Below are 56376 nucleotides of genomic sequence, written 5' to 3' on the forward strand. Positions count from 1 at the left end.
AAAACCAAGAGTACTCGTACTGACAGGGGCAGGTATTTCTGCGGAATCAGGTATTCGTACCTTTCGCGCCGCAGATGGCCTGTGGGAAGAACATCGGGTTGAAGATGTGGCAACGCCGGAAGGTTTCGATCGCGATCCTGAACTGGTGCAAGCGTTTTATAACGCCCGTCGCCGACAGCTGCAGCAGCCAGAAATTCAGCCTAACGCCGCGCATCTTGCGCTGGCTAAACTGCAAGACGCCCTCGGCGATCGCTTTTTGTTGGTGACGCAGAATATCGACAACCTTCATGAGCGTGCCGGTAACACCAATGTTATTCATATGCATGGGGAACTGCTGAAAGTTCGTTGTTCACAAAGTGGTCAGGTTCTCGACTGGACCGGAGACGTTACCCCAGAAGATAAATGCCATTGCTGCCAGTTCCCGGCACCCTTGCGACCGCACGTAGTGTGGTTTGGCGAAATGCCACTCGGCATGGATGAAATTTATATGGCGTTGTCGATGGCCGATATTTTCATTGCCATTGGTACATCCGGGCATGTTTATCCGGCGGCTGGGTTTGTTCACGAAGCGAAACTGCATGGCGCACACACCGTGGAACTGAATCTTGAACCAAGCCAGGTCGGTAATGAATTTGCCGAGAAATATTACGGCCCGGCAAGCCAGGTGGTGCCAGAGTTTGTTGAAAAGTTGCTGAAGGGCTTATAAAGCGGGAAGAATTGCCTGATGTGCTACGCTTATCAGGCCTACAAGGGGACGCAATTAATTGAATTTGCGGGTTTGTGGGCCGGATAAGGCGTTTACGCCGCCTCCGGCATAATAGACGCACACTTTACTGCCTCTTTTACCGTTTACTCGTCAATAACAACGCGGCAATAAACGTACAGACACCAATCAGTCCTGCCCAGAGCGGCGATATTCTGGTAATCGCAAAGCTATTATCGATGTACAAACATAAAGCCTGATAACCCATATTGGCAATAGTCATCGCCACTGCAAACTTTAATGCATAATTAAGGCGCGTCGTGTAGTAAAAAAATGCAGTAAAGACGATGAATGCAACTGCCCAGGCAAAAAGACCTAATATCGTGGTACTGCCGGGAGGATCATTCTCCTGCTGTTGTCCGGGATGCGGATAATATGTCAGTGGCGGCGTCGGTTGTTTTAATATCTGTGCTTGTAAAACAGCCAATGCATTATTGATTCCCTGATACCAGAGGTCCGCATGTAAATAAGCCTGAGTGTGATTTTCTACCAGAAGGCCGAGATGTTTATCGTCCAGACCGCTTTCAACCTGGCCGTTGGTTATCATAATTAACCGTGGCTCGCGGGTGGTAAAAAGTAACAGGACGCTGCCTTTTACATCACTCAATGAAGATGACGCATGCGCCAGCATCGCTTTGCCATTTTGCCTGAAGCTTGCTTCATTAACGCCAGGTACAACCACGATAAACGGCGCAATCCCGGTTTGTTGGCGAAAAAGCTCGGCTTTATGCGCGATCTCTTCAGCATCCGGTACAGTACCTGTAACATCTGTAAAAAGAGTCTTCATTATTGGAATCAATGGATTACTGGTTGCCGTCAGAGGCAGGAGTATCAGTAAACTGAGCAATAATATGATTTTTTTCATGGGCGGGACTTCCGTTTCCTGCGTGTCTTTTTAGAGGAGGGCATACTGATTAATAAACCGACGGAGATAAAAATAACGCCCATAATGCCGATAAACCCCCATTTAAAAAAATTAACCCACGGGTTATTTATCTCAGCCTTTTCAGGATGTCCTGGAGAATAATAAACATTAACTTTATCGCCTTCGCTGTCTTCATAAAAATCGCTGCCGATACTCGAATTGAAAATTAGCGTGTAATCAGGCGTCGGTCGAAAGGCAACGACGGGATACCACGAACCATTTTTACCCGTGCGATGAGAATGACTGGAGTGCCAGACGGTATCAACAATGACGCCTTCAGTATGAATCGCGTCTTTGCTATAGGTGAACTGGTTATAAAAGACAACAACAGAAATGAGGATCAGTACCAGACCGATACCGAGGAATATACGAAAGAAAACTCTACTGTCCTGACTCATTAGCCACATCCTTGCTAAATAAAAAACGGGCGGTAATACCACCGCCCGCTTGCTGAATTAACGTCCTGCTTTCAGCTTCTGATAATACTCTTCATAAATGCTGCTGGCTGCGCCAACGTCATTCTGCCATTCACCATTTTTAATGGTTTCAGCATCCGGGTAGAGCGTTTTATCGTTCGCCACTTCCGGACTTAACAGCTTACGCGCCGCAAGGTTTGGCGTTGGATAACCGATAGTTTCTGCAACCTGTTTTGCCACATCCGGGCGCAGCAGGAAGTTGATCAATTTCAGCGCGCCTTCTTTGTTTTTGGCATTTGCCGGGATCGCCAGGCTGTCCATCCAGAAAATGCCGCCTTCTTTCGGCCACACCACATCAATTGGCGTACCCGCCTGGCGTGCAACGAAAGCAGAACCGTTCCAGATCATGCCGAGGTTAACTTCGCCTTCCATATACGGGTTAGCGGGGTTATCGGAGTTAAACGCCGCGACGTTTGGCATCAGTTTTTTCAGCTCGTTGTATGCAGCTTCAATCTCTTTCGGATCGGTGGTGTTACCGGAGTAGCCCAGCTTACGCAGCGCCATCTGGAACACTTCACGGGCATCGTCGGTCAGCAGCAGGCTGCCTTTGTACTCAGGTTTCCACAGATCGGCCCAGCTGGTAACGGATTTCGGATCCACCGCATCACCGTTAACGCCAATCGCCGTTGCACCCCAGATATACGGAATGGAATAGTCGTTATTCGGGTCAAACGGCTTGTTGAGCATGTCTGGATCGAGGTTGCTGAAATTGCTTAACTTCGACTTGTCGATCTTCTGGATCATCCCTTCTTTACGCATTTTATCGACGTAATAGGTTGAAGGAACCACCAGGTCATAGGCACCGTCTTTGTACGTTTTCAGCTTCGCGTACATGGTTTCGTTCGACTCGTAAGTCGAATAGATAACCTTAATACCGGTTTCTTTGGTGAACTGTTCAAGCAGTCCTGGCGGCACGTACTCGGTCCAGTTGTAGAAATACAGCGTGTTGTTGTCATCGGCGTGAGCGGCGCTCATGCCCAGTGCCAGAGCACCCGCCGCGAGCAGGTGGCGTGACCATTTTTTCATTTAACGTCCCCTGTGTTACCTTTCGTTTTATCACGAGCAATAAGCTGGCTGGCAATTACCATCACCAGCGACAGCACCAGTAATATGGTTGCCAGCGCGTTAACTTCCGGCGATACGCCGACTTTGACCATCGAATAAATTTTTAACGGCAGAATTTCATAGCTTGGTCCGGTGACGAACGAAGAAACTACTACATCGTCCATCGACAGGGTAAAGCTTAACACCCAGCCCGCCGCTACCGCTGGCATTGCCAGTGGCAGAATGATTTTTCGCAGAATGGTAAATTCGCTGGCACCGAGATCTTTCGCCGCTTCCAGCATTCGCACGTCAAAACCTTTCAGGCGCGAATACACCGTCACCACCACAAACGGCAGGCAGAAGGTGATATGCGAGAACAGCAGCGACCAGAAGCCAAGCTGAATACCCAGCAGCATAAACAGCACCAGCAGAGAAATCGCCATCACAATATCTGGCGACATCATCACCACAAACAGCATTCCGCTAACGAACGGCTTACCGCGAAAGCGATAACGGTACAGCGCAACTGCAGTCAGTGAACCGATAAGCGTAGCAAACGTCGCTGAAAACACCGCCATCGTCAATGAATGCTGAGCTGCCTGCAACAGACTGTCGTTGTTCATCAGCAGGCTATACCATTTAGTGGTAAAACCCTGCCAGTTGATGCCAAAGCGCGAGCTGTTGAACGAGTTCACAATCAAAATAATGATTGGAATATACAGGTACGCGTAGATAGCGGTCATAAAACCGCCGCGAAGCAGTCGACCGATCATTCGAGTTCCACCTTCTTATTCAGCAAGCGAGAAGCGCGCCAGTAAACCAGCAACATCAGGCCCATTACGATAGTCAGCGTAATGCTGGTGGCTGCACCAAACGGCCAGTCACGAATATTGAGGAACTGTACTTTGATGACGTTACCGATCAGCAGGTTTTTCGCACCGCCCATCAGGTCGGACACATAGAACAGGCCCATCGCTGGCAGCATCACCAACAAGCATCCGGCAATAATCCCCGGCATCGTCAGTGGGATAATGATGCGGATAAAGGTCTGCAACTTGCTGGCACCGAGATCGCGCGCCGCCTCCAGCAACGGCTTATCCAGTTTTTCGATACTCGAGTACAGCGGCATCACCATAAACGGCAGCAGAATGTAAACCAGACCGATAATCACCGCACTGGGTGTGAACATGATGCGAATTGGTGTATCGATAACGCCCAGCCAGAGCAAAAACTCGTTGAGATAGCCTTTGGTGCTGAGGAAAATTTTCAGCCCGTAGATACGAATCAATGAGTTGGTCCAGAACGGAACAATCAGCAGAAACAGCAGCAGCGGACGCACCTTGTGTGGCAGCTTCGCCAGAAACCAGGCAAAAGGATAGCCCAGCACCAGGCAGGCGAGGGTGGCGATCAGCGCCATATTCAGCGAGTGCAATAGCACTTCAAAATAGAGCGGATCGAGCAGACGCGTGTAGTTATCCAGCGTAAAGACCATTTTGACGAAACTGGCGTCGTCGCGGGTCAAAAAGCTGGTGCCAATGATCATCAGGTTGGGCAGAAAGACAAACAACACAAGCCAACCGACAATAGTGACAATCACTACATTCTGGAACTTACTTGTGTTCTTCATCAGCCAGTACGACCTCCCAGCTTTCTACCCAATTAATGGCCATTTTTTGGTCGAGAGAGTGGTCAAAGTCAGGATCGTCTTCATTGAAGAATTCGCTGACCATCACCATCTTGCCATTTTCCAGTTCAACAACCGACTCCAGCGTCATGCCTTTATAGTTACGCTCGCGAACGTAACCAATCAGCCCTTCAGCGTGGTTGTCGTCGTTAATCTCTTCAACACGTAAGTCTTCCGGGCGCAGCAGAACATGCAGTTTTTGCCCCGGTTCAACGGCGAAGTTAACGTAGATATTACATTCGCGGCCTTCAACGTTGGCGCGTACGCGCTGCTCGTCGAGACGTTCGATGACAGTGGCGTTAAACATATTGATTTCGCCAATAAACCCAGCAACAAACAGGTTTTTCGGCTCTTCATAGATTTCACGCGGCGTGCCGTCTTGCTCAATGCGACCATCGCGCATCACCACAATCCTGTCCGACATGGTGAGTGCTTCTTCCTGGTCGTGAGTCACGAAGACGAATGTAATGCCAAGCTTACGCTGTAACGCTTTCAGCTCGTTCTGCATTTGCTTGCGCAGTTTGTAATCCAGCGCTGAGAGCGACTCATCCAGCAACAACAGACGAGGCTTGTTAACCACCGCGCGGGCAATGGCGACGCGTTGCTGTTGACCACCAGAGAGCTGATGCGGTTTGCGTTGAGCGAAGGTTTCCAGCTGCACCATCCGCAGGGCTTCCATCACGCGGGGCGTAATTTCAGCAGCGGGGGTTTTTTGCATGCGCAACCCAAAGGCCACATTTTCGAACACGGTCATGTGGGGGAAAAGTGCGTAGCTTTGGAAAACAGTATTCACATAGCGGTTTTCCGCCGGAACGTGGGTGATGTCCTCGTTATCCAGCATGATGCGTCCGGAATCAACAGTTTCCAGACCTGCAATCAGGCGAAGAACGGTTGTTTTACCGCAGCCAGAAGGGCCAAGCAGCGTGAGGAACTCGCCATTGTTGATAGTCAGATCCAGCTGGGGAATGACCTCTTTACCATCAAAGCATTTGCGAATTCCCGCCAATTGCACCAGCGGTGAAAGCGAACTCGGTTGTTTATTCAATTTTTTACTCTGTCCCATGTAAACGCAACGGATGGCTTACCGATGCGGGGTTTGTGGTTAACCACCTTGGTGACTCTTAATGAGGGCGGTAATTCTACGGCAAACCGCTTGAATCGCCAATCTTTGTTGTGAATTACTGGCTTAGCTTTATATTCATTAAGGTAATGCTGATAAATATTCCCGCTTGCAGGGGTAAAAGTGACCTGACGCAATATTTGTCTTTTCTTGCTTCTTAATAATGTTGTCACAAAAAGTGAGGGTGACTACATGGATAAACTACTTGAGCGATTTTTGAACTACGTGTCTCTGGATACCCAATCAAAAGCAGGGGTGAGACAGGTTCCCAGCACGGAAGGCCAATGGAAGTTATTGCATCTGCTGAAAGAGCAACTCGAAGAGATGGGGCTTATCAATGTGACCTTAAGTGAGAAGGGCACTTTGATGGCGACGTTACCGGCTAACGTCCCTGGCGATATCCCGGCGATTGGCTTTATTTCTCATGTGGATACCTCACCGGATTGCAGCGGCAAAAATGTGAATCCGCAAATTGTTGAAAACTATCGCGGTGGCGATATTGCGCTGGGTATCGGCGATGAAGTTTTATCACCGGTTATGTTCCCGGTGCTGCATCAGCTACTGGGTCAGACGCTGATTACCACCGATGGTAAAACCTTGTTAGGTGCCGATGACAAAGCAGGTATTGCAGAAATCATGACCGCGCTGGCGGTATTGCAACAGAAAAACATTCCGCATGGTGATATTCGCGTCGCCTTTACCCCGGATGAAGAAGTGGGCAAAGGGGCGAAACATTTTGATGTTGACGCCTTCGATGCCCGCTGGGCTTACACCGTTGATGGTGGTGGCGTAGGCGAACTGGAGTTTGAAAACTTCAACGCCGCGTCGGTCAATATCAAAATTGTCGGTAACAATGTTCACCCGGGCACGGCGAAAGGAGTGATGGTAAATGCGCTGTCGCTGGCGGCACGTATTCATGCGGAAGTTCCGGCGGATGAAAGCCCGGAAATGACAGAAGGCTATGAAGGTTTCTATCACCTGGCGAGCATGAAAGGCACCGTTGAACGGGCCGAAATGCACTACATCATCCGTGATTTCGACCGTAAACAGTTTGAAGCGCGTAAACGTAAAATGATGGAGATCGCCAAAAAAGTGGGCAAAGGGTTACATCCTGATTGCTACATTGAATTGGTGATTGAAGACAGTTACTACAATATGCGCGAGAAAGTGGTTGAGCATCCGCATATTCTCGATATCGCCCAGCAGGCGATGCGTGACTGCGATATTGAACCGGAACTGAAACCGATCCGCGGCGGTACCGACGGCGCGCAGTTGTCGTTTATGGGATTACCGTGCCCGAACCTGTTCACTGGCGGTTACAACTATCATGGTAAGCATGAGTTTGTGACTCTGGAAGGTATGGAAAAAGCGGTGCAGGTGATCGTCCGTATTGCCGAGTTGACGGCGCAACGGAAGTAAGCGAAAAGGGATGCGGCATGTGATGCCGCATCCGGCTTAACTTCAAACTTACCCTTCGAAGAACCAATACCCGCTATTGACTAGTGCCGCAAGCATCGCGAGAAATGACGGATCTTCCAGCGCATCACCAAAATTCTCCGCGGTCAGCGCAATGTTGCTGGCGAGCGCATCCAGTGCCGGACGGTGTGGGGAATCGATCTTCTCACCATTGGCATACACGTCGTCGCCAATGCGCAATACGCGCAGACCACCCAGACGCACCAGCACTTCACCTTGTTTCAGCGCATCGTAGATTTCATCCGGCTGATAAGGCGGCTCTGGCGGCGCGATATCCAGTTCATGGCGTGACTGGGATATAAACTCCCCAAACCATTGCTTAAAGTGTTCCGGCTGGTTGATCAATTCGAGCATCATCTCACGCAGTTTATCCATCTCTTGCGGCAGAACATCCGCAGGATGAGCGCGAGGTGGAACATCAGGATCGCTGTAGTAGTTGCCGCCCAGTTCACGTTGCAGCACATAATCGGCAAATCCGCTAATCAGTTCCCGCGTATTTGGCGCGCGAAAACCCACGGAATAGTTCATCGCATTTTCCAGCGCGTAGCCTTCATGCGGGAATCCTGGCGGAATATAAAGAATATCACCAGGCTCCAGCTCTTCATCGATGATGGCTTCGAACGGATCGACCTGTAACAGATCCGGATGTGGGCAGTGCTGTTTCATTTGCAGCTTTTCGCCCACTCGCCAGCGACGACGTCCGGTACCCTGAATGATAAACACGTCGTACTGATCGAGATGCGGGCCGACGCCGCCGCCAGGTACAGAAAAAGAGATCATCAGGTCATCAATACGCCAGTCCGGCAGTTCACGGAACGGTCGCATCAGCGCGGCGGTCGGCTCATGCCAGTGGTTCACTGCTTGCACTAACAATGACCAGTTAGTTTCACCGAGATGATCGTAGCTTTCGAATGGACCGTGGCTGACCTGCCATTTGCCATCCTGATGACTGACCAGTCGACTGTCGACTTCGCTTTCCATCGCCAGACCCGCCAACTCGTCTGGAGAGATTGGGTCAATAAAATTATTAAAGCCGCGTTTTAACACCACCGGGCGTTTCTGCCAGTGACGTTCAAGAAAATCGGGCCAGTTAAGAGTGAGTTGGTATTCCATGTTAAGCATCCACAGGCTGGTATCTGCAACCGATTATAACGGATGCTTAACGTAATGCGTGAAGTATGGACATATTTATTCATCTTTCGGCGCAGAATGCTGGCGACCAAAAATCACCTCCATCCGCGCACCGCCCAGCATGCTCTCTCCGGCGACGATTTTACCCTCATATTGCTCGGTGATTTCGCGGGCTACCGCCAGCCCTACACCTTGCCCAGGGCGTAAAGTATCAACCCGTTGACCACGGTCGAAAATGACCTCTCGCTTGCTTAATGGAATACCGGGGCCATCATCCTCGACCACAATATAGAGATGCTCGTCTGTTTGCCTTGCAGAAATTTCGACAAACTCGAGGCAATATTTACAGGCATTATCCAGCACGTTGCCCATCACCTCGACAAAATCGTTCTGCTCACCGACAAAGCTGATCTCTGGCGAAATATCGAGAGAGATATTGACCCCTTTGCGTTGATACACTTTGTTCAGCGCCGAGGTGAGATTGTCCAGCAGTGGGGCGACCGGATGCAGCTCGCGGCTGAGCAATGTCCCGCCGCGCATACTGGCACGATGCAGGTAGTAGCCAATTTGCTGTGAAATGCGGCTGATTTGCTCCAGCATTACCGGTTCAGCATCACTGACGCTCATCTTCTCACTACGCAGAGAACGCAGCGTACTTTGCAGCACCGCCAGTGGCGTTTTCAGACTATGGGTCAGGTCGGTGAGCGTCGTACGATATTTGTCGTAACGTTCGCGTTCACTTTTTAACAATCGGTTCAGGTTTCGTACCAGACTGGTCAGTTCTCGCGTTGTGGCTGGATTGAGCAATTCGCGGTTATGTTCTTCCAGTTCGCGGACTTCTTTTGCCAGGGCTTCGATGGGGCGTAAACTCCACCAGGCGGCGACCCACAGCAGCGGGATCACTAACAGCAGATTGGCTGAGAGCACATAGATAAACCAGCTCCAGACCATATAGGAACTTTTTAGCTCCACCGGAATGGTATCCACCACCACAATGGTCAACTTTGGCATCCGCGATGTTGCCGGGTAGACGTTTACCGCCACCGAGTGGGTCATCTCCGCGTCGTCATCATCTTCCCGCACTTCCTGCAACTGTTGCTGTATCGAATGATCTCCACTCAGCAAGAGGCTGGTATCGTTAACATCCGCTTCAATTTCATGAAAACCATTCGATTTCAGCCAGTCAGGCTGGATCATCTTCATCAGCCAGGGCACGTCACGTTGCGCCCATAAAAGCTGCCCGTTCTCATCATAAATTAGCGTCATAGTGGGGCTTTGCTTGTCGATATTTTCGGGTAACTCGACATGCAACTTATTGTTTTCCCACTTCGCAAGGGTATAGAACAGATTGCTCTCGCCACGTAACAGCCGAAACGTGGTTTTATCGAAACTGACGCTATAACCGATCAGCGCAACCATTCCGTAGGCAAGCGAAAGCACCAATACTACTGCTGCCGTTGCTAACAGAAAACGTACCCGCAGCGAGAGCGGGAAAAAAAGACGCAGTAATTTTTTCATCAGCGCAATTCGAACAGATAGCCCTGGCCGCGAACGGTGGTAATCACTTCTTGCGGATATTGTGCCTGTATTTTTTTGCGCAGACGTCCCATCAGTACATCTATGGTATGACTTTCCCGCAGCTCCGCATCCGGGTAGAGTTGTAGCATTAACGAATCTTTGCTGACCACTTTGCCATTATTGCGTATCAACGTTTCCATGATGGTGTATTCGAACGCGGTCAGTTTGATCACTTCGTCATTAATAGATAATTCACGGCGGGAGAGATCAACCTGAAACGGGGGTAGCGAAATGACCTGTGAAGCCAGACCGCTATTACGCCGCATTAATGCCTGCATTCGCGCCATCACCTCTTCAATATGAAACGGTTTAGTCACGTAATCATCAGCACCGGCACTTAATACTTCGACTTTGTCCTGCCAGCTTTCACGGGCGGTTAATACCAGAATCGGCAGTGAAACATCATTGCTACGCCAGCGGCGTATCAGTGACAGACCGTCCTCGTCAGGCAAACCGAGATCGACAATCGCAATATCCGGTAAATGTTCATTGAGATAATAATCGGCTTCTTTGGCATCTTCTGCGTCATCGACCTGATGACCAGCATCCTGAATCTGAACTTTAAGATGGTGACGTAACAACGCATTGTCTTCAACAACCAGTACGCGCATTTTTTATTTCTCCCTGTCTTAATTATTAAAATAGTGTAACGCGATTATGTGGTTATGGGGGTAAACATTAAATAAACCAGCGGGGAGGGGAGGTAAAGTGAAAAAAGAAAAAGTGGATAATCTTAATAAGCAGGCCGGACAGCATCGCCATCCGGCACTGTTTTGACGCTTATTTCAGCTCATCAACCATGGTGATGGCGCGACCAATGTAGTTAGCCGGCGTCATTGCTTTCAGGCGGGCTTTCTCTTCTTCTGGCAACGCCAGACCGTCGATAAACTGCTTCATGCCTTCGGCGTCAACGCGCTTACCGCGAGTCAGCTCTTTCAGCTTCTCGTACGGTTTTTCGATGCCATAGCGACGCATAACTGTCTGGATTGGTTCTGCCAGCACTTCCCAGTTGTGATCCAGCTCATCCAGCAGATGGTCACGGTTTACTTCCAGTTTGCTCACGCCTTTCAGGGTGGATTGATATGCAATCAGCGCATAACCGATACCCACGCCGAGGTTACGCAGCACGGTGGAGTCGGTCAGGTCACGCTGCCAGCGGGAAACCGGCAGTTTGCTTGCCAGATGCTGCAATACCGCGTTGGAAAGGCCCAGATTCCCTTCGGAGTTTTCGAAGTCGATCGGGTTAACTTTATGCGGCATGGTGGAAGAACCAATCTCACCAGCAATGGTTTTCTGTTTGAAGTGGTTAAGGGCGATATAACCCCAGACGTCACGGTCAAAGTCGATCAGAATGGTGTTGAAGCGCGCAACGCAATCAAACAGCTCGGCAATGTAGTCGTGCGGTTCGATCTGGGTGGTGTACGGGTTCCACTGAATACCCAGCGAGGTGACGAACTCTTCGCTGAACTGATGCCAGTCAACTTCCGGGTAAGCGGCGATGTGGGCGTTATAGTTACCGACCGCGCCGTTGATTTTGCCGAGGATCTCCACCTGGTTAAGCTGGCGGTACTGACGTTCCATGCGGTAGGCAACGTTTGCCATCTCTTTACCGATGGTTGACGGCGTGGCTGGCTGACCGTGGGTACGAGACAGCAGCGGGATATCGCGGTACTGAACGGCGAGATCTTTAATGCCATCAATCAGTTGACGCCAGTACGGCAGGATCACTTCATCACGCGCGGTTTTCAGCATCAACGCGTGGGAGAGGTTATTGATATCTTCCGAAGTACAGGCAAAGTGGATGAATTCAGAAACCGCGTGCAGTTCCGGGATCTCCGCCACTTTTTCTTTCAGGAAATACTCAACCGCTTTAACGTCGTGGTTAGTGGTACGCTCGATGGTTTTGATGCGTGCTGCATCTTCTTCGCTGAAACTGGCGACAATTGCATCAAGGTAACCGATTGCGTCGGCAGCAAAAGCAGGAACTTCCTTGATCGCTGCGTGCGCGGCCAGTTTTTGCAGCCAACGTACTTCAACTTGTACACGGAATTTCAGCAAACCATATTCGCTGAAAATCCCGCGCAGCGCGCTGACTTTATCGCCGTAGCGTCCATCGACAGGGGAAACGGCGGTCAGTGAGGATAATTCCATAGATCACAACTCCGGGGTTAAATGAGCAAGAATTTGTTTTGCCTGAGTGGTCAGGCGATTACGAGAAAACATCAGTTGCAGACGTCCGCCGCCAACCTGGTGCCAGAGCACGGCGGCGCGAATGCCTGCCAGCAGGGTTGCGCGAACTTTCGCCTGCACTTGTGGGCTTTGCAGTACAGCAGGGGAACCGGTTACCTGAATGCGTGGGCCAAGCGGGCTAATCACATCAACATAGATAGCAGCCATCGCGCTCATCAGCGTTTCGGACTGTAAATCGAAGTGTTCGAGCTGACGTTGCAGGCCGTTGATCCGGTTGCCCAGAGTGTCGAGCGCACCTTTCGCTGAGGAGAGTTTGCGCTCAAGCACCATCAGGCTGAGTGTGTAGCGGGTTAACTCAGCGTTTAAGCCCTGGCGACTGCTGGCATTGAGCACGCCGAGCAAGGTTTCCAGCCCGACGCGCAGGTTGGCTTCGCTACCGCCAAAAACCGCCAGCGTCGAGCTGGGGTTCATATCGATAATGCTGTTGAGTGAGACGTGTAGCGCATCGGCATCACAATGCCCCTGGTGAGCGAGTTGTTGCACCAGGCGTGCCGACTGACAAATACCGGCCAGGGCGAGGGTGATGTCATAGTAATTCTTTGCCACGTTCACTGCTTCCTTGTTTTAAGTAAAGAAAATAATCAGGCCGGCAGCGGCAGACGCTGCTCAATAATACCGCCACCGAGGCACACTTCACCGTTATAGAAGACGGCAGACTGGCCCGGCGTCACGGCGGCAACCGGCTCATCGAAAATCACTTCAATGCGATCATCGTCCAGCGCCTTGACGGTGCAGGGGATATCGGTCTGGCGATAGCGGGTTTTTACCGTGCAACGCATAGTGCCGGTGAATGGTTCGCGATCGACCCAGTGCAGCTGCTGGGCAATCAGACCGATAGACATCAGACGCGGGTGTTCATGGCCCTGCGCAACAATCAGAATGTTGTTTTCGACGTCTTTATCGACCACATACCACGGTTCTTCGGTGCCTTCTTTGGTGCCACCGATACCCAGACCTTTACGCTGACCGAGGGTGTGATACATCAGCCCCTGGTGCTCACCAATTTCATCGCCATCGACGGTAATGATTTTGCCCGGTTGCGCCGGGAGATAACGGCCCAGGAACTCGCGGAATTTACGTTCGCCAATGAAGCAAATGCCGGTAGAGTCTTTTTTCTTCGCGGTGACCAGACCAAGATCTTCAGCAATCTTACGCACCTGCGGTTTTTCCAGTTCGCCGACCGGGAACAGGCTTTGCGCAATCTGCTCATGGCTAAGCGTATAAAGGAAGTAGCTCTGGTCTTTATTGCTGTCCAGACCACGCAGCAGGCGGCTCTTGCCATCGACATCTGCCCGACGTACGTAATGACCGGTAGCGATATAATCGGCACCTAAATCTTCAGCGGCAAATTCGAGGAAGGCTTTAAATTTGATCTCTTTGTTGCACAGAATATCCGGATTCGGCGTGCGACCGGCTTTATATTCGGCAAGGAACAGTTCGAAGACGTTGTCCCAGTACTCGGCAGCAAAGTTAACGGTGTGCAGTTCAATGCCGAGCTTGTCGCAGACAGCCTGGGCATCAGCCAGATCCGCTGCCGCTGTGCAATATTCCTCACCGTCGTCTTCTTCCCAGTTCTTCATAAACAGACCTTCGACCTGATATCCCTGTTGTTGCAACAGCCAGGCAGAAACGGAGGAATCGACACCGCCGGACATGCCGACGATTACTTTTTTTGCGGTTTCAGACATTGGATCACTCACGACATTGAACTTCAAGGCGGCGTATTCTATCACGCAGCCTTTTAGATGACACCCTTTGTAAAAGGCCAGTTAAAATCGCCAATCATCTCCAGCGGATAGCGTTGCCTGCTTTGATAACAACGAATACTTTCCGCCACCAGCGGCGAACGCAGATTTGACGCCTGTAAAATTTCTTCGGCGCTAACCCAACGGCAGCAGTCGATATCGCTGTCATGAGGCTGGGTCGGGCATATTTGCTCAAGCTCAATAGCAAACAGGAAACGCAAAAACGGCGTTTTATCTGGCGCAATCCACTGATGCATACGAATAAAGTGTTGCGGTTGCGCGCTGATGCCGGTTTCTTCCCACAGCTCACGGGCGGCGGCTTCCACTAAGGTTTCATCGGCTTCCAGATGCCCGGCAGGTTGGTTCCATAACGCTTTACCATTAATCGTCTCTTCAACGACTAAAAATTTGCCTTCTGCGTGCACCACGCAAGCAACGGTAACGTGCGGTTTAAACATTTTGCGTCCTTAATCTGTCGCTTCTCGCCATTCGCCGTTGGCAAGATTATCCAAAGAGTAATCACCCATCGCATAGCGAATCAGTCGCAGCGTGGGGAAACCAACATGGGCGGTCATGCGGCGCACCTGGCGATTACGTCCTTCATATAAGGTGATCTTCAGCCAGCTGGTGGGAATACTTTTGCGTTCACGAATTGGTGGATTCCGCGGCCATAACCACGCGGGTTCGTCAACCAGCTCTACGCCTGCGGGCAGGGTAGGGCCATCATTTAAGGTTACGCCATTGCGCAAGGCTTCAAGTGCGTCTTGTGTGGGAATACCTTCCACCTGCACATAATAGATTTTTCCGGTGCGTTTACCCGGCTGGGTTAAACGCGCCTGCAACGCGCCGTTATTGGTCAGCACCAGTAACCCTTCGCTATCGCGGTCAAGACGACCTGCTGCATAAACGCCCTGAACCGGGATGAATTCTTTTAATGTTTTGCGTCCGGCTTCATCGGTGAACTGCGGAAGAACATCGTAGGGTTTATTGAACAGGATCACGCGCGTGGGCTGATTTTCAGGTTTACGCTTAGTGGAGTGTTGCGAGTTTAGTCGACTAACCTGTTTTTTTCTAAAAGAAGATTTAGAATCGCTAAAGTATTTCATGGTAAATTCCAAATAGAGCTATACGCAGAGGGTAGCACAGTGTCGGATTGCATTGGACTTTTAAGGTACTCGTTAGAGGTTCAGGGTTCAGGCTCTTCAGCGCGGTTTCATCAATACCTGGGTTAGTGAGCAGCGGTTGTGTGGCTGCATGGTGATAAATATGGCCCAATGAACACATTTTACATTGATGAATTGAATAAATACTGGTATGAAAAATAGTGTTTCTGTATTACTGATGGGTGACAGCACTTCACTGTTCAAGTTCAGGATGATGCTTTACCACTACCATCATCAGCAGTAATAAGAGGGGCATCGCAGCCTTCTTTTTTATTCTACTGATACAGCCATTTTCCCGCTTCTGCTGATTCTGCAAACATCCGTACAGTTAACGGTAAACGTGTTGTTTCTACCTCTTCCCGCTTGAGCTTGAACCATCGTTGAAGCAATGGTGCAGACTCCCATGGAAGGTACAAAGACCAGTCCAGATTATCCAGGTTAATCCCAAACCTCTCTTTGTATTTCCGTATAGCGTCCTCTAAATCATCTCGTGGATAGTCGAACAAATCAGAGTCCAGTTCTAACGGAATTTCCTTCCCGTGGTCATCCTGATAACCTGGAATCTCATCACGGAACAGTGCTAAAACTTCGTCTGTGATTGTTGTCGCCATTAGAAGGAAGTCCACTTAATACGGTCTTGAGGTTTGGCAATCAGATTGTATTTTTCCTGGGTACGAGTCGAAACCCTGTAAAGACTCATCGACAGTGAAGCCCAACCAATCCACGGGACCCAACGAGCGATAATTGCAGCAAGCTTATTAGATTTCTGCATCCTTACACCCACTGGTGTATGAACAGAAATACCAAAAGGCATGCGTGCATCTCTCATCAGTATACGCGCATACTTTGAGACAACACTTGTTCCCAGGGTTGCCCCTTGCGGCTTCGCTCTTGTACCCAGCCACGGTTGACCAGATAAGATTGCTGCACCTGATACCGAATCAATCCCCAATTCCTTACAGAATTCTTCAAGGAATATGACGTTGAGTAGTTCTATTTTGGACAGGTTCGGGTGTCCTCTGTAGAAATATGTTCCATTGCGTTCTTCGGTAGTATCCATTTGTCAACACTCCATTGTTATATAGTGTTTCTGTTACTTGAAGTTGATTTCTTCGGTTGCAGCAGATGCAGAACCAGTAAAGGCAACGAGTTTCACAGCTATCAGTGCAAAGCGTTTCATGTGAACCTCAAAAAGGGGGGATGCCATAATTTACTCGTTGCTTGTCGCTTCAACCATGACTTTTGATAATTTTCCCAATAGTGCTCAAAGTGAGATAGTCGCTGAGTCGAGTAATGTCAAATTTTGACCAAATAGCATCCTGTTAGTTATCTCTGGTGGTTTTTTTTATTGCTTAAAAACTGGTGTAACTTATTGATATTTAATGACTTATTTGAAGGTCTGAAAAATACTGTCTTTGGTCTAAAAGAAGTTTTTTGCATGGTATTTTCAGAGATTATGAATTGCCGCATTATAGCCTAATAACGCGCATCTTTCATGACGGCAAACAATAGGGTAGTATTGACAAGCCAATTACAAATCATTAACAAAAAATTGCTCTAATGCATCCGTATCGCAGGACGCAAACGCATATGCAACGTGGTGGCAGACGAGCAAACCAGTAGCGCTCGAAGGAGAGGTGAATGGAAAGTAAAGTAGTTGTTCCGGCACAAGGCAAGAAGATCACCCTGCAAAACGGCAAACTCAACGTTCCTGAAAATCCGATTATCCCTTACATTGAAGGTGATGGAATCGGTGTAGATGTAACCCCAGCCATGCTGAAAGTGGTCGACGCTGCAGTCGAGAAAGCCTATAAAGGCGAGCGTAAAATCTCCTGGATGGAAATTTACACCGGTGAAAAATCCACACAGGTTTATGGTCAGGATGTCTGGCTGCCTGCTGAAACCCTTGATCTGATTCGTGAATATCGCGTTGCCATTAAAGGCCCTCTGACCACTCCGGTTGGTGGCGGTATTCGTTCTCTGAACGTTGCCCTGCGCCAGGAACTGGATCTCTACATCTGCCTGCGTCCGGTACGTTACTATCAGGGCACCCCAAGCCCGGTTAAACATCCTGAACTGACCGATATGGTTATCTTCCGTGAAAACTCGGAAGACATTTATGCGGGTATCGAATGGAAAGCTGACTCTGCCGACGCCGAGAAAGTGATTAAATTCCTGCGTGAAGAGATGGGCGTGAAGAAAATTCGCTTCCCGGAACATTGCGGTATCGGTATTAAGCCGTGTTCGGAAGAAGGCACCAAACGTCTGGTTCGTGCAGCGATCGAATACGCAATTGCTAACGATCGTGACTCTGTGACCCTGGTGCACAAAGGCAACATCATGAAGTTCACCGAAGGCGCGTTTAAAGACTGGGGCTACCAGCTGGCGCGTGAAGAGTTTGGCGGTGAACTGATCGACGGCGGCCCGTGGATGAAAGTTAAAAACCCGAATACCGGCAAAGAGATCGTCATTAAAGACGTGATTGCTGACGCATTCCTGCAACAGATCCTGCTGCGTCCGGCTGAATATGATGTTATCGCCTGTATGAACCTGAACGGTGACTACATTTCTGACGCTCTGGCTGCACAGGTCGGCGGTATCGGTATCGCCCCAGGCGCAAACATCGGTGACGAATGCGCCCTGTTTGAAGCCACCCACGGTACTGCGCCGAAATATGCCGGTCAGGACAAAGTAAACCCAGGCTCTATTATTCTCTCCGCTGAGATGATGCTGCGCCATATGGGCTGGACTGAAGCCGCAGACCTGATTGTTAAAGGTATGGAAGGCGCAATCAACGCCAAGACTGTAACCTATGACTTCGAGCGTCTGATGGATGGCGCTAAACTGCTGAAATGTTCAGAGTTTGGTGATGCGATCATCAAGAACATGTAATCTCTACATGTGTTAAATATTGAAACGGGCGTGTTATACGCCCGTTGTTTTATTTATGTGGATATTATTAATAGCATGTCGAGAATATTTATATGAAGACCATTACTTGAGTCCATATGGGCATGTTTTTATAATACAACTATTATGTAAACATTTATTTGTTATTTCGCTTTCTCCTGGAGGACACTCTTGACTGCTTTTGAGTAAACTCCATAAATCCTTGTTGAATGGTGTGATGTTATAAATAGTAATAGGGTATTCTTTATCCTTAAAGATAATACCAGACTTAACCGGTGTAAATATACTTCCAGGAGTGAGAAATATAGTAGGTTGATACCAGATGATCATTTTCATATCACCCCATATGGCTGAAAAAGATATACCGCATGTAGGTTGAATTACCGTGTCAATTACTATCCACTTCATTTGTTATGTCTTATCCCACGGTATTTAATATGGTTCATTAGGATGTTTATTTCTTGATTTTGCATATGAGTATATTACCCCCTCAAAAAAACAAATTAATTAAAAATTAAAACCATTGTTTATATAAAACAAAATTTAAAGCAAGAAATCTCAATAGATATTAAACAAAATGAGATTTAGTGAAAACATTAAATTATTCACTTCGTTTTAGATTTGTTTAGCTAAAATGTTATACATTCAAATGACTGAACATCCTGTAATTAAAACATAGCCTTTATACTACTTTGTGCCAATTTGCTAAACATTATGGTTGGCCTTTTTATATAACGATAATGACGAATATAAGCATGACATGAGAATAAGGTTTCAATTTTTTAGTTATATAGGAATGGTTTAACCCATTCCTGGCTAAAATACATATAACCGGATGATGACTAAACCAAAACACATGTGCGTTAAGTATTGAAACGGGCGTATGGCACGCCCGTTGTTTTTTATAAATATGTTAACCGCTATAAAATAACGTATCAAAAGTCAAGTGATCACATTTCAAATATCAAGTTGATAGTATTGATCTGGTGATTATTTATGGGTGGCAATAAAAAGATAGTATTACTCATCCATATGAATAGTCTCTGCACTTTTATTTCCATTATGCTAATGCCTTACTGAATTATGAAGCATTTTTTAAACATCCAACTTTAGCTAGATTAATGGTTTATTATTTTCTACATCTTCAATATATAAAAGCGTATTATCAATGGCGTAGTAACTGCGTTTGTTATGATTAACATCAGTAACCCACCGGAAAACGCCCGCGTCTGCCAGTGTTGAACAGTATTCCCGAAATGTTGATTTTCCGCAAATATGAAGCAATGCGGCCTCTTTTATTTTAGCAGGGTTCTTGGTCGTACTAACTTTTAACAGGTTCCTGGTTCCTCTTAATAACAAAACCGTGTCATCGTGAGTAATAATTCTGATGTTATCCGTAGCCAGATAATAAATGTAATGTGCAATACGGTAATGTTTTAATTCTGAATAAAACCAGGAGAAGTTTTGCTCTTTTCTCACTTGCTCAAACATCTTTTGAAAAACAACAACCTGATCCATCAGGATAATAACCTCTTGTTAGTTGTGAGACTGCGTAGTGTGCACGATCGGTTTTACCACTTCAATCTGGTCTGTCCTTTGGCTGTGATATGTACAAAGTGTGAAAGGGGGATTACCTGAATTCTCCCGGTGAGCATTTTGCAACGGACCAGCTCCGGTACAAACGCTGTTGTGGGTTCAGATTATAAGATTCTGTCTAAGGGGCGGGATAAAGGTGAAATTAGGGGGCATGAAAGATGACTTTATAACCTTGCTCACCCCAGTGTTGTAAAAGTTCGTTTTGCCTTCTCGTTGGTGCCATGCCTGTCCAGACAATCAATGTTTGCGTTGGGAACAGTTCCGGGCGCGGCGCTTCAATGGGATCAGCAAGAACAGAAATGTGCCATCCTGACAATGATAAACGCCATGCTTCCAGCCACAATCGTGCTCTCTCTTCAACATTCCACGCCATCAGAATGGCTTCTTTACCGGGCTTACGGCGCATTTCGAAAAGCGAGGCTGCTGCGTATTCAATTAATGCGCCGTCAAACATACTGCTCATAATGCGGGAGGTGTTGTGATCAAGCACGAGACGCTGGCGAACAGGAAGGTAAACATGATTAATCAATTGATCTACTGGGTACTCTCGACCCAGTGAAATAATTCTCGCGCGTAGTTTGGCAGGATTAGCCATACGAAGAATTGACATCATCTCTTCTTGCAGGCGGCTCCAGTCATCTTCCGTATCCTGGCTGGTGGTTTCCAGTAATGCTTTAACTTTGCCTACAGGGACGCCATTACTTATCCAACGCTTGATCTCTTCGATGCGTTGTATGTCTTCTTCATCAAAGAGTCGGTGTCCGCCTTCACTGCGCTGTGGTTTTAACAAACCGTAGCGGCGTTGCCAGGCCCGGAGAGTGACAGGATTAATCCCGCAACGTTCAGCAACATCACCAATGCTGTAATAAGCCACAATTCCTCCTTGCGGTCACAAATCTCCGTCGCCTGTACACGACCCAATAATACTTTGTACAATATACGCTAAAATTGTACAAAGTATAAATAAGATTTCAGCTAAATTGAATGAAACATTATTTTTAATGTGGATTAAATTTAAACATAACGTATTCATTTTCACGATGATTTACTGAAATCATGTGAAATAATATGCTGAAAATTATTTTTTCTCTGGCCACGCAACTGAAGGGATACCATTCAATTTAGCTTTCGCAAACAGATCTCCCTGAAACATCTCAATTCCTGCGGATTCAAGCCACATCCACTCTTCTGGTGTTGCCACGCCCATAGCACTGACTTGAATTTCAAGTGATGTACAGCATTTTATGATCGCTTGAATAATTGCCTGCCGTGGCCCGCTTTTATGAACATTGGTAATCAATTCCTGACTGATTTTAATTCTGTCAGGCTGGAAGCGTGACAGGAGTAACAAACCGGCAAAACCTGCGCCAAAATGATCAATTGCTACACTGATACCGGCAGCCTTAAGCGATTTAATCGCTTCTGCAAACTCATCAAACCGAGATATGACTTCACTTTCAGTAAATTCAACGATGATTTGTTCAGGCACCAGAGCATTGGCCTTTATTTCATCAAGTAAAAAAGAGACTGCGTCAGGTTCGTTAACCAGGGTCATAGGTAATAGATTGATTGAAATCATTTTATCACCGAGGTCAAGTGCGTGTGCCATCGCGAATGCAAGCGCCTTACTTTTGAGATCCGCTGTATAGATTTCCCCTTCTTTACGCTGCCCAACCGCTATAGCTGACGGGCTGTCTTCATTTTTTTGCACAATGGCTTCAAAAGCGATTATCCGCCGCGATAAGGGATCGACAATAGGATGAAAGGCAAAGTGGTCGTTTATAGTTGGTGAAAGGGTACAGGAATCAAGTTCTTTATCAGATCCGTCAGCGATAAAAAGCCAGGAGTCTTCGGCAGGGATCTCGAAATAGGCTGCTTGTTCGGTTGCAAGGACAAAAGTACGAAAAAATTGTAGCGCTCTGTCATCATAAGTTAGCTGAAATTTTGATGTGCCTTTGTCGAATACGGCCTGTAAAACGTCATCTCGCTCGTGCAGGCGCAAATCAAATAATTCCATTCCCGCTTTGCCAAAACGGCGAGCAGGCGCGTAATCGCACAGCAGCTCAACAATATTATAGTGCCGTGGATCCTGGCATATAGCCCGATATATCATTTTAACCTGTTCTTCCGGACCTTCCAGAAGCTGGAAAAAATGAGATCCATTAAACAGTAAGATCCCTGTTACGTCAGACTGCATGTTCCTGCGATTTGCTATCGAAACCATTTCTTCGATTTTTTTGACAGGTTCGTCGTCACGTATATGGCTACGATAAATAAGGGTGGTAAGCATTAACTGTCCAGGGTAATGGGAGAGGCGAGAGTAAGACGGTAACAGACATATCTTCCGGTGTCTTTCTTTTAATACCAAAACATAACTGTTTCTTTACATTGATAAAAAATGGAAAAAGTTGAAGATGAGTTGGCGAAAATTCTTGTATAGGTTGTCATTTAAATGATGCAATATTTTTTATCATAACCTGTTGTTTTATATGTATTAGCACTAAATGCAAAAAAAATAATTTATCATTCTGTACACATATTTCGTACAAGTTTGCTATTGTTACCTCACTTAACATTGATTAACATTTTTAACAGAGGCGTAGCATGCATCAAAATTCAGTGACTTTAGATTCTGCGGGAGCAATCACTCGTTACTTTGCAAAAGCTAACTTGCCTACTCAGCAGGAAACTCTCGGGGAAATTGTGACTGAGATTTTGAAAGATGGACGTAATCTGAGTCGAAAGTCGCTTTGTGCCAAACTTCTATGCCGACTGGAACAAGCGACAGGGGAAGAGGAACAGAAACATTATAATGCACTAATTGGGTTGCTTTTTGAATAATGCAACAGCCTGATTATTTAACAGGTTAGCTATGAAGTCGTTATGAAGACATCTGATAATGAAAGTACAAAATATGAAATTACTGGCCAGGCGGTGCTCCATATACTGCGCATGAAGATAAATTTTTCGTTACAGACTCTTATTAAGCAATTACTCGTAATGAAATCGGTTGAGGAAAATGCTTTCCGACGAGATTTAATTGACAGCATAATTCGTGATTTTAGCAACAGTGATACAGGAGAGCCAAACAGAAGAACAGCGATAGCTGACAATAAAAGTATGTTCAATGGTAAGAAAATAAACAGAATACATTAAAATTTCATAAGTAAGATGAGAGGTTACCATGCTTGAAGATACTACAATTCATAATGCAATAACTGATAAAGCGTTATCAAGCTACTTTCGTAGTTCAGGTAATTTGTTAGAAGAAGAGTCAGCTGTGTTAGGGCAGGCTGTGACCAATTTAATGCTTTCAGGCGATAATGTTAATAATAAAAATATTATCTTAAGTCTGATACACTCTCTGGAAACAACAAGTGATATTCTCAAAGCTGATGTGATTAGAAAAACACTGGAAATCGTGTTGCGATACACAGCTGATGATATGTAACTTTTAATTATTAAGTATAAGTTTATAGAAAACTCAGTCATCTTATTTTTGTCTGTCGCTTTAGACTATACACAGCATAATTTTATTGGGTCAATATTCCTACGAGGCTGACATGAATAATTCAATCCCCGAGAGATTTATTTTTCAATGTGCTTTGTTTAAAAATCTCGAGAGGGAGGTGCTCATGACGCACGGGTATGTTGATAGTCATATTATTGATAAGGCTTTACGCTTGCGTTTAAAAGATGAAACTAGTGTGATTCTTTCTGATCTCTATCTGCAAATCTTGCAGTACATTGAAATGCATAAGACTACACTAACGGATATCATTATTAATGACAGGGAATCAGTGCTCTCTTAGAACTTGAGTAAGGTTATAGAATAAACATCAGCTGTATCATCATGCTGGTGCAAAGTGAGCATTTCAGGCGTTATGCTTTCTTAATATATCCGCAATATCAGGGGGCAAACAGGAATGGAGAGCGCTCGTTTTCCATTCTTGACGCCTGATATCCCACCTAATTTGTTTAATTCTGACTACATTGTGCTCAATAATTAATAGGTTAGATGAAGATGGAGAAAATTTTATCTTCAGCGTGGATATTTCTTATGCTCTCTACCATGCTCTCTGTAGATGCCAGTGCGAGCGAATGAATGGCATTTTCATGTATTAAACCCTTTGGCCGGGACAAGCAAATGCGCAATACACTCATACCCATCTTCATTGCGATATGCTTGTTTATAACCGGTGTCACTATTTTGAACATCCAGCTCTGGTATTCCGCAAAAGCAGAGTACCTGGCGGGAGCAAGATATGCCGCCAACAATATCAATCATATACTTGAAGAAGCGTCACAGGCGACTCAAACGGCGGTTAACATTGCCGGGAAGGAATGCGACCTCGAGGAGCAATATCAGCTTGGCACTGAAGCAGCTCTGAAACCTCACCTGCGCACAATCATCATTCTCAAACAGGGAACGGTCTGGTGTACATCCTTACCGGGGAATCGGGTCCTACTGTCTCGTATTCCTGTTTTCCCGGACAGTAATTTACTGCTGGCTCCGGCAATCGACACCGTTAATAGATTACCTATCCTGCTCTATCAGAGCCAATTTGCAGATACGCGCATTTTGGTTACGATAAGTGATCAGCATATTCGCGGGGCGCTTAATGTACCCTTGAAAGGGGTAAGGTATGTATTACGCGTGGCAGATGACATTATTGGACCTACGGGTGATGTGATGACGCTTAATGGACACTATCCCTATACCGAGAAGGTTCACTCCACAAAATATCATTTCACTATTATCTTTAACCCGCCGCCACTCTTTAGCTTCTACAGACTTATCGATAAAGGCTTTGGGATTTTGATATTTATTCTGTTAATCGCCTGCGCCGCTGCCTTCCTGCTTGATAGGTATTTCAATAAAAGCGCAACGCCTGAAGAGATCCTGCGACGGGCTATAAATAATGGGGAGATCGTCCCATTTTACCAACCTGTGGTAAATGGTCGGGAAGGGACATTGCGGGGAGTTGAGGTGTTAGCCCGCTGGAAACAACCTCACGGTGGATATATATCACCCGCGGCATTTATTCCACTTGCTGAAAAATCCAGATTAATCGTTCCGCTTACGCGAAGCCTGATGAATCAGGTTGCCAGACAGATGAACGCTATCGCGAGTAAACTGCCGGAAGGTTTTCATATTGGGATTAATTTTAGCGCCTCGCATATTATTTCGCCGACATTTGTCGACGAGTGCTTAAATTACCGTGACAGTTTTACCCGTCGCGATTTAAACCTCGTTCTGGAAGTTACCGAGCGTGAGCCATTAAATGTTGATGAAAGTCTGGTTCAGCGGTTGAACATTCTGCATGAAAATGGTTTTGTCATTGCGCTGGATGATTTCGGTACTGGCTACTCAGGGCTTTCTTATCTGCATGACCTGCATATTGATTATATCAAAATTGATCACAGTTTCGTTGGCCGCGTAAACGCAGACCCAGAATCAACTCGGATTCTGGATTGTGTATTGGATCTGGCGCGTAAACTTTCGATCAGTATCGTCGCTGAAGGTGTCGAAACGAAAGAACAACTTGACTATCTGAATCAAAATAATATCACATTTCAGCAGGGTTATTATTTCTATAAACCGGTAACATACATCGACCTGGTCAAAATTATCCTTTCTAAACCGAAGGTGAAGGTTGTGGTTGAGTGAAAATCGATCAGTAAGGCCATGGTGCGGTGTAATTATAGACAGCTAATTAGCTCGTTGCCTCTTGTTACTATTGTTCATTATTTTGTTTGCTATAATTGTTTGAAAGTTTTGACAGGATTGCCATTAGTAGCATGAACAATAGTAATAATCTGGATTATTTCACTCTCTATATCATCTTTTCCATTGCATTTATGCTGATCACTCTCCTGGTCATCCTTATTGCAAAACCCAGTACCGGGCTGGGAGAAGTGCTTGTGACGATAAATTTGCTTAATGCCCTTGTTTGGCTGGCGATCAATCTGGTTAATCGATTAAGGGAAAGACTCGTCAGCCACAGGGATCAGCAATAATCTTTCAGTTTCTCACTGTCAGTATGCGGCTGAATGGGGTGCTGACAGTGAACGCCTGGATCATTGAAGGAAAGGAATTATTGCGCAAATAGTTGTCAACCCTGGTGTTATCACAGTTGGTTTTATATATCATCGAAATAATTTCTATGGCAACTATTAATAATTTTGATGTCGAAGAGTTATTTGTTAAACAAAATCGTCACCCCAAAGTGATCAATGTCATGAAAATAAGGTGAAAAATGATAATGCCGCCTTATTTATCATTTATATATTGTCGCTGTTTATCTATTTAAATTTTTTGTGCTTTTGTTTTTGTCTTTACCCTCCGTTTTGGTAATCTGAACTCATAGGTTATTTGACCAGGAATGTTTGTTAATCCAATGAATGGATGGTTAATCTATGAAACTGAAAAAACTCCCCGGGTTTAGTTTAGGACTTATTGCTTTGGCGGTGGGTAATGCATATGCAACACAATTGTTGGATGATTATAGTATACTTTCCTATATAACTGATGAAGAATCGCCGATTGAAATCAAAGATAATAATTCGATAAGTAATGGAGAGTATCTAACCACTAAAGACGAAAGCCATGCTGTGAAAGTGGATGACGGTGTAACTGGATATATAAATAATGCCAGTGTGATGACTAGTGGTGATGGATCTTATGGTATTTCTGTTGATAGTCATAACAAAGTATTATATATAAGCGATAGCGATATTAAGACCTCTGGAAGCGTATCTGACAAAGGAAATAACCAAGATGTTAATGGAGGGATAACAGCCAGCGCAGTAGTCAGTGAATTTGGTGGCACCATCGTTATGAATGGTGATAATTCAGTCGAGACGAGGGGGGCATATTCAGCGGGACTTTTAAGTCAGGTTAATGATTCTGGGATTGTGGAAAATAACACCCGTCTTGAAACCACAGATAAAACGAACATTGTTACCTATGGGGAAAATGCAGTAGGTGTTCTTGCATGTTCAAGTCCTGGAGAGTCTCGAACATGTGTCGATGCTGTAGATGATGAAGTTAGTGATTCTAACAGTTACGAAGTTATTAGCCGTGCTGATTTAAAAATGAATGGTGGTTCCATAACAACTAATGGCACTAATAGCTATGGTGCTTATGCTAATGGGGAAAAAGCATATATTAATTTAGATTATGTGGCACTTGAAACCGGGGAGCATGGAAGTTATGCAGTTGCTATTCGACAAGGTAACATTGATATAAAAAATAGTTCTATTACAACAAAAGGCACTAAAGCCCCCATTGCAAAAATATACAATGGTGGAGAGTTATTTTTTTCCAATGTCACCGCGGTATCAGAACAAGATAAAGGAATATCAATTGATGCATCAAATATCGATTCTCAAGCCAAAATAGCACTATCAAGTGTCGAACTTTCAAGTGCTTTGGATAGTATTGATGTTAACAAAACTACAACGGATGTAAGCATCCTTAATCGAAGTATTATCACGCCTGGTAATAATATTCTGGTTAATAATACTGGAGGTGGCTTAAACATAATTTCGTCCGACTCTACTCTAAATGGAGCGACTAAACTCGTTAGCGGCACAACTACACTGAAGCTTTCAGAAAACACAATCTGGAATATGAAAGATGACTCCGTTGTTACCCATCTGACTAATTCAGACAGTATTATCAATCTTTCGTATGATGATGGTCAAACATTTACCCAGGGAAAAACGTTAACCGTAAAAGGTAATTATGTCGGTAATAATGGTCAGCTTAATATCCGCACCGTATTAGGTGATGATAAATCGGCTACTGACAGACTTATTGTTGAGGGTAATACTTCGGGTTCAACTACCGTCTATGTGAAAAATGCTGGAGGAAGCGGCGCGGCCACGCTAAATGGGATCGAACTCATAACTGTGAATGGCGATGAATCTCCAGCAGATGCCTTCAGACAAGGTGATGCAAGGATTGCAGCTGGAGCTTTCGAATATCAACTAAAACAACAAGGCAAAAACTGGTATTTGACAAGTTATCAGTCAGTGAATGAGGAGGATAACAGCTCAGAGGGAAATTCAGAATCAACAGAAACGCCTACCCCCGTTCTGCGCCCCGAAGCTGGAAGTTACGTCGCCAACCTGGCAGCCGCTAACACTCTTTTTGTTATGCGTCTGAACGATCGTGCAGGTGAAACGCGCTACATCGATCCTGTAACTGAACAGGAGCGTTCAAGCCGACTTTGGCTACGTCAAATTGGCGGGCATAATGCCTGGCGTGACAGCAACGGACAGTTGAGAACGACCTCGCATCGCTACGTCTCGCAGTTAGGGGCGGATCTGTTAACCGGTGGTTTTACCGACAGTGACAGTTGGCGTTTGGGAGTGATGGCTGGTTATGCCCGCGACTACAACTCAACTCATTCCAGCGTGTCGGATTATCGTTCGAAAGGGAGTGTCAGAGGCTATAGCGCAGGGCTGTATGCCACCTGGTTTGCCGATGACATCAGTAAAAAAGGCGCATACATTGACGCCTGGGCGCAATATAGCTGGTTTAAAAACTCGGTAAAAGGAGATGAATTAGCCTATGAATCCTATAGCGCGAAAGGTGCAACCGTCTCGCTGGAAGCGGGTTACGGTTTTGCCCTGAATAAATCCTTTGGTCTGGAAGCGGCGAAATATACGTGGATCTTCCAGCCACAGGCACAGGCTATCTGGATGGGCGTCGATCATAATGCGCACACGGAAGCCAATGGCTCACGTATTGAGAATGACGCAAATAACAACATCCAGACCCGACTTGGTTTCCGCTCCTTTATTCGTACTCAGGAGAAAAACAGCGGTCCGCACGGTGACGACTTTGAACCTTTTGTTGAAATGAACTGGATCCATAACAGTAAAGATTTTGCTGTCTCAATGAACGGTGTGAAAGTCGAACAAGACGGGGCGCGTAATCTGGGGGAAATTAAACTTGGCGTAAATGGCAATCTGAATCCGGCGGCCAGCGTCTGGGGTAATGTGGGCGTGCAGCTGGGTGATAATGGCTACAATGACACCGCAGTGATGGTGGGCCTGAAATATAAGTTCTGATCCCCGTTAGCTAAAATACCGCGTCGAATTCATCGACGCGGTAACATATTAAATATTATTTTTTGCCGATAGCACGCATGGTGTCATCAATTGCCGTGATCAACAGCATTTGCGGGTCTTTAGCGCAAACCTGATTCAGTTTTTCTACCACTTTGGCGCTCAGTTCCGGAGATTGCTCAATTTTTAAATCACGGCTGGCAACGCTGGCATTACCCATTACCGCAACAATTTCTGCAACCTGGGCGCTGTCAGTTTTTGCCATTTCGTTGGCTTCTGCGCAAGTAATATAGGTTTCTGACGGCAAACCGTTTTTAATATTGTAGTCCTGCGCCCAGGTCATTGGTGCGAAAACAAACAGACCTGCCAGTAAAGCAAATTTTTTCATCATCATTCCTTATTTCATTTTACCCAGAATTGCACCACCCGTACCGCCAATCACGGCACCTTTAATCGCCCCTTCGAGGCCATTGCCGGTCAGAACGCCAGTGACAGCACCAACGGCGGCACCCACTTTTGCACCTTTACGCGCATTTTTACCGTCGCGGCCTTTTTCTGTTACTGCACCAACACCAGCGCCAACAGCTGCACCTTTCAGTACGCCATTAACACCATTGCCAGTAAGTAAACCAACGCCTGCGCCTAGCAATGCACCTTTCGTGGTGCGGTTCATATCCGCCATCGCTGGCGTGGAGCAGAACAATGCTGAGATAAGCCCGAAGGCAAGTATTTTTTTCTTCAACTTAGATGTCCGGTATTAAGTAAGTTGCACACACAATAATTTCGTCTTCAATTAAGATCTGCTTAACTAAAGAACGCTCGCTATTATTCAGATAATTCAAAATGAGCGTGGCTGTGATGATAGGAATTATGTTTTTTACGTGAATGAGAATAATCTTAAATGAGGAATAACTCATTGATTGACAATATTTTTATTCAAGAAGTGTCATTGACTGTTAACGCAATGTTGTAAAGGTAAGATAATCTGATTTATCAATATTATTGTGTGATTTTTATGTGAGCAGAAGATATTCATCAGCAACGATTACATTAGTCATTTTATTTTGCCGACGGCCTCATTGTCGAAAGATAAGCGTACGACAGTATTATCTGAAAAGAGTGATTTTTTATCCAACTACACTTCAGCGCACTGCGTTTAAAAAATGCCTCTTTCTTATGCGGGATATCATCATTTCATCATGATGTCTTTGGTGAGCGGTGAACACAATACACCTGCGCTGTCTCTTCAGGATGAATCCCCTGGTCTGGTGCCTGCGGGCTGATGTTGCAGCCGAGCTTAGGTTACTTAGACGCTACTCAGTATTCATTTTTCAGAGGATGAAATTTATGAACAGAATCAGTCGCTATTATTTTCACCGCTCAGTACTTTCCTTATTGATAGCTGCCATGATATATGCCCCGCCTGGGATGACGGCCTTCACTTCTAATGTTATTGGCGTTGTAAATGATGAGACTGTAGACGGCAGCCAAAGAGTAGATGAACGAGGTACAACAAATAATGCTCATATCATCAATCACGGCAATCAGGAGGTATATGGCGGGATTTCTAATGGAAGTGTTATTGATACTGGTGGACATCAAGAGGTATCTGGTCATGGCTCTTATCAGGGGCAGGCTAATAATACAGTCATTAACGGTGGCAGCCAGACAATTAGTGAGGGAGGAATTTCTACAGGGACGATAATTAACGATAAAGGAACAATGTCAGTTTTAACGAATGCTAAAGCTGATGCGACCCGAATAGATAACGGCGGGGCCATGGATGTTGCCGGGAACGCGACTAATACCATAATTAATGGCGGTACACAGAATATTTATAATCATGGTATTGCTACGGGAACCAATATCAACAGTGGCACGCAAAATATCAAGAGCGGCGGGAAAGCTGACACAACAAATATCTCTTCCGGGAGCAAGCAGGTTGTTGAGAAAGGAGGTACGGCAACTGGCAGCAATATTCGCGCCGGAGGCACGCTGATTGTCGATACCGGCGGTATCGCACATGGGGTTTACCTGGACACGGGGAGCGCTTTAGTTGCCAATACGGGCGCGGGGACTGATATTGATGGATACCAGAGGTCATCTCACTTCACTATTACCGGAGGCAGGGCTGAGCATGTTGTGCTGGAAAATACCGGCCAACTGACGGTCGTAGCTCAAACCTCGGCGGTAGATACCATCGTTGATGCTGGCGGTAAGCTGATTGTCCACGAGGAGGCCGTAGCATATACCACCAGACTTAACAATGGCGGCATACTCGATGTGCGGGAGAAAGGCAGCGCAACGGGGATACAGCAGAGTAGTCAGGGCGCGTTGGTTGCAACCACCAGGGCGACGCGGGTCACAGGGACACGCGCTGATGGCGTCGCGTTCAGCATCGAGCAGGGTGCGGCGAACAATATCCTGCTGACAAATGGCGGCGTGTTAACCGTGGAGTCAGACACCACTTCCGCCAAAACACAGGTTAATGCGGGCGGTCGGGAGATCGTCAAAACAAAAGCCACTGCGACAGGCACGACGCTCACTGGCGGTGAACAAATCATCGAGGGTGTGGCAAATGAGACAACAATTAACGACGGCGGAATACAAACAGTTTCAGCTAACGGAGAGGCAATAAAAACAACGATCAATGAAGGCGGAACGCTGACAGTCAACGATAATGGCAAAGCGACAGATATCGTCCAGAACAGCGGTGCCGCTCTCCAGACGAGCACGGCTAACGGTATTGAAATCAGCGGTACGCACCAGTACGGCACCTTTTCCATTGCCAGCAATTTAGCGACCAATATGTTGCTGGAAAATGGCGGTAATTTATTGGTATTAGCAGGTACCGAAGCCCGTGACTCCACGGTTGACAAGGGTGGTGCAATGCAAAACCTGGGTCAGGACTCCGCCACAAAGGTTAACTCTGGTGGGCAATATACCCTTGGGCGGTCAAAAGATGAGTTTCAGGCTCTGGCCCGGGCAGAAGATCTCCAGGTTGCTGGCGGGACAGCAATCGTCTACGCAGGTACGCTGGCGGATGCATCGGTCAGTGGCGCGACAGGAAGCCTGTCGTTAATGACGCCACGGGATAATGTTACGCCAGTTAAACTCGAAGGGGCGATCCGGATTACCGATAGCGCGACATTCACTATCGGCAATGGCGTTGATACGACGCTTGCCGACCTGACGGCTGCCAGCCGGGGCAGTGTCTGGCTTAACAGCAATAATTCCTGTGCAGGCACCAGCAACTGCGAATATAGAGTAAACAGTTTGCTACTCAACGACGGTGATGTTTATTTATCAGCGCCTGCCACAACTAACGGTATCTACAATACGCTGACCACCAGTGAACTTTCCGGCAGCGGTAATTTCTACCTGCATACCAACATTGCAGGCTCCCGGGGCGATCAACTGGTCGTCAACAACAATGCCACTGGTAATTTTAAAATCTTTGTTCAGGATACCGGCATCAGCCCTCAGTCTGACGATGCGATGACGCTGGTGAAAACAGGGGGAGGGGATGCGTCGTTTACGCTGGGCAATACCGGCGGTTTCGTTGATCTTGGGACCTATGAGTATGTCCTGAAAAGCGACGGCAACAGCAACTGGAACCTGACTAATGATGTCAACCCAAATCCGAACCCAAACCCAAATCCAAACCCAAACCCAAATCCGAATCCAAATCCAAACCCGAACCCGAACCCGAACCCGAACCCGAACCCGAACCCAAACCCGAACCCAAATCCAAATCCAAATCCAAATCCAAATCCAAATCCAAATCCAAATCCAAATCCAGACCCGACTCCCGATCCAACGCCGACACCCGTTCCGGAGAAACGCATCACGCCTTCTACGGCAGCTGTACTCAATATGGCAGCAACATTACCGTTGGTATTTGATGCTGAGCTAAACAGTATTCGCGAGCGGTTGAACATAATGAAAGCGAGTCCACACAACAATAATGTCTGGGGGGCGACGTATAACACCCGTAATAATGTCACCACCGATGCGGGGGCCGGGTTTGAGCAGACGCTGATTGGAATGACAGTGGGGATCGACAGCCGTAATGATATTCCAGAAGGAATTGCCACGCTGGGCGCTTTTATGGGTTATTCCCATTCACATATCGGTTTTGATCGCGGAGGTCATGGCAGTGTGGGCAGTTATTCTCTGGGCGGCTATGCCAGCTGGGAACATGAAAGTGGTTTCTATCTGGACGGTATCGTGAAGCTGAACCGCTTTGAAAGTAACGTAGCCGGTAAAATGAGCAGCGGTGGAGCCGCCAACGGCAGTTATCATAGCAACGGGCTGGGGGGGCACATTGAAACCGGGATGCGATTTACCGATGGTAACTGGAACCTGACGCCGTATGCATCGTTAACGGGGTTCACCGCTGATAACCCCGAATATCATTTATCCAATGGCATGGAATCGAAATCAGTCGATACCCGCAGTATATATCGTGAACTGGGCGCAACGCTGAGTTACAACATGCGTCTGGGGAACGGCATGGAAGTTGAGCCGTGGCTGAAGGCGGCTGTGCGCAAAGAATTTGTCGATGATAACCGGGTGAAAGTGAATAATGACGGTAATTTTGTCAATGATTTGTCGGGCAGACGTGGAATATATCAGGCAGGTATTAAAGCCTCATTCAGCAGTTCGTTAAGCGGGCATCTCGGGGTGGGGTATAGCCATGGTGCCGGTGTGGAATCCCCGTGGAACGCGGTGGCTGGTGCGAACTGGTCGTTCTGACCATCAACGATTAAACTGCGCTTCGGCGCAGTTTTCGTTTACAGGGTGTTAAAAGGAAAAATTCTGCGGCAAAAAAAGCCCGCCAGTTACGGCGGGAAACCTCATCCTATGGGAGAACAATGAATAATGAAATTGCGGGGTTATCATCACCCAGTATACCCATACTAACAATAAGGTTATTTACTCAGCCAGGTATAAACAATTTGATCTGTGTGGGGGGAACGGCATTAAGGTGTAAAGGGGGGAAGCAATGAGTAGCATCAGCAAGAATACTCGCCGCTCTTATCAAACGTGGATGAGGGGGATGAAAAACGCAAGGCAGAGATGACTCTGCCTTGAAGAGAAATGCGCTTTTACAGCGGGCCTATTTCAGCTCTTCTGCTTCCGGCAAGGTCACGTTCAGCTCAAGAATAGAAATATCGCCATCTTTTTGCTCAAGCTGTACGGTTACCATCTCAGGATCAATTTGTACGTATTTACAAATGACCTCAAGAATATCTTTACGCAACTGCGGCAGATAATGCGGTTCTGCATCGCTGCGACGGCGTTCAGCAACAATAATCTGCAGCCGTTCTTTTGCAATGTTGGCCGTGTTTTTCTTCCGCGAGAGAAAGAAATCGAGTAATGCCATAACTTATCCTCCGAACAAGCGTTTGAGGAAGCCTTTCTTCTCTTCTTCAATGAAGCGGAAAGGACGTTCTTCTCCCAACAGACGTTCTACGGTATCTGCGTAGGCTTTACCCGCATCGGCGTTAATGTCGAGAATGACCGGTTCACCCTGGTTAGAGGCGCGCAATACTGATTGATCCTCAGGGATCACACCGACGAGTTTGATGCGCAGGATCTCCAGCACATCTTCCATGCTCAGCATGTCACCTCTGCTTACGCGGCCTGGGTTATAGCGCGTTAACAGCAGGTGCTCTTTAATAGGCTCTTCGCCATTTTCTGCGCGGCGTGATTTCGACGCCAGAATGCCTAAAATACGGTCAGAGTCGCGTACTGAGGAGACTTCCGGGTTGGTGGTAATAATGGCTTCGTCTGCAAAATAGAGTGCCATTAGCGCACCGGTCTCAATCCCTGCCGGGGAGTCGCAAACAATAAATTCAAAGTCCATCGCTTTCAGATCATCAAGAACTTTGGCGACCCCTTCACGGGTGAGGGCATCTTTATCGCGAGTTTGCGATGCCGGAAGAATATAGAGATTTTCAGTACGCTTATCTTTAATTAACGCCTGATTTAGCGTTGCATCGCCCTGAATGACGTTGACGAAATCGTAAACGACCCGACGTTCACAACCCATAATCAGGTCGAGATTACGCAGGCCGATATCAAAATCTATCACGACAGTTTTCTTTCCCTTCTGGGCCAAACCAGTGGCGATGGCCGCGCTGGAGGTTGTCTTACCAACACCCCCTTTGCCCGAAGTAACAACAATAATGCGTGCCATAGAAATTCCTTGTTAAAAAGGGATCAATTTAACGGTTGAACGGTCAAAGCGTTTTCGACTAACTGCAGTCGCGCCGCTTTGCCATAAAATTCTGCTGGGATTTGATCACTCAGCCAGTATTCACCTGCGATGGACACCAGTTCCGCCATCAGGTTCGTACAAAATATTTGCGTTTCCCGGTCACCACTTGCCCCTGCCAGCGCACGACCGCGCATCATGCCATAGACATGAATGTTACCATCGGCAATCAATTCGGCCCCAGCGCTAACGTGGCTTGTAACAATCAGATCACATTGTGGAGCATAAATACGCTGACCGGAACGCACCGGGGTATCTATTAAACGCGTTTTTGTGACCGGCGTTGTATTTTGCGCTGGAGCCTGCGGTGCGGGAGCTGGACGCGGCGCTTTTTCCTTTCCTTCCGTCAGGATAGGCAGCCCCATTTTTTCAATTTCGGCTTTAAGTTGCGCATCTTTGCAGCCACTTACGCCAATAACCCGCAAACCGGTTGCCGAAACCGCCTTATGCATCGCTGACCAGTTTACCGGGTCTTCCAGTGCACTGACGTTGAGTACAACGGGGGCATGTTTTAAAAATGCGGGGGCCTGAGCGATTTTGTCTTCCAGCGCCTGATGGATAACCTTAGGTTCTGCCTCATGCAGATGAACCACAGATAAAGTGAAGCTACTGCCTTTAAGCTCGATTGGCGTGTTTGACATCCTGGCCTTACTCAATTAGCTATTAATCATCGCCAGCGCGCGATGATGTTCCGAAGACTATAAGGCATGTTATAGTCTGGATTATATTGAGGCAAGTCACCCTCCCATTTATTCAGAGTAAAAGTCTATTCTGTGATAAATGGCGCTGATTCATAGCTTAAAAAATACCCTTGTCAATCAACCCATTGCCGTCGCACTTTTGATTGTTCTTATTTACGCTTCCTTTTTCCGCACCCTAATCGTGACAGCATCTTCAGGCCTGTTTAAATATCCAGTATTGAGGCAAGTGTATTTTTTCACCACGCCAGGCTTTCTTAACTTTCCATTTTTTGCGGCATCATTAAAGAACAGATACCCGTTATCTTAATATCCGCCACAGAATTGCTCTATCATAGAAACCGCAGAAGACGTCTGATACTTCTGTCAGGTCATCGTAACTCGTCCAGGTCAGCGGTTTTGATTACGGATTGATGATGAAATGAGCATAAGTGTTGTACGGTTGGATTATCAGGATGTGCTATGAATATGATGCGTATTTTTTATATCGGATTGTCAGGTGTGGGGATGATGTTCTCATCAATGGCGTCTGGAAATGACGCTGGCGGACTTCAATCTCCGGCGTGCGGCGTTGTTTGCGACCCGTATATTTGTGTTAACTCAGATGGCATTTCCCCAGAGTTAACAAGGAAATATCTCGGCGAAAAAGCCGCTGAAAACTTACAATCATTACAAGGCTACGATCCCAGCGAATTTACATTCGCTAACGGTGTATTTTGCGATGTTAAAGAAAAATTATGTCGTGATGATCGTTATTTTGGTGTGGATGGTAAGCGGAGTGGAAAAATCAATCAAACCACCACAAAGATGTTATTTATGTGTCGTGAGTGATGCCTTGTTTACATTATGTTCTATTCGGCATTGTCTGCTATTCGTCATTAATCTCTTGAGCGACAGAGAGGAGTGGGGCGTTAACGTTTATGACGGGGAGAGTCCCCGTCGGTTGACATTTACTTAATTTGAATATCGACGTTATATTTTTTAGTTTTGTTTTTACGGGCGTCGTTTCGGGTTTGCAGCACTCGCAGCTCATATTTGCCAGAAGCAGGGAGTGAGTATTGTCCGTGACTATCGAGTTCTGGGGAATATCTGGATAAATCAACAGAATCATCGATTCCTGGCCCGAAGAGGTAAGTATCAGCGCCTTCATTAGAGATACTCACATGCACTTTCTGACCTTTTTTGGCATAGAAGGTATATGTATCGTAATCGTATCCCTTTATTTCGCCGGAGTACTGAGCGCTGCTATGGCCTTTTCTGAACTCAACATTGACATTCTTACCCGCAGCAAAGCTCGTGGAGGTTAGCAGTGCAAGCAATAATACAGCCTTACTGATGCCCTTGATTTTCATAGGTAGTCTCCTGTTCAGAATGAGGACGATGAACTGTTATAATATAACAATTCATCACAGGAGAATTCCAGTGGCTTTCCTGCGTTCGGTTAAATCCCGGCGCGGCATTTTTGCCGGGGGATCACTTATTAAGGGCGCATGGACTGAACAAACCGCAGAAATCTACAGCTGGCTGGCTTGTGGCGCGGGTTTCATTGATGTTAGCTTATGCCAAAACCTGGCATCTTAAAGAGTAAAAGTATGTTTTGTGTGATTTATCGAAGCAGCAAGCGTGACCAGACCTATTTATATGTCGAAAAAAAAGACGATTTTTCGCGTGTACCTGAGGAACTGATGAAAGGTTTTGGTCAGCCTCAGTTAGCGATGATTCTGCCGCTGGATGGGCGGAAGAAACTGGTCAATGCCGATATTGAAAAGGTTAAACAGGCATTAACCGAGCAAGGTTACTATTTGCAGTTACCGCCACCACCCGAAGATTTGCTGAAGCAACATCTTTCCGTCATGGGGCAGAAAACAGACGACACGAACAAATAACCGATATCCGGCGGTGGCATTATCTTTGTCGGCGCGGGTTTTCATATCCACGATAAGGTGAGGGGAACGTTATGTATCAACATCACAACTGGCAAGGTGCGCTGCTGGATTATCCGGTGAGTAAAGTAGTCTGTGTTGGTAGTAACTATGCCAAACATATTAAAGAGATGGGCAGCGCAGTGCCCGAAGAGCCAGTGCTGTTTATTAAACCAGAAACGGCACTGTGCGATCTGCGGCAGCCATTGGCGATCCCATCCGATTTCGGTTCAGTTCATCATGAAGTCGAACTGGCGGTATTGATTGGCGCGACGCTGCGTCAGGCTACGGAAGAGCATGTCCGTAAAGCCATTGCCGGTTACGGCGTGGCGCTCGATCTGACATTGCGTGATGTTCAGGGAAAAATGAAGAAAGCCGGGCAGCCGTGGGAAAAGGCCAAAGCGTTTGATAACTCTTGTCCGCTTTCCGGGTTTATCCCCGCGGCGGAATTCACCGGCGATCCGCAAAATACAACGCTGGGCCTGAGCGTAAACGGCGAACAACGCCAGCAAGGTACGACTGCGGACATGATCCATAAAATCGTTCCGCTGATCGCTTATATGAGCAAGTTCTTTACCCTCAAGGCCGGTGACGTTGTGCTGACAGGCACGCCTGATGGCGTCGGCCCGTTGCAAAGTGGTGATGAGCTGACAGTCACTTTCGATGGGCATTCTTTAACAACTCGCGTTTTGTAATACTTTTTGCCGCCTGAAAGCGGCGGCAAAACTTGCATCGCTGTGCCAGACTGGTTATAAGGTGCGTTTTAACGTAATGGCGGAACACCTGATGAGCGATGTACCTTTCTGGCAAAGTAAAACCCTGGACGAAATGAGCGATGCGGAATGGGAGTCGTTGTGTGATGGTTGCGGTCAGTGTTGCCTGCATAAACTGATGGATGAAGACACCGACGAAATCTACTTCACTAACGTCGCCTGTCGCCAGCTCAATATTAAAACCTGTCAATGTCGGAACTACGAACGTCGTTTCGAGTTTGAACCTGACTGCATTAAATTAACCCGTGAAAATCTGCCAACATTCGAATGGCTGCCAATGACCTGCGCTTATCGCTTGCTGGCGGAAGGTAAAGATTTACCTGCGTGGCATCCGCTGCTTACTGGTTCGAAAGCGGCAATGCATGGCGAACGTATCTCTGTGCGTCATATCGCAGTGAAAGAATCAGAAGTGATTGACTGGCAGGATCATATCTTAAATAAACCTGACTGGGCGCAGTGATAAATTTAATAGATGTTGATGGGGGCTTTCTTAATATACGTCTGGATACTCGCCATTTCGTAGCCCTGTTTTTGAAAGCGCTCTGTCATAATGAGAGTTACCCGATACCTTATTATCAACAGGTAACTCTCAATCTTTAAAAAACGTCTGTATTTTTAAATGTGATAAGCTTTATACCTTGAGTACATGGAGAGAATAATCGCTTATCAGACTTCAGGTACCTCAAAGAGTGTCTTCTTACCGTGTCTTTTCTGATACTCATTACAGGTGTTAATCATTTTTTTGGCCGCTTCTTTTAGCAAAGAAAGCATTAAATCATCATAATCAACGTAGAATCTGGTTGTTTCAGTTTCCGTTTTTATCTCCCCGATGGCGGCTATTTCGGTGGTTAATTTCAATTTGGCGGCATCGATATCTTTATTCGCTTGTTTAACCGTGTTAGACAGGGTGGTAAAGAAACTCTGCACAGATTTTAACTTGTTCTTCAATTCTGGAATCAGTTTCCCTTCAACTACGCCCGCAGCAATAGAATAGGAAATGATTAATCCAAATGGACCGGCGACGACACCGGCTGCGGCACCGGCATACGCTTCCTTCCTGATTTTATCTACCTGTGACTGGAAATAGCTGCTTTTTTCTGAAAAATCATTGGTTAACTGGCTATCTAACGCCAGCAGTTTTCCGGAAGCGTTGTTGAAACTTTGTGAGCTTACCAGCAGAGATTTTTGCGCTTCATTCAGCTTCGTGATGCCGTCATCCAGTACCTTAATGAGAATGTCTTTCTGGGCGGATGCTTTCTTCTCATTGTACTCATCAAATAGCAAAATATATGCTGCGAGCAATTGCGTCGCAACACCACACCATTCATACACCGTTTGGGTTGCTTCAAAATACTTATCCTGGCTATCCATAAGTAAGGTTTTAATATCGCCAACTAAAACGGAGGCTGCCTGTGAATACTCCTGTTTAAAGCGACTTAACTCTTTTATGGTTTCATCGAAGGTCTGCCAGGGGATGACCTGATCGAGATATTTATTATAAAGGTCTAATGCTCCATCTGCGGTTTCGATTGCGTTTTTAACTACCTCTACCGTTTTATCTGCAACGATTTCAGTCATAATCATTCGCCTCTTTAAATATATAAATTGTAATGAAACTCCTGTTTTACAACTATTAATGAATTTTACTTCATCTAATTCATAGTTAGGCGGGCGAGATGCGTCAATGTCTTTATTTCTATTAATATGATAAATATCAAACAATGTTTAATGTCATTATGGCGAATGCTTCTATTCTATTTTTTAGCCGGGTGATATTTTTCATTTCTGCTGGATGAGCGTCGTCGCCAGAAGGCGCGTGAGCACAGGATAAGAGAACGAAAAACCAGCAGTCTATGCAGCGACAAATATTGATAGCCTGAATCAGTATTGATCTGCTGGCAAGAACAGACTACTGTATATAAAAACAGTATAACTTCAGGCAGATTATTATGTTGTTTATCAAGCCTGCGGATCTCCGCGAAATTGTGACTTTTCCGCTATTTAGCGATCTTGTTCAGTGTGGCTTTCCTTCACCGGCCGCAGATTACGTTGAACAGCGCATCGATCTGAATCAACTGTTGATCCAGCATCCCAGCGCGACTTACTTCGTCAAAGCAAGTGGTGATTCTATGATTGACGGTGGGATTAGTGACGGTGATTTACTGATTGTCGATAGCGCTATTACCGCCAGCCATGGTGATATTGTCATCGCTGCTGTTGACGGCGAGTTTACGGTGAAAAAATTGCAACTACGCCCGACAGTGCAGCTTATTCCCATGAACAGTGCATATTCACCCATTACCATCAGTAGCGAAGATACGCTGGATGTCTTTGGTGTGGTGATCCACGTCGTTAAGGCGATGCGCTGATGTTTGCCCTCTGTGATGTAAACGCGTTTTATGCCAGCTGTGAGACGGTGTTTCGCCCTGATTTATGGGGTAAACCGGTGGTTGTGCTATCGAATAATGACGGTTGCGTTATCGCCCGAAACGCTGAGGCAAAGGCGTTGGGCGTTAAAATGGGCGATCCCTGGTTCAAACAAAAAGATCTGTTTCGCCGCTGTGGCGTGGTTTGCTTTAGCAGTAACTATGAGCTTTACGCCGATATGAGCAATCGGGTGATGTCGACGCTGGAAGAGCTATCGCCCCGCGTCGAGATTTACAGTATTGATGAGGCATTCTGCGATCTGACAGGTGTGCGGAATTGTCGCGATCTGACTGATTTTGGCAGAGAAATTCGCGCAACGGTGCTACAACGTACCCATCTTACTGTTGGCGTGGGGATCGCCCAGACCAAAACGCTGGCTAAGCTTGCCAATCATGCGGCAAAAAAATGGCAGCGGCAGACGGGTGGGGTGGTGGATTTATCAAATCTGGAACGCCAGCGTAAATTAATGTCTGCTCTCCCCGTGGATGAAGTCTGGGGGATTGGACGGCGGATCAGCAAAAAACTGGACGCGATGGGGATCAAAACCGTTCTCGATTTGGCGGGTACAGATATCCGGTTTATCCGTAAACATTTTAATGTCGTGCTCGAAAGAACGGTGCGTGAACTGCGCGGTGAACCCTGTTTGCAACTGGAAGAGTTTGCACCGACGAAGCAGGAAATTATCTGTTCCCGCTCGTTTGGTGAACGCATCACGGATTATACGTCGATGCGGCAGGCCATTTGTAGTTACGCTGCCCGGGCGGCGGAAAAACTTCGCAGTGAGCATCAATATTGTCGGTTTATTTCCACGTTTATTAAGACGTCACCATTTGCGCTCAATGAACCTTATTACGGCAATAGCGCGTCGGTAAAACTGCTGACGCCCACTCAGGACAGCAGGGATATCATTAACGCCGCTACGCGATCTCTGGATGCCATCTGGCAAGCGGGCCATCGTTACCAAAAAGCGGGCGTGATGCTGGGGGATTTCTTCAGTCAGGGAGTCGCGCAGCTCAATTTATTCGATGACAACGCACCGCGCCCCGGGAGTGAGCAATTGATGGCGGTAATGGATACGCTAAATGCTAAAGAGGGCAGAGGAACACTCTATTTTGCCGGGCAGGGGATCCAGCAACAATGGCAGATGAAGCGTGCCATGCTTTCACCACGTTATACAACGCGAAGTTCTGATTTACTGCGGGTCAAATAAACATAGCGGCAGGAAAAAAGCGCTCCCGCAGGAGCGCTGAATGGATTAGCGACCGAACAGGTCACGTTTTTTCGCTTTAAACGGCTGGGAAATCACCACCAGCACCGCGACAATCAGGTAAGCGATAAAAATACCGAGCAACCACTGCGGCATTTCCAGACCTAAAAAATCCCACTGACGCTCGGCGCAATCGCCAGAGGCGACAAACACTTGCGGCACCCATTTATCCAGCGGCAGCCATTCCGGGAAACGAACCATAAAATCACAGGTCGCAAACGGCGAAGGATAGAGCTGAAGCATGGTGTGCTCGTAAGTTAACTGCACACCGCGGAACGCACTATACAACCAGATAACCATCGCTACATAACGCAGCGGAGTTTTCGGGGCGATCGCGCCAATCAGCGCAGCACCCAGAACGCCGAATAATGCGCAGCGTTCATAAATACAGAGCACGCAAGGTTTCAGTAACATCACATGCTGGAACCACAGTGCCGTCAGTTCCAGTGCCAGAGCGGTAAACGCCATCAACAGCCACGCGCCCCGGCCTTGTGAACATTGGTTCAAAAATCGCAACATAATCATTTCCCTGCAATATGCATAGAGTGCGCAGTTTAAACCAATTCATTCGCTGCGCCACCAGGAGGCAGCAAAAATAGGACGCAATTGGACAATTATCGGGCGAAAAGGCAAACCGGGCATTTATATGCCCGGTAAGTTGTTATCAAAGCGTTGCTATCCAGCCCATTTGCATAAACCATTCGGTTACAGGGGCAAGCGTAAACTCGACGCAAAGTAGTCCGACGAGTGTCAGGACGAGGGTGTAAGGCAGGGCCATCCACACCATGCGGCCATAAGAGAGGCGAATCAATGGCGCGAGTGCAGAGGTCAGCAGGAACAGGAACGCAGCCTGACCGTTCGGCGTAGCGACAGAGGGCAGATTGGTACCGGTATTAATGGCGACCGCCAGCAGCTCGTATTGCTTCAACGTGATAGCGCCACTTTCCATTGCCGCTTTCGCTTCGTTGATATAAATCGTCCCCACGAAGACGTTATCCGAAATGGATGACAGCAGACCGTTGAAAATATAGAACAGCGACAGCTGAGCATGTTCCGATGCCTGCAACACAAACTGAATAATCGGCGAAAACAGTTGTTGGTCGATAATCACCGCGACTACCGAGAAAAACACCGTCAACAGTGCGGTGAATGGCAGAGATTCGGTGAAGGCTTTACCGATAGCATGTTCATCGGTGACACCGGTCAATGATGTCGCCAGAATAATGACCGACAAACCAATCAAGCCAACTTCCGCCAGATGCAACGCCAGCGCAGTCACCAGCCAGACGCCAATAATCGCCTGGACAATCAGACGGATTTTATCCTGACGGGTACGCTGGTGGCGGCTTTGATCGTCAAACTGTTGCAGTACTTCGCGGACTTTCTCCGGCAGCGTTTCACCATAGCCAAACCAACGCAGCTTCTCTACCAGCAGGCAGGTTAACAGGCCACAAATCAGAACCGGAACGGTCACTGGCGACATGCGCAGGAAGAAATCGCCAAAATGCCAGCCAGCCGCTTTAGCGATGATCAGGTTCTGTGGTTCGCCCACCATGGTCATCACGCCGCCTAATGCGGTGCCGACACCGGCATGCATCATCAGGCTACGCAGAAAGCCACGGAACTGTTCCAGAACCACTTTGTAATGCTTGTCGATATGACTATCGTCTTGCAGGTCGGTATCTTCGGTACGGGAAGAGGCTACGCGGTGATAAATCCCATAAAAACCGACTGCAACGCTGATCACCACCGCCACGACGGTTAAGGCATCGAGGAACGCGGAGAGGAACGCCGCCGCCACGCAAAAAGAGAGCGACAGCAGCATTTTGGAGCGAATGCTTAACAGCAAACGGGTAAATATGAACAGCAATAGCTGTTTCATAAAATAGATACCCGCCACCATAAACATCAGTAACAGCAAGACTTCAAGATTTGCCGCCACCTCTTCACGGACGTGTTCCGCGCTGGTCATGCCGATGAATACCGCTTCGATAGCCAACAGACCACCGGGGAGCAGCGGGTAGCATTTCAGGGCCATCGCCAGAGTGAAAATAAATTCCGCTACCAGCAACCAGCCCGCGACGAAAGGGCTGATGAGGAAAATTAACGGATTTACGATTAAGAAAATGATGAGGGCGAGTTTGTACCAGTCGGGGGACTGGCCCAAAAAATTGCGCCATAACGCGCGGCCCCAGGAGATCTCCATGATGGTTTCCCTTACCTTACAAATAATCAATGATGTTTTTATGTTTAAACGCAAAGCTTAACGGTCAGGCAGGAGTGAGGCAAGTCTTGATAGTCAAGGGTAAAGAGATGCGGAAAATGAAGCCTTGATCCCTTTTTTCTTCTTTTTGTCTGCTATCAGCGTAGTTAGCCCTCTGGTATGATGAGTCCAACTTTGTTTTGCTGTGTTATGGAAATCTCACTATGGTCATTAAGGCGCAAAGCCCGGCGGGTTTCGCGGAAGAGTACATTATTGAAAGTATCTGGAATAACCGCTTCCCTCCCGGGACTATTTTGCCCGCAGAACGTGAACTTTCAGAATTAATTGGCGTAACGCGTACTACGTTACGTGAAGTGTTACAACGTCTGGCACGAGATGGCTGGTTGACCATTCAACACGGCAAGCCGACGAAGGTGAATAATTTCTGGGAAACCTCCGGTTTAAATATCCTTGAAACACTGGCACGACTGGATCACGAAAGTGTGCCGCAGCTTATTGATAATTTGCTGTCGGTGCGTACTAATATTTCAACGATTTTTATTCGTACCGCGTTTCGTCAGCATCCTGATAAAGCGCAGGAAGTACTGGCAACCGCTAATGAAGTGGCCGATCACGCCGATGCCTTTGCCGAGCTGGATTACAACATATTCCGCGGTCTGGCGTTTGCTTCCGGCAACCCGATTTACGGTCTGATCCTTAACGGGATGAAAGGGCTGTATACGCGCATTGGTCGTCACTATTTCGCCAATCCGGAAGCGCGCAGTCTGGCGCTGGGCTTCTACCACAAACTGTCGGCGTTGTGCAGTGAAGGCGCGCACGATCAGGTGTACGAAACAGTGCGTCGCTATGGGCATGAGAGTGGCGAGATTTGGCACCGGATGCAGAAAAATTTGCCGGGTGATTTAGCCATTCAGGGGCGATAATCCCTTCCGTTTAAAAAGCAAACCCCTCAAACGAGGGGTTTTTTGTTGTTTTTACAGATTTCCCATTCTCGGCGGGCAACGTTCCAGCAACTTGACGCTGCCATCTTCGTTTTGCTGTTCGAGCATCACATCAAATCCCCACAGGCGATGCACATGCTTCAGTACTTCTTTGCGCCCCCGATCCAGCGGTGCGCGATTATGTGGAATGTAACGCAGCGTCAGCGAACGGTCGCCGCGCAAATCCACGTTCCAGATCTGAATATTCGGCTCCAGATTACTTAAATTATATTGAGACGATAACCGGTTACGGATCTCCCGATAACCTTCTTCATTATGAATAGCGGAAATCTCCAGATAATTATGCCGATCGTCATCCAGCACGGTGAAGAAGCGGAAATCACGCATCACTTTCGGTGACAGGAACTGGCTGATAAAACTCTCATCTTTGAAATCACGCATCGCGAAATGCAGCGTTTCCAGCCAGTCGGAACCGGCGATATCCGGGAACCAGTATTTGTCTTCTTCCGTTGGCGACTGACAAATCCGTTTAATATCCTGGAACATGGCGAACCCGAGGGCATACGGGTTGATGCCGCTGTACCACGGGCTGTTATAGGGCGGCTGGAAGACCACATTGGTGTGGCTGTGCAAAAACTCCAGCATAAAACGTTCCGTTACTTTCCCTTCATCATACAGATGGTTAAGGATGGTGTAGTGCCAGAAGGTCGCCCAGCCTTCGTTCATCACCTGAGTCTGTTTTTGCGGATAAAAATACTGGCTCACCTTACGCACAATACGCAGGATTTCACGCTGCCATGATTCCAGCAGTGGCGCATTTTTCTCCATAAAATAGAGCAGGTTTTCTTGTGGCTCGGACGGATAGCGGCGCGCTTCAGCAACCGTTTTCTCTTCCTCGCGCTTCGGCAGGGTACGCCAGAGCATATTGACCTGACTTTGCAGATACTCTTCGCGACTTTTCTGCCGGGCTTTCTCTTCTTGCAGCGAGATTTTTTGCGGGCGTTTGTACCGGTCCACGCCGTAGTTCATCAGCGCGTGGCACGAGTCCAGAAGCCGTTCTACTTCATCAACGCCATAACGTTCTTCGCACTCGGTAATATATTTACGGGCAAAAATCAGATAATCGACAATCGAACTGGCGTCGGTCCAACTACGGAATAAGTAATTGTTTTTGAAGAAAGAGTTATGCCCATAGCAGGCGTGTGCCATCACCAGCGCTTGCATGGTAATGGTGTTTTCTTCCATCAGGTAAGCGATACACGGGTTAGAGTTAATGACGATTTCATAGGCCAGTCCTTGCTGACCGTGCTTATACAGCCGTTCAGTCTCGATAAACTTTTTACCGAATGACCAGTGCGGATAGTTAATGGGCATGCCGACGCTGGAGTAGGCATCCATCATCTGTTCTGAGGTTATCACTTCAATCTGGTGCGGGTAGGTATCCAGCCGGTAGAGTTTCGCCACCCGGTCTATCTCTGCCAGATAAACATCCAGCAGGTCGAACGTCCAGTCGGGTCCATCGCTCAAACGTGTGGTGTCCTTATTCATAGAATCGATCGTCGCCATACGCGCACCTCATTGTTGTCGGCGCTCTCTGTGTGGAGCACCTCATTTCAAGCATAGAACACCTGTTAAAAACCGCGTCGCCGGAGAATTTTTTTCTTTGCGATTTCTTATTATCAGAGTGCCACTAATCCGCTTCTGAACGGAATTTTATGCTGGATAAAAAGGGCGTTCAGCAGGAGATACTAAAGACGCCATATTGCCGCAGAGTCAGGGAGATGTGAGCCAGCTCACCATAAAAAAGCCGTATGTTGAATAATATTTTCAACTGAGTTATCAAGATGTAATTAGATTATTATTCTTTTACTGTATCTACCGTTATCGGAGTGGCTATGCGAGTTGTCATACTGGGAAGTGGTGTGGTAGGCGTTGCCAGCGCCTGGTACTTAAATCAGGCAGGACATGAGGTCACCGTCATTGATCGGGAGCCGGGGGCCGCCCTGGAAACCAGTGCCGCGAATGCCGGGCAAATCTCCCCCGGATATGCAGCACCGTGGGCGGCACCAGGTGTGCCTTTAAAAGCGATTAAATGGATGTTCCAGCGCCATGCGCCGCTGGCGGTTCGTCTCGACGGTACGCAGTTCCAGTTGAAATGGATGTGGCAAATGTTACGTAACTGCGACACCAGCCACTACATGGAAAACAAAGGGCGGATGGTGCGTCTGGCGGAATACAGCCGTGATTGCCTGAAAGCATTGCGCGCCGAAACCAATATTCAGTATGAAGGGCGTCAGGGTGGGACGCTGCAACTGTTCCGTACCGAACAACAGTATGAAAATGCGACCCGCGATATCGCCGTGCTGGAAGATGCCGGCGTACCGTACCAGCTGCTGGAATCCAGCCGTCTGGCGGAAGTGGAGCCCGCGCTGGCAGAAGTGGCGCACAAACTGACGGGGGGGCTCCAGCTGCCCAATGATGAAACCGGAGACTGCCAGCTGTTTACCCAGAATCTGGCGCGGATGGCGGAGCAGGCGGGGGTTAAATTCCGCTTTAATACGCCCGTTGACCAACTGCTTTGCGACGGCGAGCAAATCTACGGCGTGAAGTGTGGCGATGAAGTGATTAAGGCCGATGCGTATGTGATGGCGTTTGGTTCTTACTCGACGGCGATGCTCAAAGGCATAGTTGATATTCCGGTGTATCCTTTGAAAGGCTACTCGCTGACCATTCCCATTGCGCAGGAAGATGGTGCGCCGGTATCCACCATTCTTGATGAAACCTACAAAATCGCCATTACCCGTTTCGATAACCGCATTCGTGTTGGCGGAATGGCGGAAATTGTTGGTTTTAATACCGAGCTGTTGCAACCGCGTCGTGAAACGCTGGAGATGGTGGTTCGCGATCTCTATCCACGCGGCGGTCATGTCGAGCAGGCGACTTTCTGGACTGGTCTGCGCCCGATGACGCCAGACGGCACGCCGGTTGTCGGGCGTACACGCTTTAAAAATCTGTGGCTGAATACCGGTCACGGCACGCTCGGCTGGACGATGGCTTGCGGTTCCGGTCAGTTGTTAAGCGATCTGCTCTCTGGTCGCACGCCAGCGATCCCGTATGAAGATCTAAGCGTAGCGCGCTACAGCCGTGGATTTACGCCATCACGCCCGGGCCATTTACATGGCGCACACAGCTAAGGAAACGAGATGACCCGTCCGATACAGGCCAGCCTCGATCTGCAGGCATTAAAACAGAATCTGTCCATTGTCCGCCAGGCCGCGCCGCACGCGCGCGTCTGGTCGGTGGTAAAAGCGAACGCTTACGGGCACGGTATTGAGCGTATCTGGAGCGCGCTCGGGGCCACCGATGGCTTTGCATTACTTAACCTGGAAGAGGCAATAACGTTACGTGAGCGCGGCTGGAAAGGACCGATCCTGATGCTGGAAGGATTTTTCCATGCTCAGGATCTGGAGATTTATGACCAGCACCGCCTGACCACCTGCGTACACAGCAACTGGCAGCTCAAAGCACTGCAAAATGCACGGCTAAAAGCCCCGTTGGATATTTATCTTAAAGTGAACAGTGGGATGAATCGGTTGGGCTTCCAGCCCGATCGCGTGCTTACCGTCTGGCAGCAGTTGCGGGCGATGGCGAATGTTGGCGAAATGACCCTGATGTCGCATTTTGCCGAGGCGGAACATCCTGATGGAATTTCCAGCGCGATGGCGCGTATTGAGCAGGCGGCGGAAGGGCTGGAGTGTCGGCGTTCGTTGTCCAATTCGGCGGCGACTCTGTGGCACCCGGAAGCGCATTTTGACTGGGTTCGGCCTGGCATTATTTTGTATGGCGCTTCGCCGTCCGGTCAGTGGCGTGATATCGCCAATACCGGATTACGTCCGGTGATGACGCTAAGCAGCGAGATTATTGGTGTCCAGACGCTAAAAGCGGGCGAGCGTGTGGGCTACGGCGGTCGCTATACTGCGCGCGATGAACAGCGAATCGGCATTGTCGCCGCAGGCTACGCCGACGGTTATCCGCGCCATGCGCCTACCGGTACTCCTGTTTTAGTGGACGGCGTGCGCACCATGACGGTGGGGACCGTCTCGATGGATATGCTGGCGGTTGATTTAACGCCTTGCCCGCAGGCGGGGATTGGTACGCCGGTTGAGCTGTGGGGCAAGGAGATCAAAATTGATGATGTCGCCGCCGCTGCCGGAACGGTGGGCTATGAGTTGATGTGCGCGCTGGCGTTACGTGTCCCGGTTGTGACAGTGTAACTTGTTGTAAGCCGGATCGGAGGCAGCGTCTTCTGGTTGCGAAAAAATCATCCATCCGGCTGGTCAGCAACTGTAGTTGTTGATGTGACAGAGCCATTTCCCATGATAGTGTCCATTACAATGATGGACACTATTTCCCCGGAACCTGAGTTCACCGCACAGGCGTTCTACATAAAACGCTTACGTTTCATTGTTGACTCGAACTCGACTTCAGATAAATCACGCTTCACCCTTGATGCAGATTCGGGTTCATGTTCAGAATGTTGATTAACAGGCTGCGAGTCCTGTTGTCTTTCCAGAATCAACAGGCCCAACTGCTGATTCAGGAGCTCCAGGTCCTCCTGTACCTTCACGCGCTCCAGGAGTACCGGGTCATCCAGGAGCTCTAGATCCATAAGGTCATCCAGATCCTCCAGCTTCTCCAGCTTCTCCAGCTTCATCTGGCCCTCCTTGTGCAAAAAGCCCAAAAGGTCCTTCAGGCCCTGCTGTTTTTTCAGGCCCTCGACGGCTTTGAACAGCGTCGGTAAATTGTCTTTGTCCCACGGGTTACCATTACAGTCAAACACCTTCAGGCTCTGGGGCTGTGGCACCTGTACCGTTTTAAACTTGTTTTCTCCACAGTAGTAAATTATTAGTTTGGGCGGCAGCCGTGGTGCAGAGATCAAATCGTTACTAGAACAGTCAAATACTTTCAGGCGAGTCAAGTTCTCCAGCATCTCATCAGGTATTGAGTGAATATTGTTGCCGGCACAGGATAGTTTATACAGGTACTGGGGCATCGACGGCGGTAAAAATTGCAAGAAGTTTTCAGAACAGTTAATCACTCTCAGGTTAGTCGACAGCTCAGGCAGCCAGATAATACAGTTTTCATAGCACTTCAGTACCATCAGTTTTGAGGGCTGCACCTTCGGTAACAAGATCAAGACGTTATCTGTACAGTCAAGCACCAGCAGCCACTTTGGCATCACCTTCGGTAACGCGGTCAACACGTTTTTACTGCAGTAAAATTCAATCAGATGTGGAGGCAAATTTTCAGGGAGTGAAGTCAACCCAAGGTTGCTAAGATTGAGCATACTCCGTCTTGTAATGAGACATTCCTTCATTCTGCGCAATGCTTCTGCCCGGTTTTCAATCCGGCTTGCTGGCAGGTTTTCTTCCAGAATATTTTCCTTGATTTCTTCCAGACTTTCTTTCAGGTCTTCTTGGGGAATTTCTGACTGTTTGTTTTGCTGGTTTTCTTCCAGGATTTCGTACAGGTTTTTTTGCAGGTTTTCTTGCAAACCATCCCGCTCCATAGCCCATTGGCACCATTCGGCGACCATCATGAACTCGTTATGTTGCGGATTCGGATTCAGGCGCTCCAACGTGATGATGGTATTGTCTACCATATGTATTTTCACTTCTCCCGCGGTACTGAGGTCAATGATCTGCCGGTGGTCATCACCCCAGCTAAATATTTGCGGGCCGATATACTTCATGTTCCGCAAAATTTCATTCTTGAGTTCCACCGGCAGGAAGAACTGCCCTGGTGGGCGTACGCCTGGGTTAACGGAAGATGGGGGAATGCCGGGGGCGAATGGGCGGATGTCTTTAATGCTGGCCATAATGCTACGTATCCTTGAAATAAATATCCTCTGGCAGCGCCGGAGACGTGAATGTGGTCACCGCAAAGGTGCCACAGGACGTCACTTGCGCTGATATAACGACTCATCGTTGACTTTTTCCCTTGGTCAGAAATGCCGTGTCGGGTCTGGTACATGCTGTATTACGGCCCAGGCAGCTCTGACGTATTAAAGAAAATACGAGAGCGAACGACCCGGAAATAATCGTTATTAAGCAAAGGAATAACTATAAGAAATCGCTCATGCATCCGGTGCTTCTTCACCTGTTGCAGTCAGAAGAAGCCATTACGCTGACTTTCTTGAGCCGGTGTTTTGAGTTGATTGGCCAGAGCCTGCAATGGTTTGTCATCCATAATTTAACCTTCTTCTGATGTTGGAATGTGCATATCAAAATCAGGAAATGACAAGTTTATATGCAGGCTCAGGCTGCGTTCGCAAAGCATCGCATCCGGCGATAGATGCTGTATTAAATTTAAGATTCAGCTTCCTCTTCTGCCACCCGTACGCCAATCTTCAACACTTCATTATCTTCTTTCTCGGCCACCGTCCAGATCATTCCGGCAAACTCTACCTGGTCTCCGACAACCGGTGCCGCGCCTAACAACTGCTGGACAATTTCACCCAGCGTTTGCTGCTTATCACGATATTCTCGCCCGTCTTCCAGGCCATATATCAGCGCCACATCAGCATATTTAGCGCTGGCTTCGAGAATGAAGTCACCAAAGAAGCGTTGATCCAGCGCGACAGGTGGCGACTGGCTGAACAGTTTACCGAGCGCCGGGAGATCGCGTTCCCGACCAATTACACACAACACATCGCCTTCGCGCAGTCGGGTGCTGCCGGTAGGATGAAGCAACTGGTTATCACGAAACAGTGCCGCAATACGCGTCTCTTTTGGCATATGGAGATCACGCAGTGCCGCGCCCACGCACCATTTATCGGCACTCAACTGATAAACAAACTGCTCCCACGGATTTTCCGGATGAATATCCAGACCAACGCGTGACACCGGACGTCCCACTGGCGGAACGACCACTTTGGCTTTTTTCGCCGCCCACGAGAGTGATGTCCCCTGCAAGAGTAGTGAAACCAGAACCACAAAGAAGGCGACATTAAAGAACAGACGCGCATTCTCCAGCCCCGCCATCATCGGGAACACGGCCAGGATGATTGGCACCGCGCCGCGTAATCCCACCCAGCTGATAAACACGCGCTCACGCAGATTGAAGCCACGAAACGGTAGCAATCCGGCAAATACCGAAAGAGGACGGGCGAAGAAAATCATCCATGCGGACAAAATGAGCGCCGGAATGGCAATAGGCAGCAGATCGCTTGGGTTAACCAACAGCCCCAGCACCAGGAACATGGCGATTTGTGCCAGCCAGGCAAGGCCGTCGAAATTTTGCAGGATGCCGTAGCGGTTGCGAATCGGCCGATTACCCAGCAGAAAACCGCACAGATAAACAGCCAGAATACCGCTACCTTCCAGCGCCGTGGTTAAAGCAAAAATTAAAATACCGCCGCTTAATGCCAGCAATGGATATAATCCGGCGGGCAGGGCGATGCGATTAATCATTTGCAGCAGTAAATAACCACCGCCAAGACCGATGACAATCCCGAGGCCAAATTGCTGCAGAATATCGACTACGAACATCCAACTGACACTGCTTTCATGTTGCTGGATCATCGCAATCAGGGTAATTGTCAGAAAGACCGCCATTGGATCATTACTGCCGGATTCAATTTCCAGCGTCGAGCCAACGCGTTCGTTAAGCCCCTTACCACCCAGCAGAGAAAATACCGCTGCAGCATCGGTGGAGCCGACGATAGCGCCGATTAATAAGCCTTCAATCAAATCAAGATTAAACAGCCACGCCGCCATCATGCCGGTTAAACCAGAGGTGATAAGCACGCCCAGCGTCGCCAGCGACAGCGCCGGTCCTAACGCCACACGAAAGGAACTGGCCTGAGTGCGCATCCCGCCGTCGAGCAAAATAATCGCCAGCGCCAGGTTACTTACCATGTAGGCGAAGGGATAATTATCAAACGGGATACCGCCGACGCCATCGACTCCCGCCAGCATGCCGATCGCCAGAAAAATAACCAGAATAGGAATGCCAAGACGGGAAGAAAATGAACTAAGTAATATACTGCTGGTGACAAGGATGGATCCTAAGATGAAAAGGCTAATTATTGTTGTGGCATCCAACGGTCGGTTACTCCTGATTACGCTGTCTCTTATATAAACCCTACCATATTAGCGGCAGAGACAGCGTTTTACTTAGCCCTGAAGCGTGATTTTTTTACATTTTAAGAACAGGATGACCGCTAATCGTCAACTGAGTGCCTTCCCGGGTGTTAGTAAGAATGGCATGTGCGCCCAACGGCAGCGTAACCGTGCGTGGTTCATGACCAAAATCGAGGCCGGTAATGAGTGGAATCGACAGGCGGGAACGCAAAAACGCGTACACTGACTCCAGGTTGTAACCTGCGTCATAATCATTGGGCGTGCTGCCGCTAAAGCTACCGAGAATAATCGCCTTCTGACGTGGCAAAATTCCAGCATGATAGAGCTGCAACAGCATACGTTCGACGCGGAAAGGATGCTCGTTAATATCTTCCAGCACCAGAATACCGTTTTCGATTTGCGGCATCCACGGTGTACCAATCAGTGAAATCAGCATCGCGAGATTGCCTCCCCATAACGTGCCTTCGGTCTGACATGTCGGGCCTTCCCCTTGCCATTCAATGGTGAAGGTTTCATTGCGTAACGCCAGCCAGAAATGGTGCTCGGTAAAGGCGTTCAGTTCATCCGCGCCAAAGTTTGCTACCAGCATGGGGCCGCTAAAGGTGATGACATTGCCATGCGCCAGAAGACCGCACTGAATGGCGGTAAAATCGCTATGTCCGCAAATGAGCAACGGGTCATGTTGTTGGCGAGCCACCAGTGCCTGCCAGTCAATATCCGCCAGTAAACGACTGGCACCGTAACCACCGCGTACAGCCAGCACGATGGTGTTGGGGGTAGTCAGTCTGGCAAGGGAATTGAGATCCTCCAGACGCTCCGTTTCCGTACCCGCAAAACGCTCACAACGACGGGCAATAACCTCGACGTTATTGACCTGATGCCCCGCGTCGGTAAGGCGCTGGATACCACGCAGCGCATCGTGTTGTTTTATGCAGTAACCCGATGGGGCAATTAAGTGAAACAGAGACATGGCAATTCCTTGCTGACAACAGAAACGAAATGTATATCATGCCGCTTAGGTGTGCCGTTGTCACCTCAACGGCGATTCCAGGCTATAAGGATAGAAGAAGTGAAATTAAGATGGTTTGCCTTTTTGATTGTGTTATTAGCGGGTTGTTCATCAAAGCATGACTACACGAACCCGCCGTGGAACGCGAAAGTTCCGGTGCAACGTGCGATGCAGTGGATGCCAATAAGCCAGAAAGCCGGTGCAGCCTGGGGCGTCGATCCACAATTGATCACAGCGATTATCGCTATCGAATCGGGTGGTAATCCGAATGCGGTGAGTAAATCGAATGCCATTGGTTTGATGCAGTTAAAAGCTTCAACCTCCGGACGTGATGTTTATCGCCGAATGGGCTGGAGTGGTGAGCCGACGACCAGCGAGCTGAAAAATCCGGAGCGTAATATTTCAATGGGGGCGGCTTACCTGAATATTCTGGAAACCGGCCCGCTGGCAGGTATTGAAGATCCGAAGGTACTGCAATATGCGCTGGTGGTGTCATACGCTAACGGGGCAGGTGCGCTGCTACGGACTTTCTCGTCAGATCGGAAAAAGGCGATCAGCAAAATCAACGATCTGGATGCTGACGAGTTCCTCGATCACGTAGCGCGAAATCATCCTGCGCCGCAGGCTCCGCGCTATATCTACAAACTTGAGCAGGCACTGGACGCGATGTAAATCAGTCGCGCACTTTGTCCGCTTTCTCCCGGGCTTCCCGCTCGAGAGAGAAAATAATCCGCTGTAATTGCCGCTCCACCGTCGGGCTGACGTTAAGAAAACGGAAGCTCAGACGGGGAGTGGTGATGGTTTCATTCTTGCTATCAATCACTTTGCGCTCGCTGATTGAGATTAACTGGGCGTCAAAGTGAAAAACACCCCATTGCCCCATGTTGACTTCAATCTGAGCGAAGCGCATGCCTTCGTGCAATCCGGCAGGCTTTGCTGTTTCCAGTAATGCACCCATGCCGCCTAACGACAAATCATACAGGCGGAAACGTAACGTACTGTTATCCGCCAGTTTGGTCTGGCAAAAATAAGGCGGATGGAGTGGGGCGGAGATGCGGAAATATCGGCGTCGTTGTACAAACCACAAGGTGGGAGGCGGTACGGTAATAAATGCCGGAAGCTGCAAGTATTCACTCTGCTGTAGTTGTTCAACAGTAAATTCGACTTTCGCGCCCTGGGTTTCGGCGGTAATGGTAATGTGCTGCGCCTTTAACACAGCGTTGTTATCTTCGGCTTGACTGCCGAAATCCAGCACCAGTTTATCCGGGGTTATTGCCAGTATTTTGCTGATCAGCTGCCCGCCATTCCAACTGATACGCAAAGGAATTGCGGCTTTGTGCAAATCGCGTAACACGCCCAGGACGGCTAACGGATTTTGTTTCAGGAACTGCTCATGGTAATGACTCACGCGGAAAAACTCCTGACTGACAAACTGTCTTTGGTTTATCGGTCACAGTTAACAAAACTTAATACAAATGCGTGAATATTTTTTACATGTTGTTCTTAAATCAGCCGACATACGCCCAGCATCGATTCCGCCCTTGCCTATACTTAGAGCGTTGACGTAAGCATTTCTTGCGTCCGATTCATCGAAACGAGGGCCTGAACATGGGAATTATTGCCTGGATTATTTTTGGCCTGATAGCCGGCATTATCGCCAAGCTAATCATGCCGGGGCGTGATGGTGGTGGATTTTTCCTGACCTGTATTCTCGGGATAGTCGGTGCGGTGGTCGGCGGCTGGCTG

Annotated in this window: 62 protein-coding genes (2 of these 62 running past the window's edge); 25 read left to right on the forward strand and 37 right to left on the reverse strand. The window is 47.8% G+C overall.

Features of this window, described 5'->3' with window-relative positions:
- Positions 1 to 706, forward strand: partial view of a Sir2 family NAD+-dependent deacetylase gene (cobB, locus tag ACJHWK_RS09620; protein WP_000952736.1) — the 3' portion only. The gene continues 116 nt to the left of window position 1, outside the view; the window shows 706 of its 822 coding nt (coding positions 117-822); its start codon lies off the left edge, out of view; it ends in the stop codon at positions 704 to 706.
- Positions 707 to 842: 136 nt separating this feature from the next.
- On the opposite strand, the gene ACJHWK_RS09625 is transcribed toward cobB, so the two are convergent.
- The 6 genes from ACJHWK_RS09625 to potA are packed head-to-tail and all read right to left on the reverse strand — an operon-like array spanning position 843 to position 5955.
- Entirely contained in the window at positions 843 to 1628 is a 786-nt protein-coding gene (locus tag ACJHWK_RS09625) for a TPM domain-containing protein (RefSeq protein WP_000720604.1), read from the reverse strand.
- Positions 1625 to 2086: a DUF3592 domain-containing protein gene (locus tag ACJHWK_RS09630; RefSeq protein WP_001522885.1), complete on the reverse strand. Its 462-nt coding sequence runs from the start codon at positions 2084 to 2086 to the stop codon at positions 1625 to 1627. Before ACJHWK_RS09630 ends, ACJHWK_RS09625 begins: the two co-directional genes overlap by 4 nt.
- A gap of 57 nt (positions 2087 to 2143) precedes the next feature.
- Positions 2144 to 3190 (reverse strand): spermidine/putrescine ABC transporter substrate-binding protein PotD, encoded by a 1047-nt coding sequence (gene potD / locus ACJHWK_RS09635; RefSeq protein WP_000759309.1) that lies wholly within the window; start codon positions 3188 to 3190, stop codon positions 2144 to 2146.
- Positions 3187 to 3981 carry a spermidine/putrescine ABC transporter permease PotC gene (potC, locus tag ACJHWK_RS09640; protein WP_000580316.1) on the reverse strand — a complete coding sequence of 265 codons (795 nt, stop codon included), beginning with the start codon at positions 3979 to 3981 and terminating at the stop codon, positions 3187 to 3189. Before potC ends, potD begins: the two co-directional genes overlap by 4 nt.
- Positions 3978 to 4835 carry a spermidine/putrescine ABC transporter permease PotB gene (gene potB, locus ACJHWK_RS09645; RefSeq protein WP_000799401.1) on the reverse strand — a complete coding sequence of 286 codons (858 nt, stop codon included), beginning with the start codon at positions 4833 to 4835 and terminating at the stop codon, positions 3978 to 3980. The genes potC and potB overlap by 4 nt, the downstream gene beginning before the upstream one ends.
- Complete coding sequence (gene potA, locus ACJHWK_RS09650; protein WP_000531594.1) at positions 4819 to 5955, reverse strand: spermidine/putrescine ABC transporter ATP-binding protein PotA; 1137 nt, start codon at positions 5953 to 5955, stop codon at positions 4819 to 4821. The genes potB and potA overlap by 17 nt, the downstream gene beginning before the upstream one ends.
- Before the next feature lie 249 nt (positions 5956 to 6204).
- On the opposite strand from potA, the gene pepT reads away from it, so the two are divergent.
- Entirely contained in the window at positions 6205 to 7431 is a 1227-nt protein-coding gene (gene pepT, locus ACJHWK_RS09655) for a peptidase T (protein WP_001522887.1), read from the forward strand.
- A gap of 48 nt (positions 7432 to 7479) precedes the next feature.
- Here the strand turns inward: pepT and roxA are convergent, their stop codons facing one another.
- The 10 genes from roxA to ACJHWK_RS09705 all read right to left on the reverse strand — a co-directional run bounded on the left by roxA (position 7480) and on the right by ACJHWK_RS09705 (position 16415).
- Positions 7480 to 8601: a [50S ribosomal protein L16]-arginine 3-hydroxylase gene (gene roxA / locus ACJHWK_RS09660; RefSeq protein ID WP_000456506.1), complete on the reverse strand. Its 1122-nt coding sequence runs from the start codon at positions 8599 to 8601 to the stop codon at positions 7480 to 7482.
- 75 nt (positions 8602 to 8676) lie between these two features.
- On the reverse strand, positions 8677 to 10137 hold the full coding sequence (gene phoQ / locus ACJHWK_RS09665) for a two-component system sensor histidine kinase PhoQ (protein WP_000735412.1): 1461 nt from the start codon (positions 10135 to 10137) through the stop codon (positions 8677 to 8679).
- The gene (phoP, locus tag ACJHWK_RS09670; RefSeq protein ID WP_001265481.1) at positions 10137 to 10808 is read right to left on the reverse strand and encodes a two-component system response regulator PhoP; all 672 of its coding nucleotides are present in this window, start codon (positions 10806 to 10808) and stop codon (positions 10137 to 10139) included. Before phoP ends, phoQ begins: the two co-directional genes overlap by 1 nt.
- A 169-nt stretch (positions 10809 to 10977) precedes the next feature.
- Positions 10978 to 12348 carry an adenylosuccinate lyase gene (gene purB, locus ACJHWK_RS09675; RefSeq protein WP_000423742.1) on the reverse strand — a complete coding sequence of 457 codons (1371 nt, stop codon included), beginning with the start codon at positions 12346 to 12348 and terminating at the stop codon, positions 10978 to 10980.
- Between the two features lie 3 nt (positions 12349 to 12351).
- The gene (hflD, locus tag ACJHWK_RS09680) at positions 12352 to 12993 is read right to left on the reverse strand and encodes a high frequency lysogenization protein HflD (RefSeq protein WP_001297479.1); all 642 of its coding nucleotides are present in this window, start codon (positions 12991 to 12993) and stop codon (positions 12352 to 12354) included.
- A gap of 35 nt (positions 12994 to 13028) precedes the next feature.
- Positions 13029 to 14135, reverse strand: a complete 1107-nt coding sequence (gene mnmA, locus ACJHWK_RS09685; protein ID WP_170886418.1) for a tRNA 2-thiouridine(34) synthase MnmA — start codon at positions 14133 to 14135, stop codon at positions 13029 to 13031.
- Positions 14136 to 14188: 53 nt separating this feature from the next.
- Positions 14189 to 14650, reverse strand: a complete 462-nt coding sequence (gene nudJ / locus ACJHWK_RS09690; protein WP_001522894.1) for a phosphatase NudJ — start codon at positions 14648 to 14650, stop codon at positions 14189 to 14191.
- A gap of 9 nt (positions 14651 to 14659) precedes the next feature.
- Positions 14660 to 15298 carry a 23S rRNA pseudouridine(2457) synthase RluE gene (gene rluE / locus ACJHWK_RS09695; RefSeq protein ID WP_000873387.1) on the reverse strand — a complete coding sequence of 213 codons (639 nt, stop codon included), beginning with the start codon at positions 15296 to 15298 and terminating at the stop codon, positions 14660 to 14662.
- A 332-nt stretch (positions 15299 to 15630) separates the two neighbouring features.
- Complete coding sequence (locus ACJHWK_RS09700) at positions 15631 to 15966, reverse strand: DUF1493 family protein (RefSeq protein WP_000246191.1); 336 nt, start codon at positions 15964 to 15966, stop codon at positions 15631 to 15633.
- Positions 15966 to 16415 (reverse strand): STM2901 family protein, encoded by a 450-nt coding sequence (locus tag ACJHWK_RS09705; protein ID WP_000381622.1) that lies wholly within the window; start codon positions 16413 to 16415, stop codon positions 15966 to 15968. The genes ACJHWK_RS09700 and ACJHWK_RS09705 overlap by 1 nt, the downstream gene beginning before the upstream one ends.
- A gap of 581 nt (positions 16416 to 16996) precedes the next feature.
- On the opposite strand from ACJHWK_RS09705, the gene icd reads away from it, so the two are divergent.
- Complete coding sequence (gene icd / locus ACJHWK_RS09710) at positions 16997 to 18247, forward strand: NADP-dependent isocitrate dehydrogenase (RefSeq protein ID WP_001522898.1); 1251 nt, start codon at positions 16997 to 16999, stop codon at positions 18245 to 18247.
- Between the two features lie 102 nt (positions 18248 to 18349).
- On the opposite strand, the gene ACJHWK_RS09715 is transcribed toward icd, so the two are convergent.
- From ACJHWK_RS09715 to bluF, 6 genes are all read right to left on the reverse strand, one after another.
- Positions 18350 to 18673 carry an anti-adapter protein IraM gene (locus ACJHWK_RS09715; protein ID WP_020232865.1) on the reverse strand — a complete coding sequence of 108 codons (324 nt, stop codon included), beginning with the start codon at positions 18671 to 18673 and terminating at the stop codon, positions 18350 to 18352.
- Between the two features lie 260 nt (positions 18674 to 18933).
- Positions 18934 to 18978, reverse strand: a complete 45-nt coding sequence (locus ACJHWK_RS09720; protein ID WP_120795380.1) for a protein YmgK — start codon at positions 18976 to 18978, stop codon at positions 18934 to 18936.
- Between the two features lie 237 nt (positions 18979 to 19215).
- Positions 19216 to 19326, reverse strand: a complete 111-nt coding sequence (locus ACJHWK_RS09725) for a hypothetical protein (RefSeq protein ID WP_019842521.1) — start codon at positions 19324 to 19326, stop codon at positions 19216 to 19218.
- A gap of 52 nt (positions 19327 to 19378) precedes the next feature.
- Positions 19379 to 19783 (reverse strand): DUF1398 domain-containing protein, encoded by a 405-nt coding sequence (locus tag ACJHWK_RS09730; RefSeq protein WP_001522899.1) that lies wholly within the window; start codon positions 19781 to 19783, stop codon positions 19379 to 19381.
- A 220-nt stretch (positions 19784 to 20003) separates the two neighbouring features.
- The gene (gene bluR, locus ACJHWK_RS09735; protein WP_000332298.1) at positions 20004 to 20735 is read right to left on the reverse strand and encodes a DNA-binding transcriptional repressor BluR; all 732 of its coding nucleotides are present in this window, start codon (positions 20733 to 20735) and stop codon (positions 20004 to 20006) included.
- Positions 20736 to 20939: 204 nt separating this feature from the next.
- Positions 20940 to 22151 carry a blue light-responsive regulator BluF gene (gene bluF, locus ACJHWK_RS09740; protein ID WP_001522901.1) on the reverse strand — a complete coding sequence of 404 codons (1212 nt, stop codon included), beginning with the start codon at positions 22149 to 22151 and terminating at the stop codon, positions 20940 to 20942.
- Between the two features lie 314 nt (positions 22152 to 22465).
- Between bluF and ycgZ the strand changes: the two genes are divergently transcribed.
- From ycgZ to ycgH, 7 genes are all read left to right on the forward strand, one after another.
- Positions 22466 to 22702, forward strand: a complete 237-nt coding sequence (gene ycgZ / locus ACJHWK_RS09745) for a regulatory protein YcgZ (protein ID WP_000554146.1) — start codon at positions 22466 to 22468, stop codon at positions 22700 to 22702.
- A 42-nt stretch (positions 22703 to 22744) separates the two neighbouring features.
- Positions 22745 to 23017 (forward strand): hypothetical protein, encoded by a 273-nt coding sequence (locus tag ACJHWK_RS09750; RefSeq protein ID WP_000858019.1) that lies wholly within the window; start codon positions 22745 to 22747, stop codon positions 23015 to 23017.
- Positions 23018 to 23045: 28 nt separating this feature from the next.
- Positions 23046 to 23312, forward strand: coding sequence for a biofilm/acid-resistance regulator AriR (gene ariR / locus ACJHWK_RS09755; protein ID WP_000888778.1), 267 nt, complete (start codon positions 23046 to 23048; stop codon positions 23310 to 23312).
- A 112-nt stretch (positions 23313 to 23424) separates the two neighbouring features.
- Complete coding sequence (gene ymgC, locus ACJHWK_RS09760) at positions 23425 to 23673, forward strand: protein YmgC (protein WP_001065756.1); 249 nt, start codon at positions 23425 to 23427, stop codon at positions 23671 to 23673.
- Between the two features lie 335 nt (positions 23674 to 24008).
- On the forward strand, positions 24009 to 25532 hold the full coding sequence (locus tag ACJHWK_RS09765; RefSeq protein WP_001590058.1) for a cyclic diguanylate phosphodiesterase: 1524 nt from the start codon (positions 24009 to 24011) through the stop codon (positions 25530 to 25532).
- A gap of 131 nt (positions 25533 to 25663) precedes the next feature.
- Positions 25664 to 25882 (forward strand): cell division-associated protein YmgF, encoded by a 219-nt coding sequence (ymgF, locus tag ACJHWK_RS09770; RefSeq protein WP_001299921.1) that lies wholly within the window; start codon positions 25664 to 25666, stop codon positions 25880 to 25882.
- Positions 25883 to 26281: 399 nt separating this feature from the next.
- Entirely contained in the window at positions 26282 to 28945 is a 2664-nt protein-coding gene (gene ycgH, locus ACJHWK_RS09775) for an autotransporter YcgH (RefSeq protein WP_001522908.1), read from the forward strand.
- Between the two features lie 55 nt (positions 28946 to 29000).
- On the opposite strand, the gene ACJHWK_RS09780 is transcribed toward ycgH, so the two are convergent.
- The 3 genes from ACJHWK_RS09780 to ymgI are packed head-to-tail and all read right to left on the reverse strand — an operon-like array spanning position 29001 to position 29859.
- Entirely contained in the window at positions 29001 to 29336 is a 336-nt protein-coding gene (locus ACJHWK_RS09780) for a YmgD family protein (RefSeq protein WP_000979977.1), read from the reverse strand.
- Positions 29337 to 29339: 3 nt separating this feature from the next.
- Positions 29340 to 29684 carry a YMGG-like glycine zipper-containing protein gene (locus ACJHWK_RS09785; RefSeq protein WP_000726974.1) on the reverse strand — a complete coding sequence of 115 codons (345 nt, stop codon included), beginning with the start codon at positions 29682 to 29684 and terminating at the stop codon, positions 29340 to 29342.
- 1 nt (position 29685) lies between these two features.
- Positions 29686 to 29859 carry a protein YmgI gene (gene ymgI / locus ACJHWK_RS09790; protein WP_000122462.1) on the reverse strand — a complete coding sequence of 58 codons (174 nt, stop codon included), beginning with the start codon at positions 29857 to 29859 and terminating at the stop codon, positions 29686 to 29688.
- Between the two features lie 100 nt (positions 29860 to 29959).
- Here ymgI and ymgJ point away from each other — a divergent pair, with 100 nt between their 5' ends.
- From ymgJ to ypjA, 3 genes are all read left to right on the forward strand, one after another.
- On the forward strand, positions 29960 to 30145 hold the full coding sequence (ymgJ, locus tag ACJHWK_RS09795) for a protein YmgJ (RefSeq protein ID WP_001328621.1): 186 nt from the start codon (positions 29960 to 29962) through the stop codon (positions 30143 to 30145).
- Positions 30106 to 30225, forward strand: coding sequence for a hypothetical protein (locus tag ACJHWK_RS09800; protein ID WP_001131446.1), 120 nt, complete (start codon positions 30106 to 30108; stop codon positions 30223 to 30225). The genes ymgJ and ACJHWK_RS09800 overlap by 40 nt, the downstream gene beginning before the upstream one ends.
- Positions 30226 to 30289: 64 nt before the next feature.
- A complete protein-coding gene (gene ypjA / locus ACJHWK_RS09805; RefSeq protein ID WP_410234828.1) occupies positions 30290 to 33700 on the forward strand; it encodes an adhesin-like autotransporter YpjA/EhaD in 3411 nt (1136 codons plus the stop codon).
- Between the two features lie 364 nt (positions 33701 to 34064).
- On the opposite strand, the gene minE is transcribed toward ypjA, so the two are convergent.
- The 3 genes from minE to minC are packed head-to-tail and all read right to left on the reverse strand — an operon-like array spanning position 34065 to position 35866.
- Positions 34065 to 34331, reverse strand: a complete 267-nt coding sequence (minE, locus tag ACJHWK_RS09810; protein WP_001185665.1) for a cell division topological specificity factor MinE — start codon at positions 34329 to 34331, stop codon at positions 34065 to 34067.
- A 3-nt stretch (positions 34332 to 34334) separates the two neighbouring features.
- Complete coding sequence (minD, locus tag ACJHWK_RS09815) at positions 34335 to 35147, reverse strand: septum site-determining protein MinD (protein WP_000101055.1); 813 nt, start codon at positions 35145 to 35147, stop codon at positions 34335 to 34337.
- 23 nt (positions 35148 to 35170) lie between these two features.
- Complete coding sequence (gene minC / locus ACJHWK_RS09820; RefSeq protein ID WP_000072536.1) at positions 35171 to 35866, reverse strand: septum site-determining protein MinC; 696 nt, start codon at positions 35864 to 35866, stop codon at positions 35171 to 35173.
- Between the two features lie 519 nt (positions 35867 to 36385).
- On the opposite strand from minC, the gene ACJHWK_RS09825 reads away from it, so the two are divergent.
- Entirely contained in the window at positions 36386 to 36754 is a 369-nt protein-coding gene (locus tag ACJHWK_RS09825) for a YcgJ family protein (RefSeq protein WP_001056840.1), read from the forward strand.
- 119 nt (positions 36755 to 36873) lie between these two features.
- Here ACJHWK_RS09825 and pliG read toward each other — a convergent pair whose 3' ends face one another.
- Entirely contained in the window at positions 36874 to 37275 is a 402-nt protein-coding gene (gene pliG, locus ACJHWK_RS09830) for a g-type lysoyme inhibitor PliG (protein ID WP_000693755.1), read from the reverse strand.
- Between the two features lie 70 nt (positions 37276 to 37345).
- Between pliG and ACJHWK_RS09835 the strand changes: the two genes are divergently transcribed.
- From ACJHWK_RS09835 to ACJHWK_RS09850, 4 genes are all read left to right on the forward strand, one after another.
- Positions 37346 to 37504, forward strand: a complete 159-nt coding sequence (locus ACJHWK_RS09835; RefSeq protein ID WP_000874955.1) for a hypothetical protein — start codon at positions 37346 to 37348, stop codon at positions 37502 to 37504.
- Positions 37505 to 37515: 11 nt separating this feature from the next.
- Positions 37516 to 37809, forward strand: a complete 294-nt coding sequence (locus ACJHWK_RS09840) for a YcgL domain-containing protein (RefSeq protein ID WP_001295992.1) — start codon at positions 37516 to 37518, stop codon at positions 37807 to 37809.
- Positions 37810 to 37880: 71 nt separating this feature from the next.
- On the forward strand, positions 37881 to 38540 hold the full coding sequence (locus ACJHWK_RS09845) for a fumarylacetoacetate hydrolase family protein (protein ID WP_000284277.1): 660 nt from the start codon (positions 37881 to 37883) through the stop codon (positions 38538 to 38540).
- A 91-nt stretch (positions 38541 to 38631) separates the two neighbouring features.
- Positions 38632 to 39078 (forward strand): YcgN family cysteine cluster protein, encoded by a 447-nt coding sequence (locus ACJHWK_RS09850; protein WP_001306825.1) that lies wholly within the window; start codon positions 38632 to 38634, stop codon positions 39076 to 39078.
- 206 nt (positions 39079 to 39284) lie between these two features.
- Here ACJHWK_RS09850 and hlyE read toward each other — a convergent pair whose 3' ends face one another.
- Positions 39285 to 40196 (reverse strand): hemolysin HlyE, encoded by a 912-nt coding sequence (gene hlyE, locus ACJHWK_RS09855; protein ID WP_001306826.1) that lies wholly within the window; start codon positions 40194 to 40196, stop codon positions 39285 to 39287.
- A gap of 371 nt (positions 40197 to 40567) precedes the next feature.
- On the opposite strand from hlyE, the gene ACJHWK_RS09860 reads away from it, so the two are divergent.
- Positions 40568 to 40987 (forward strand): translesion error-prone DNA polymerase V autoproteolytic subunit, encoded by a 420-nt coding sequence (locus tag ACJHWK_RS09860; protein ID WP_000897378.1) that lies wholly within the window; start codon positions 40568 to 40570, stop codon positions 40985 to 40987.
- On the forward strand, positions 40987 to 42255 hold the full coding sequence (umuC, locus tag ACJHWK_RS09865) for a DNA polymerase V catalytic protein (RefSeq protein ID WP_001522918.1): 1269 nt from the start codon (positions 40987 to 40989) through the stop codon (positions 42253 to 42255). The genes ACJHWK_RS09860 and umuC overlap by 1 nt, the downstream gene beginning before the upstream one ends.
- Positions 42256 to 42300: 45 nt before the next feature.
- Here the strand turns inward: umuC and dsbB are convergent, their stop codons facing one another.
- Entirely contained in the window at positions 42301 to 42831 is a 531-nt protein-coding gene (dsbB, locus tag ACJHWK_RS09870; RefSeq protein ID WP_000943459.1) for a disulfide bond formation protein DsbB, read from the reverse strand.
- A 145-nt stretch (positions 42832 to 42976) separates the two neighbouring features.
- Complete coding sequence (gene nhaB, locus ACJHWK_RS09875; RefSeq protein ID WP_000406391.1) at positions 42977 to 44518, reverse strand: Na(+)/H(+) antiporter NhaB; 1542 nt, start codon at positions 44516 to 44518, stop codon at positions 42977 to 42979.
- 221 nt (positions 44519 to 44739) lie between these two features.
- Here nhaB and fadR point away from each other — a divergent pair, with 221 nt between their 5' ends.
- Positions 44740 to 45459 carry a fatty acid metabolism transcriptional regulator FadR gene (fadR, locus tag ACJHWK_RS09880; RefSeq protein ID WP_000234823.1) on the forward strand — a complete coding sequence of 240 codons (720 nt, stop codon included), beginning with the start codon at positions 44740 to 44742 and terminating at the stop codon, positions 45457 to 45459.
- A 51-nt stretch (positions 45460 to 45510) separates the two neighbouring features.
- On the opposite strand, the gene ACJHWK_RS09885 is transcribed toward fadR, so the two are convergent.
- Complete coding sequence (locus tag ACJHWK_RS09885; protein ID WP_410234830.1) at positions 45511 to 47043, reverse strand: SpoVR family protein; 1533 nt, start codon at positions 47041 to 47043, stop codon at positions 45511 to 45513.
- Between the two features lie 329 nt (positions 47044 to 47372).
- On the opposite strand from ACJHWK_RS09885, the gene dadA reads away from it, so the two are divergent.
- Both dadA and dadX read left to right on the forward strand, forming a co-directional pair.
- Positions 47373 to 48671 carry a D-amino acid dehydrogenase gene (dadA, locus tag ACJHWK_RS09890; protein ID WP_001266908.1) on the forward strand — a complete coding sequence of 433 codons (1299 nt, stop codon included), beginning with the start codon at positions 47373 to 47375 and terminating at the stop codon, positions 48669 to 48671.
- 9 nt (positions 48672 to 48680) lie between these two features.
- Positions 48681 to 49751: a catabolic alanine racemase DadX gene (dadX, locus tag ACJHWK_RS09895; RefSeq protein WP_000197840.1), complete on the forward strand. Its 1071-nt coding sequence runs from the start codon at positions 48681 to 48683 to the stop codon at positions 49749 to 49751.
- Between the two features lie 167 nt (positions 49752 to 49918).
- Here dadX and ACJHWK_RS09900 read toward each other — a convergent pair whose 3' ends face one another.
- The 3 genes from ACJHWK_RS09900 to ldcA form a co-directional block, all read right to left on the reverse strand.
- Positions 49919 to 51355 carry a hypothetical protein gene (locus ACJHWK_RS09900; protein WP_001314632.1) on the reverse strand — a complete coding sequence of 479 codons (1437 nt, stop codon included), beginning with the start codon at positions 51353 to 51355 and terminating at the stop codon, positions 49919 to 49921.
- A 490-nt stretch (positions 51356 to 51845) separates the two neighbouring features.
- Positions 51846 to 53582 carry a potassium/proton antiporter gene (locus ACJHWK_RS09905; RefSeq protein ID WP_000340206.1) on the reverse strand — a complete coding sequence of 579 codons (1737 nt, stop codon included), beginning with the start codon at positions 53580 to 53582 and terminating at the stop codon, positions 51846 to 51848.
- A gap of 94 nt (positions 53583 to 53676) precedes the next feature.
- A complete protein-coding gene (gene ldcA, locus ACJHWK_RS09910) occupies positions 53677 to 54591 on the reverse strand; it encodes a muramoyltetrapeptide carboxypeptidase (protein WP_001522919.1) in 915 nt (304 codons plus the stop codon).
- Positions 54592 to 54690: 99 nt separating this feature from the next.
- Between ldcA and emtA the strand changes: the two genes are divergently transcribed.
- Complete coding sequence (emtA, locus tag ACJHWK_RS09915; RefSeq protein WP_001295616.1) at positions 54691 to 55302, forward strand: membrane-bound lytic murein transglycosylase EmtA; 612 nt, start codon at positions 54691 to 54693, stop codon at positions 55300 to 55302.
- A gap of 1 nt (position 55303) precedes the next feature.
- Here the strand turns inward: emtA and ACJHWK_RS09920 are convergent, their stop codons facing one another.
- Complete coding sequence (locus tag ACJHWK_RS09920) at positions 55304 to 56038, reverse strand: flagellar brake protein (RefSeq protein ID WP_001522922.1); 735 nt, start codon at positions 56036 to 56038, stop codon at positions 55304 to 55306.
- A 200-nt stretch (positions 56039 to 56238) separates the two neighbouring features.
- Between ACJHWK_RS09920 and ACJHWK_RS09925 the strand changes: the two genes are divergently transcribed.
- Positions 56239 to 56376, forward strand: the 5' portion of a protein-coding gene (locus tag ACJHWK_RS09925; protein WP_000511315.1) for a GlsB/YeaQ/YmgE family stress response membrane protein. 117 nt of this gene lie beyond the right edge of the window; 138 of the gene's 255 nt are visible here — the first part of the coding sequence; its start codon is at positions 56239 to 56241; its stop codon lies off the right edge, out of view.

Source organism: Escherichia sp. WS547 (assembly GCF_046486065.1).
In the GTDB taxonomy this organism is placed as follows: Bacteria; Pseudomonadota; Gammaproteobacteria; order Enterobacterales; family Enterobacteriaceae; genus Escherichia; species Escherichia coli.

Bases quoted from the DNA above. Each gene is read 5' to 3' on its own strand.
- ACJHWK_RS09625 (WP_000720604.1), bottom strand. From the start codon at position 1,628: ATGAAAAAAATCATATTATTGCTCAGTTTACTGATACTCCTGCCTCTG.
- ACJHWK_RS09630 (WP_001522885.1), bottom strand. From the start codon at position 2,086: ATGAGTCAGGACAGTAGAGTTTTCTTTCGTATATTCCTCGGTATCGGT.
- potD (WP_000759309.1), bottom strand. From the start codon at position 3,190: ATGAAAAAATGGTCACGCCACCTGCTCGCGGCGGGTGCTCTGGCACTG.
- potC (WP_000580316.1), bottom strand. From the start codon at position 3,981: ATGATCGGTCGACTGCTTCGCGGCGGTTTTATGACCGCTATCTACGCG.
- potB (WP_000799401.1), bottom strand. From the start codon at position 4,835: ATGAAGAACACAAGTAAGTTCCAGAATGTAGTGATTGTCACTATTGTC.
- potA (WP_000531594.1), bottom strand. From the start codon at position 5,955: ATGGGACAGAGTAAAAAATTGAATAAACAACCGAGTTCGCTTTCACCG.
- pepT (WP_001522887.1), top strand. From the start codon at position 6,205: ATGGATAAACTACTTGAGCGATTTTTGAACTACGTGTCTCTGGATACC.
- roxA (WP_000456506.1), bottom strand. From the start codon at position 8,601: ATGGAATACCAACTCACTCTTAACTGGCCCGATTTTCTTGAACGTCAC.
- phoQ (WP_000735412.1), bottom strand. From the start codon at position 10,137: ATGAAAAAATTACTGCGTCTTTTTTTCCCGCTCTCGCTGCGGGTACGT.
- phoP (WP_001265481.1), bottom strand. From the start codon at position 10,808: ATGCGCGTACTGGTTGTTGAAGACAATGCGTTGTTACGTCACCATCTT.
- purB (WP_000423742.1), bottom strand. From the start codon at position 12,348: ATGGAATTATCCTCACTGACCGCCGTTTCCCCTGTCGATGGACGCTAC.
- mnmA (WP_170886418.1), bottom strand. From the start codon at position 14,135: ATGTCTGAAACCGCAAAAAAAGTAATCGTCGGCATGTCCGGCGGTGTC.
- nudJ (WP_001522894.1), bottom strand. From the start codon at position 14,650: ATGTTTAAACCGCACGTTACCGTTGCTTGCGTGGTGCACGCAGAAGGC.
- rluE (WP_000873387.1), bottom strand. From the start codon at position 15,298: ATGAAATACTTTAGCGATTCTAAATCTTCTTTTAGAAAAAAACAGGTT.
- ACJHWK_RS09700 (WP_000246191.1), bottom strand. From the start codon at position 15,966: ATGGCGACAACAATCACAGACGAAGTTTTAGCACTGTTCCGTGATGAG.
- ACJHWK_RS09705 (WP_000381622.1), bottom strand. From the start codon at position 16,415: ATGGATACTACCGAAGAACGCAATGGAACATATTTCTACAGAGGACAC.
- icd (WP_001522898.1), top strand. From the start codon at position 16,997: ATGGAAAGTAAAGTAGTTGTTCCGGCACAAGGCAAGAAGATCACCCTG.
- ACJHWK_RS09715 (WP_020232865.1), bottom strand. From the start codon at position 18,673: ATGAAGTGGATAGTAATTGACACGGTAATTCAACCTACATGCGGTATA.
- ACJHWK_RS09725 (WP_019842521.1), bottom strand. From the start codon at position 19,326: ATGGAAATAAAAGTGCAGAGACTATTCATATGGATGAGTAATACTATC.
- ACJHWK_RS09730 (WP_001522899.1), bottom strand. From the start codon at position 19,783: ATGGATCAGGTTGTTGTTTTTCAAAAGATGTTTGAGCAAGTGAGAAAA.
- bluF (WP_001522901.1), bottom strand. From the start codon at position 22,151: ATGCTTACCACCCTTATTTATCGTAGCCATATACGTGACGACGAACCT.
- ycgZ (WP_000554146.1), top strand. From the start codon at position 22,466: ATGCATCAAAATTCAGTGACTTTAGATTCTGCGGGAGCAATCACTCGT.
- ACJHWK_RS09750 (WP_000858019.1), top strand. From the start codon at position 22,745: ATGAAGACATCTGATAATGAAAGTACAAAATATGAAATTACTGGCCAG.
- ariR (WP_000888778.1), top strand. From the start codon at position 23,046: ATGCTTGAAGATACTACAATTCATAATGCAATAACTGATAAAGCGTTA.
- ymgC (WP_001065756.1), top strand. From the start codon at position 23,425: ATGAATAATTCAATCCCCGAGAGATTTATTTTTCAATGTGCTTTGTTT.
- ACJHWK_RS09765 (WP_001590058.1), top strand. From the start codon at position 24,009: ATGCGCAATACACTCATACCCATCTTCATTGCGATATGCTTGTTTATA.
- ymgF (WP_001299921.1), top strand. From the start codon at position 25,664: ATGAACAATAGTAATAATCTGGATTATTTCACTCTCTATATCATCTTT.
- ycgH (WP_001522908.1), top strand. From the start codon at position 26,282: ATGAAACTGAAAAAACTCCCCGGGTTTAGTTTAGGACTTATTGCTTTG.
- ACJHWK_RS09780 (WP_000979977.1), bottom strand. From the start codon at position 29,336: ATGATGATGAAAAAATTTGCTTTACTGGCAGGTCTGTTTGTTTTCGCA.
- ymgI (WP_000122462.1), bottom strand. From the start codon at position 29,859: ATGAGTTATTCCTCATTTAAGATTATTCTCATTCACGTAAAAAACATA.
- ACJHWK_RS09800 (WP_001131446.1), top strand. From the start codon at position 30,106: ATGCCTCTTTCTTATGCGGGATATCATCATTTCATCATGATGTCTTTG.
- ypjA (WP_410234828.1), top strand. From the start codon at position 30,290: ATGAACAGAATCAGTCGCTATTATTTTCACCGCTCAGTACTTTCCTTA.
- minE (WP_001185665.1), bottom strand. From the start codon at position 34,331: ATGGCATTACTCGATTTCTTTCTCTCGCGGAAGAAAAACACGGCCAAC.
- minD (WP_000101055.1), bottom strand. From the start codon at position 35,147: ATGGCACGCATTATTGTTGTTACTTCGGGCAAAGGGGGTGTTGGTAAG.
- minC (WP_000072536.1), bottom strand. From the start codon at position 35,866: ATGTCAAACACGCCAATCGAGCTTAAAGGCAGTAGCTTCACTTTATCT.
- ACJHWK_RS09825 (WP_001056840.1), top strand. From the start codon at position 36,386: ATGAATATGATGCGTATTTTTTATATCGGATTGTCAGGTGTGGGGATG.
- pliG (WP_000693755.1), bottom strand. From the start codon at position 37,275: ATGAAAATCAAGGGCATCAGTAAGGCTGTATTATTGCTTGCACTGCTA.
- ACJHWK_RS09840 (WP_001295992.1), top strand. From the start codon at position 37,516: ATGTTTTGTGTGATTTATCGAAGCAGCAAGCGTGACCAGACCTATTTA.
- ACJHWK_RS09845 (WP_000284277.1), top strand. From the start codon at position 37,881: ATGTATCAACATCACAACTGGCAAGGTGCGCTGCTGGATTATCCGGTG.
- ACJHWK_RS09850 (WP_001306825.1), top strand. From the start codon at position 38,632: ATGAGCGATGTACCTTTCTGGCAAAGTAAAACCCTGGACGAAATGAGC.
- hlyE (WP_001306826.1), bottom strand. From the start codon at position 40,196: ATGACTGAAATCGTTGCAGATAAAACGGTAGAGGTAGTTAAAAACGCA.
- ACJHWK_RS09860 (WP_000897378.1), top strand. From the start codon at position 40,568: ATGTTGTTTATCAAGCCTGCGGATCTCCGCGAAATTGTGACTTTTCCG.
- umuC (WP_001522918.1), top strand. From the start codon at position 40,987: ATGTTTGCCCTCTGTGATGTAAACGCGTTTTATGCCAGCTGTGAGACG.
- dsbB (WP_000943459.1), bottom strand. From the start codon at position 42,831: ATGTTGCGATTTTTGAACCAATGTTCACAAGGCCGGGGCGCGTGGCTG.
- nhaB (WP_000406391.1), bottom strand. From the start codon at position 44,518: ATGGAGATCTCCTGGGGCCGCGCGTTATGGCGCAATTTTTTGGGCCAG.
- fadR (WP_000234823.1), top strand. From the start codon at position 44,740: ATGGTCATTAAGGCGCAAAGCCCGGCGGGTTTCGCGGAAGAGTACATT.
- ACJHWK_RS09885 (WP_410234830.1), bottom strand. From the start codon at position 47,043: ATGGCGACGATCGATTCTATGAATAAGGACACCACACGTTTGAGCGAT.
- dadA (WP_001266908.1), top strand. From the start codon at position 47,373: ATGCGAGTTGTCATACTGGGAAGTGGTGTGGTAGGCGTTGCCAGCGCC.
- dadX (WP_000197840.1), top strand. From the start codon at position 48,681: ATGACCCGTCCGATACAGGCCAGCCTCGATCTGCAGGCATTAAAACAG.
- ACJHWK_RS09900 (WP_001314632.1), bottom strand. From the start codon at position 51,355: ATGGCCAGCATTAAAGACATCCGCCCATTCGCCCCCGGCATTCCCCCA.
- ldcA (WP_001522919.1), bottom strand. From the start codon at position 54,591: ATGTCTCTGTTTCACTTAATTGCCCCATCGGGTTACTGCATAAAACAA.